The following is a 57,671-nucleotide window of genomic DNA, read 5'->3' as shown; positions in this document are numbered from 1 at the left end:
TCGGGAAATGAGAGAGAAGGCTGATGCTTACGAAAACCTTGGAGGAGGGAAAGAACAATCATGAAGCTTTTGAAGGCGGAAATTGACGGGTTTGGGCAGCTTTTCGGGCGTAGCCTGGAGCTGGATGCCGACGTAATTATCGTATATGGACCAAATGAGGCCGGGAAGAGTACGATGTTCGGCTTTATTCGGTCGATGCTGTACGGTTTCTCCAAACGGGGACAAGCTGCCGACAGACAGGAGCCGGTAAATGGCGGCAAGCACGGCGGAAGATTGTTTTGGAGCGATGAAGCGGGCGAGCGATATGTGCTGGAGCGTTATTCGGCTGACAGCTCGGGCAAGCTGAAGCTGCGCGCACTCGGCCATTTACATAGCGAGTCAGGTTCTTTAAGTGGATTCTCTCAACCTAACATAGCGAATGTTAGTTTGGCAGAAGGCGCCGTGCTGCTGCAAGCGGATTGGGAGCGGCAGTTTCTTGGTGGCATCAGCGAGCAGCTTTATCGTCAATTGTTTGCCGTTACGCTGACGGAGCTGCAGGAGGTCGGGGCATTGTCAGGCGATGAGCTTGGCCGTTATTTGTATCAAGCGGGCTGGGATAGCGGCAAGTCGATTGGAGCGGCAGAGAAGCGGCTCGCTCAAGAGATGGAATCATTATTTAAGCCGCGCGGCGCCAATCAGCAAATAAACCAGCAGTTGAAAACGCTTGAACAGCTCGAAGCGGAGCTGCGCAAACGTGCGGATGGCATTGCTGCCTATAATGAGCTGACCCAAAGGGTAGAGAAGCTTGAAGCTGAGCTTCTGCTTACAGAGGCGGAGCTGCCGCGCAGAGAGGCTGTTCAGCTGCTGCTGAACAAGGCTTGCTCGGTAAGGCCGTTATGGATGCGCAAGCAAAAGCTGTTGATAGACCGCGACAGATTTGCTTATGCGGGCAGCCTTCCGCCTCAGGCAGAGAAAAGCTGGGAGGAACTGCTGAGGAAGCGGGCAGAGAGGCGTGAGGAGGTCGAGAGCTATCGGCAGAAAGCATTGCTTCTGGAGCTGCAGCTTGAAGCCATCACTTATGATGAGCAGCTTCTCCAAATTGCGGATGAGACAGAGGAGCTGCTGCAAAGATCTGAAGGTATTCGCAAGCTGAAGCAGGATCTCGCAGGGCTTGAGGTCGAGCTTCGCGAGCATGATGATGTCATTGCACGCTTAGTAAGCAGCATTGCGCCGGAATGGACGGAACGCCAGCTTCGGGAGTTTCATGTCACGATTGCGGATCGCGATCAGGTAAGAAGCGCCAAGCAGCAGGAGCTGGATTTGTCGCGGACAGAGGAGCGCTTTGCGGCTGAGCTTGAAACCTTGAAGCAGCAGGAGCGTGAAGCGGCTATAGCGTGGGAGGAAGCGGACGCGGCAGTACGTCGCGACGCTGCTTCGCGCGAGCAGAATAGCAGCGAGAGCTTTGCACTTTTGCCGCGCAATCCAGCGGCGCTTAAAGCGGCGTGGAACGCCGTAGACAGCGCACTCCGCGAGTGGGAGCTCGAGCGGGTGCGCACTGCCGGCGCCGCAGCGGACGCGAGCGCAAGCGAGGCGGGTGGCCGCGGCGCGGCAGCTGCGGGCCGAGGCGGAGTCGGCCTGTTGTGGGCTGCAGCGGCAGCAGCGGGCGGAGCCGCGCTGGCGCTTGGCGCAGCTGCGCTTAGCGGCGCTGCCGCGGGCGAAGGTGCCGGCGGAGCAGGCGTGGCTGTGCTGGCGCTAGCGGGAGCAGCGCTTGCAGCGGCTGTTGCTGCGGTGATGCGCAGCCGCAGCGGTCGATCTCGGTCTGCCGAAGCAAGCGGCGGACGGATGCGTGGGCGCGGAAGAGGAAGCGCGGGCAGCTTAGCTGGCGATGCCTTAGCGGAAGGCTCAATGCTTCGTGAAAGAGAGCATCGTATACATAAAGCGCTTGAAACGATGGTGCGCGAACCGGCAGAAGCGGCTGCTGCACTGCTTACAGCGAAGCATCACAGCTCACCCGAGCATTTGCTCGCTGCTGAACAAGCGCGCTCACAGCTGCGCGCTGCAGTTGAGGCCCGCCTCGAGGCGCTGCAAAGCAGCGAGCGCCTCATCGGCAACCGAGCCGAGCTTGCGAGCCGCCTAGACAGGCTGCGCGCGCTCATGGGGGAGCGCAGCAATGCGGCAGCCGCCGCTGCGCACACGAAACAAGCCGCCGCCCTGCAATGGGGGGGCTGGCTTGCAGCACGCGCGCTGCCGGACGGCATGTCGCCGTCAGCTGCGCTCGAAGCGTTCGAGCTTGCCGAGCAAGCGGTGCAGCGGCTGCAGCAATACGACCGGCTGACGGCGAAGAAATACGCCGCGGGCAATGAGCTGGCCGCATTCACTGCGCAAGCGGCCGCTTTATGTGGGCGCTTCAAGGAAGCAGAGAATCAGCTTGCTGCTGACGCTGCAATCGCTCTGCGGCTGCTGCATGCCGAAATACGCAGGCACGAGGCTGCCAAGCAGGAAGCCAAAGCAATCGAAGCACGGCGTGCGGAGCTGTTTGTGGCGATGCAAGCGGCAGAAGCTGGGCTGAAAGAGCTGCAGTCTAGAATAGGTGATCAAATGGCTTTAGCCCTAATCCATAATGAATCCGAATATGAGGCTGCGTTATCACATTTGAACCTTTTGCAGGAGCTGGATTTGGAGCTGTCGAAGCTGGAGCTGGAAATAACGGCTGGCATGTCGATGGATCGGGTGGCGGAGCTGGAGAGTTTATTTGCGGCTAATGATGAGGAACAGCTTCAAGCCATGCGAACAGAATCAGCGGAAGAGCTGGCTAAGCTGGAGAAGCAGAAGCATGAGCAGCTTGAACTGCGCGGACGTCTGCGGCAATCAATTGAGCATTTGCTGAAGGAGGACGAGCAGCATAAGCTGCTCACGCAGAAGGAAATGACGGTCGCCCAGCTGGAAGCGGATGTGGAACGATATGCGGTGCTTTCAATAAGCGCCGCATTGATTCGCAGAACTAAACGTATCTATGAGGAGGAACGTCAGCCTGTCGTTCTGCGCAATGCTTCAAGTTATATCGCTCTGCTCACAGGCGGCAAATATATCCGAATTCTGACCGCGCCAGGCGAGCCGGGAATTCGCTTGGAGTCGTCGGATCATCGTTTAATCGATAGTACAATGCTAAGCCGTGGAACAGCGGAACAGGTATATCTCGCCATGCGATTTGCTTTGGCGGAGGAAGCGGCACATGGAACCAAGCTGCCGCTTATGCTGGATGATGTGTTTGTTAATTTTGACCGCGGACGGCTGCATGCTGTAATAAGGCTGCTTGCGGAGCTGGCGGGCAAACGGCAAATTATTGTGATGACCTGCCATGAGCATGTGCGTGACGCGATGTTGGAGCATTGCCAGAATGCCGCTCTTGTGCATATTTGAATGCTATACAGACGACATTCGCTTTCGAATAATTAAGAAAAGCCAGCCAAAGCTGATTAATCCGAAAACCGGATATAAAGTTGACAGCAGCATTCCGAAGCCAATTTGGCTGGCTAAGTAGCAGATGAATAGAATGAGCAGAACAATGAAGCTGCGAGTCCATTTCAATCGTTCATGCAGCTGCAGCGTGAGACCATAAATATCGGCAATAAGGGTCGTGAATATTTCAGCGAAAATAATAAAAATATAAATAAGCTGTATGCTTGGCCCAAGCAGGCCGGCGATGCCTCCCATCGGAATAGAAAACTGCTGAATGCCCGGCATATGAACGGATAATGCGATATGACCGGCTAATAGCATGAATCCAATACCGATGCCGCCGACCCATGATCCTGCTATGATGATTTTTCGATCATTAATTTCTGCTCCCAGCGGGACGAGCACTCCTTGTGACATGGAAAGATTAAAGGCTGTGTATAGAAAAGGGGAGGCCCAAGCAGCCCAAACAGAATCATTGCTCGCTAATGTTAGAAATTTATCAGCGCCTGGTGTTCGAAGTGTTTCGATAATAATGAGAATGGTGAAGAGGAGCATAATGGGGACGACAATGGCATTAATCGTTAGTATGGCTTTCATCCCTTTGCGCAGCAAAAAATAACAAGCGACCATGGTGATGAGCAGCCCGGATTGATAAGAAATATTCCAATGCTCATGAAATATTGTCCCAGCACCGGCGAGCATGACGGCTGTAACGCCGAGCAGGATGACGAGCATGAAATGACTAACAATTCGTCCATATTTATCGCCGAAAAGCGACTTATTTAAATCCTCATAGGATTTGGCGCGTATGCTGCTGGAGATAAGCATCATTTTGGCACCAAGCCATATAAACAGGATAGTGGACAATGCGATTGTGATGCTGCCCCAATAACCGAATCTTGTAAAAAACTGCAATATTTCTTGACCGGTTGCAAAGCCGGCTCCTACTATAGTGCCTATGTAGGTCGCTGCAACTTGCAGCACTTTCCCTGTACGTTTCCACATCATCCACAGTCCTCCGTTCGATCAACCTTCTATATAAAGAAGGTATGTCCAAAAGGGGACAGGCATGACTTTTTTCGGAATATGAAATTAGCAATCTAATTCAGTGTGAGCAGCTTGATCGATACAATCTTATTATGGTCAGGGTCTAAATCCAGCTTGAGCAGGGCGCCAGCTGCTTCGTAAGTGAGTAAATAGGTCGTTTGCTTATCCGGCTTGCCGAGCAAGTGAAGAGCAGCATCCGGCTTATCGCCAACTTTCAGACCACTGAGCCCAGCTTTGATTCGCTTGTCGTATACCTCTACATATTGAACCTTTTGTTTGCTGTTAATTCCGATTGCAAAACCGTCATACTCATAAACTTGAATCAAATCTATTTCTTCATCAAGGTTGTATGTATCCACTGGTTTTCCATGAAGCTTCTCGACGGTTGAGCTGCTGTCGCCGATAGAAATACCGTGCAACTTAGGTTTGGAGGAAGACCATGCTAAATCTTCACCTTCCGTTTTTACAATGCCTTTGGTCGAATCATCCGTTTTCCGAACGTTTGAGGTTTCGGCGGTACCATCGGTAGTCGTATCGACAGTATTCCGATGTGGTTCTTCTGAAAGAGGCTCATTCTCCGTTTGTTCGATATATGTTTTCTGCGGGCTGTCCGGCTCGTCCTCTAAATATGTCTGGTTAGGAGCAGGATTGCTTGTATAGGTGACGGCAGGGGCTTTTACCGCACTTTGACAGCCTGCAAGCAGTATGACAAGCGCAGATGTCGCTGCAAGCAATGCAGCTTTGGATGTTGCTTGCTTAACGTCGTTCATTCCCTCACTCCTTTTTGTTTCTATCTATAATTAATCGAACACAATAATTAGAATCATTACTATATTAGACGTGTGAAATGTGGTAAAAGTTTCTTCTATTTTCCGAAGATTTGAAGTTATAACTTTGATATACTATGTTGCAAAGCTCATTGAAGTTTGTTCAAATATACGACGCTTCATTATGGTTGCACTTTTTGCCCGACCTATGGTACGTTAACGAAAAGGATTTTGGTGGAGGTAATGAAAGATGGAAATCTTAAAACAACGTATTTTGGAAGAATCATCCATATTATCGAGTAATGTACTGCGAATGGATGCATTGATTAACCACCAAGTCGATCCTGCATTGACAATGGAAATGGGCCATGAGTTCGCAAGACGCTTCGCAGAAGAGCATATCACGAAGGTCATTACGGTAGAATCTTCAGGAATACCGGCTGCCTTTGCTACTGCACTTGTGCTGGGCGTACCGCTAGTATTCGCACGCCGCAAAAAAACGTTGATCGCTGATCCTGATGTGTACTCGGAACGAGTGCCTTCTTTTACAAAAGGGATCGTTACCGATATTATGGTATCTAAACAGTTTCTAACACAAGAGGATCGGGTACTATTTATTGATGATATTATTGCGAATGGCGATGCCGCGCGCGGACTTGTGAAAATTATTCAACAATCGGGCGCATCTTTAGTTGGACTTGGCATTGTCGTTGAGAAATCGTTCCAAGCAGGTGGAAAAACACTGCGGGAGCAAGGGATTCGGGTGGAACCGCTCGTACGTATTTCATCGCTTGAGAACGGTGAAATTACATTTGAGTAATATGTTCCAGATCAATTGCCCTTTTCCCATCTGATAATATCGCTTATAATAATATAGTAGTGATTGAGGGGAGGCACATGTTATGGGGGAAATGTCTGCAGAGTTTATGTATGCGAAGCTTAGTGATGCCAAAGTTCATTTTGAACGCGCGCTAGATTGCAAACATACGGAATTTGATGATTTGTATCCTTATATGATTGAGCATCCGCAGTTTTTTTGGTACAAACGTTATGTTGCTTGGTCTGAGCTGCTGACGATTGTTAAGCTGTGCGACGAATTATCCATTGAATGGCGGGAGCAGTTCACAGACCGTCAAAGCAATTATATTGGTCTTAGAGTAATGTCCTCGCGGGTATTGGACGAATGGTATGAAACCAATGATGCGAAAGAGCATGCAGGTTAAAGATATAACGTTCGTGACGAAACGTGAAAGTAAGAGCCTCAATGCATTGCGTTAGCAATCATTGAGGTTTTTCAATAGAGATTCGGATTAAATGAATATTGGAGGCAATCAATTTGGTTAGTGAAGAGCAGCTTGATCAGTTCCGCATTAAAGGTGAAGCCGTTAGAGTCGTACGGGATGAAATGGAACAGAATGATGTGGTTGGCATCGTAGTTGCATGGGACGAGTCCTCCGTGGTTATTCGTCGCCCAAATCGCAGAGTCGTAAAGCTTAGCCGAATTTACACTTATGCTTTAGCTTCGGAAGAACGCGGGAAGCCGTTCCAAGATCATACATAGACTTGCTTGGTTGTAGAACCATATGGTTCGTTTTCTCATAAGAAGGGCCCTTACATTGGATAAATACAATATAGGAGCCCTTTTTTGCGTGTAAGTTCGGGTTAGTTTCGACTTTTGAGGTTAGAGCGTTTCATTTCTTGGCAACGGTTGTGTTAGGCGTGTGATTAAGGCGGTCGAGCACCAGCTGCACGGCGATGGCATCATCCAAGTAGCCGAGAGGGAAAACGTAATCGGGTATGACGTCAATGGATAAAACAAAATAGAGCAGTGCGCTTCCAATGATGGCCCGTCTTTCTAGCGCAATTCCAGTCTCGCCATATTGCAGATACATTTGCTTAAGCTCATCGATAAAAGGTCCAGCTCCATTCACGCTTGCCACTTTTGCAGGAAATTCATTCAGGATGATACGTTGTCCTTCTTCCGTTAAGGCATAAGGCTCATATTTATTTAGTTCTTTCTGGACCAGCTCGGATGTAAACGTATAATTCATTAAATTTGAAGCTTGGAGAACTTCTGAAATGCTATCAATAGACGCGTGAATATTCGTTGATCGATTAGGATGTAGAACACTTACTTCGAATCCTGCAGCTTGAAGTAATTGGGCGGTTGGAACACCAAGATGAAGGGCGAATATCTCCAGATGACTTGGCTTTGCCTTTTGCTTCCCATTAACGATTCTTGAAATAGTAGCCGTGTCAATTCCGGTCAGTGTACTTAGTTTGCGCATGGACAAGGAACGTGCTTTCAATAACGAAATTAAAGTTTCGCCCAATGTTGTTTCTCTTTTCTCCTCAAGCATCCTCTAACCACTCCTTCCGGCTTTGTTTTAAGTTTGACTGTTGATGGAATCTCAACGTTTTGGAATGAAATCGGAACATTTCCACAACAATCTCAATACTATGGCTGTAAATCGTATTGAGGAGTTGAACATCTTGGCAGCTTGGATTCTTATCTTAGGATTCGCCGTCTCATCTAGTTTAGATAATTTAGGTGTTGGAATATCATATGGCATTCGTGGGATTCGTATTAGCTTTTTATCAAATTTAACAATTGCGGTCATTTGTTTTTTGCTTAGTATGACTGGAATTATGTCAGGGCAGTGGCTTTCAAAAGTTCTTCCGGGAATATTTCCTGTTCTGGTTGGAGCGCTTTTATTGTTTATTGTCGGTATTCGTATTATTTTGTTAGCTGCTCCGCGCAAATCAAAAAAAGTTTCACAGCCAGCTGTTGAGCAAGTATCAGATTCGGAATCAACGAAATCAACGAAATCAACGGAATCAAACGGACAATCGGGATCTATAAAAGCGATCCTGCAAAATCCTGAAACGGCGGATGTTGATAAATCGGGATCGATTGGAATAGGCGAGGCTGTCATTTTGGGAGTGGCGCTTGCCGCAAATGCCGTTACGAATGGTGTTGGGGCTGGTCTGATCGGGCTATCGCCGCTTGCAATCTCTATAACAGCTGCGGCAGGAAGCTTTATCACGGTATGGTTCGGTGTTGTTCTAGGACGGAAGGTTGCCAGCATTCGTATCGGCAAATTCACATTAGGGCAATTTAGTACAGCATTAAGCGGCGTCATCATCATATTGATTGCATGCAACTCTTTGTTTGGCTGAACGATACTCTGCCTCAATCGGCCAGCCTAGACTAATCATTTATGTTGAAATTTTACAGTTGTTATGTATAAAATAAATGGACGTTAAAAATTGAAAGGGGTGGGAACATGAAGAGAAAACGGAGAAGCTGCAGCGAATCTGCTTTCTATTTTCATTTTCTCATTTCAATAGGACACTAAAGCATATGATGCTTTAGTGTTTTTTATTTTTATGGAGGAGGGGTATAGGTTGAGGTACAGAAGAGTCCTTATTAAACTAAGCGGTGGAGCAGTAGCGGGACATACTGAATTTGGGTTTGAGCCGGAAAGATTGGATTACATTGCTAATGAAATTATGTCCGTTGTGAATCAAGGTGTGGAGGTATCCTTAGTTATTGGCGGGGGAAATATATTTCGGGGAAATATGGGGGAGAGCTGGGGTATCGAAAGAGCCGAGGCTGACAATATCGGCACGCTTGCAACGGTTGTAAACAGTCTAATGCTCCGTGGTGTTCTGAAGGCCAAAACAAGCAAAGAGGTTCGAGTAATGACAGCCATTCCAATTGCTTCAGTTGCCGAGCCTTATATTAGGCTAAGAGCGGTCCACCACTTAGAGAAAGGTTATATTGTCATATTTGCAGGTGGAAATGGGCAGCCTTACGTAACAACTGACTATCCTTCGGTGCAAAGGGCGATTGAGGTAAATTGCGATGCGCTATTGGTTGCAAAACAAGGCGTAGACGGCGTTCTTAGTGCAGACCCTAAATATGATATACAGGCAAAGAAGTTCAAATCCCTTCATTACAACGATGTTTTACAACATAATTTAAAAGTAATGGATCAATCGGCGTTCATACTAGCCAGAGACTACAATTTGCCCATGCATGTGTTCAACTTTGACAAGCCCGGTTCTATGAAAGAAATTTGTGAAGGCAAAAACAACGGAACGATTATAAGCGCTGAATCTGTTCTGGAATTGGATATATAAAAACAAAGAAACACTTTGCAAATGATAGCCAAACAAAAGGAAAAGTATTTGGCTCTTCCTTTTGTTTGGCATGTTCTAAGCGAGGGGCAAAGCAATTAGCTTCTCATGTACACGACAGGAAAATGCTCGCCGGACAGAATTTCACCCTCATTGACCGTTACATAGGGCAGCATAGGATGACTGCTCGTTGGCTTGTAGGTTGTATGACCAGGCATGTAATGTACTGCGATCGCTCTGCGCTTAAGCTCCGATCGGTTATGTGGACTGCCATGCCAAGTTAGGCTGTGATGATAACCGACCTGACCTTTCTTAATCTCGAACGGGACGGCCTCCAGGGCAGCGCCTTCCGGCAGCAGCTCGGGCTGGCGGTGATACGGCTTGAATTCAGGTGTGCTCGCGAGATATTTCTGATGATTCCCCCACAAGTGACTGCCTGGTACCATCCACATGCAGCCGTTCTCGATGACAGCATCATCGAGGGCTACCCAAGCGCTTACCAGATCAGCAGGCTGGATGACAGGCCAAAGCGGATGATCCTGATGCCACGGAGTCGGACCTCCGGTTACAGGAGGCTTATATTGAATTTGATCATGCCAGACACGAACCGTATCCGTGCTGCACAATTGAGCGATTTCCTCACAAATGACCGGATGTGCAGCATGCTGCAGAAATGCGTCACTTGCCATCCATATGTTAACGATCTGTACGACCTTCTCACTTACGCTCATCTTCATCCCTTTATATAAAGAGTCGGCTTCCTCTGACCGCATGTTATGGTACAGCACCGGTTTTTTGACGGCTCTGCCTTCCATAACGGAATCAAGCTCCTCCCTTAACAGGTCTACCTCCGCGTCGCTTAATATAACATCCCCCTTTAAAAATCCGTTTTTTCTGAATTCAGTTAACTGCGCATTATTCAACATGGTATTGCTTACCTCCTTTAAGGTTGATTATGATGGACGATAGATTAATCATAATCAACGCATGGCGTATTGTATTTTCCTAAATCAAGCAAACATTTGTGTTTTTCTTGCATTTACCGGGAGGAGAAATAGAGCATGACACTAATAGAGCTGGAACATATAAGCCCAACCGTTAATTTCGCAGTCAGACAAACGGCAGAGGCTGGCGAGAACTGGGGCATAAGAGTTATTCCCGACTGTCAAATTTTGAACGTCATTTCCGGACAAGCCGAGCTGTACATGGACAAGCGTGTGTATACGATCAGAGATGGGGAATGCATCTACTACGGGCCTGAATGCCAAACTTATTTGTCCGTGAGCGAGAAGACGGAATTTTTCAGTATTCACTTTGATTGGCAAAATCCCTCTCCAAAGCCCGTTCACCCGGGGCATGGGATACAATTTACCTCTAATTGGCCGCCAATTGGAGCACCTAATAACCCTATGCTGGTAAGCGGACCCTCGGATAAGCTGCTGATGCCGACTTTATTTGATGTGCCGGGACTTGAACCGATATGGACAAGAATGGTGAAGGAATATAAAGGGGAGCAGCCGGGCTACGCACTAGCGCTTCGTGCTTTAATGATGCAGGCGATTACTCACATTTTCCGGCAATTGCAGCATAGGAATTCGAATTCACATACTAAGGGGAGAATCGATTCAGCGATTCAAGCGATACAGGGGCAGCCTGGCCGTAATTGGCTAGTCACAGAGCTTGCAGCATTATGCGGATATCACCCAATCCATTTCTCCAAATTATTCAAAGAGGAGCTCGGTCTCACGCCTAAGCATTTCATGATCAAGGAACGGATCAAATGGGCGAAGCAGGCGCTCCTGCTGGGAGAGAAGATGGAATCCATCTCCTTAAGACTAGGTTTCAGAAGCATCCACTATTTCAGCCATCAGTTCAAAGAGGTAACGGGGTTAACCCCTTCGCAATATCGCATGCAGGGATGGAAGAAGGAGTAGCTGGATGCCAAAGCGAATCATCTTTCTGCTGGAAAAAAATTAAAAAAACAACGGTTAATATGTTGACATGTCAACATATTATGTATACTATACTATTTGTAAGTGGTTTTTGAGCAGTTAGCTTGGGCTGACGCGATTTGAAAATAAAGGAGGGATAGGTCGCAAATGAATTTGTCTTTAACCGAATGGAAAAAGAATGACACCTTGATCACTTACCTGGAAGAATGGCCTGATATTCATAAGTTTTACAGAAACTGCTTCTATAACACGTTGGAGACAACGACCGAGCTCGAAGAAGATGGCACGACTTTTGTTATTACAGGAGATATACCGGCAATGTGGCTTCGGGACTCTTCGGCTCAGGTTCGCCATTACATTCCGTTAGCTGTTTCCGATGCTAAGTATCAACGAATTATCGAGGGGCTGGTCAAAAGACAGATAGGGCAAATTCAAATTGACCCGTATGCAAACGCTTTCAACAAGATACCTAATAATCAAGGCCATAACGGTGATTTGACCGATGGAAATCCTTGGGTATGGGAAAGGAAATACGAGATTGACTCGCTGTGTTATCCGATTCAGCTATCCTATCTTTATTGGAAGGCTACACAAAGAACACAATTGTTTGATGAAGCATTCAAAAAGGCGGTTTATACCATTATCGAGCTTTGGACACTCGAGCAAAGACACGCGGAACAATCGAGCTACAGCTTCCAGAGATTCAATTGTCCGGAATCGGATACGCTGAGCCATGAGGGGAAAGGAACGCCAACGACTTATACGGGAATGACGTGGTCTGGTTTCCGGCCGAGCGATGATGCCTGTGCTTACCATTATTTAATACCTTCAAATATGTTTGCGGTTGTTGTGCTGCGTTATGTCGAGGAAATCGCTAGAAGCGTGTTTAAAGACGATAAGCTGGAACATGCTGCTCATCAATTGGGCAAGCAAATTGACGAGGGAATCAAAGCCTTCGGAATAGTCAAGCATGAGCGGTACGGCGAGATCTATGCTTATGAAACAGATGGCCTAGGCCATTACAACCTCATGGATGATGCGAATGTGCCAAGCTTGCTTTCAATTCCTTACTTGGGCTACACCTCAGCAGACGATCCTATCTATCAAAATACGAGAAGGTTCATTTTGAGCCAGGATAATCCTTACTATTTCGCAGGAAAGTCTGCCAAAGGGATTGGAAGTCCGCATACTCCGCAAGATTACATATGGCATATCAGCTTAGTCATGCAGGCTTTAACCTCAAACAACGATGATGAGATACAAGAAATACTTAGAACATTGGTAACAACGGATGCCGGTACAGGATTTATGCATGAGGGATTTCATGTAGACAATCCATTAGCGTACACGAGACCGTGGTTCGCATGGGCCAATAGCTTGTTCGGAGAGCTTATCTATAAGCTTGTCGAAGAAAAGAAGCAGTATCTTTTCCCATTGTCATAACCTCACGATTATTCGAACACACTGGCTATGCCAATTGGGCTTGATTATCAAATTAAAGGTTGAGAGGGGAAGGTAAAATGAAAAGAAAAAGTAGAACAGCACTGCTTCTTATGCTTATCCTGATTATTTCAATTGTTGCAAGCGCTTGCACTAAGGGCGGGAATGAGGGCAATACCAAGAAGAATGAAGAGAAAAACAATGTGGAGCAGGCTGAGAACACACCTGAGCCTACCGAAGAGGTGCCAGATAATAACGGAGCTCCGCCTGTGCAGGATTTAGGCGGCTACAAGTTTATTGTGGCTGATAATAATGTGAACAGATGGAAGCCTCAGGAAGGAAGCTCAGATCTGGCTAACGCCATCCTTGATCGGATTAAATGGGTCGAAGACACGTATAACGTGAAGATTGAATTAAGAAATCATTCTGAGGATGAATTCAGCACAGCGGTGCTGGCTGGCGATAAGTACGCAGATATTATTATTGCTCCTACATGGGAAATGGGAAGACATATTAACGGCAAGCGGATAGTGGATATGAATAAGATTCCTAATCTTCATCTGGAGAAAGATTATTGGAAGGAATACAACACGTCGGACCTGCTCTCCTATGACAACAGAACCTTTGGTGTAGCAGCACCTTTCGCAAACCAAGGCGATGAAGTATGGGTGCTCGCTTTCAACAAGAAGATTATTGAGGAGCTGGGACTGGAAAATCCGTATGATCTTGTGAAAAACAAGCAATGGACATTTCAAAAAATGCTGGAAATGGAGCAAGCGGCCAAGCGTGATTTGAACGGCGATGGCGTAATGGACAGCAACGACCGTTACGGGCTTGCAACCGGGCATGATTGGGATATTGCTGTAGCGATGTACCTTGCCTCAGGCAATAAAATTATCGAAACAGCTAGTGACGGCACATTGAAGTATGCAGTAAATACGCCAAAAGCTTATGAAACGATTGAAATGATTAAGAAAATGGCGAAAAAAGGCGATACGTTCTTCCCGAAAAACGATGGTGAGGATATGGATGCTTATGTCAAAGCCTTTGTTGACAACAAAGCGTTGTTTCTAGCTTATTCCAGAGGCAGGGGAGTCATTGATCCTATCTATGAAATGGAAAGTGACTTTGGTTTCATACCGATGCCAATGGGCAATAACACCGACAATTATTTGTCTTGGGTTAGCCATGACGCACCTTCCATGGCGGTGCCTGTTACCAACAAAGAGCTAGAAAAAACAGGAATTATTTTGGAAGCACTCGCTTGGAAAGCGCAGGAAGAAGAAAAAATTCGTATGGATGAAATTGCATATACGCAGCTGCGTGATGAAGATTCACTCGAAATATTGAAGCAGCTGAAAAATTACGGCGTTTCCGACTTGGCTTTTATCGGTCAGCAAATGCAGGGCAATGTTCATAGCGGCCTAGCGTTGATTCCGGATGTGGGCTTCTATAACCAGAATCTGGAATCGGCTTCCAAGGTGGCGGAAATAGAAGAAGCAGTAAACATCGGTTTAGAGGAGCTGGCTTTAAGGCTGAAAGGCGAATTCGTGGAGCCGGAGCCTGATCCCGAGGAGAAGAAAAAAGAATAGCTTCCCATAAAGGATACTGGGGCTGTCGAATAAAGCAATAAACGGAAGGGCCCGACAGCCCCTTTCATTTTTTTTTGAACTCTGACCATGTGGAGGAAACAAATATGATGGTGCAGGTCGAATGGCTATGAACAGTACATTAATGAAGTCTACTTTGTTTGCACTAGGATTATTGATGCTCGCGTTTGTATGGCCGAATAAGGCGCTGGCGAGTAACGATAATATGCTGGTCAAGCTGGAGAGCTATCGCGCGTATTTGGAGCAGCATGCTGATGAGGACATGGGATCAGCAGATATTGTCATTAAAGCTCATGATTACAAGCATGCAGACATGAATGTGGAAGTTTATGAAGATTTTGAAGGGATGAAAGGCAAGTCTTTACTGACTAGCGATACCGGTTCGATTGAATGGGAAATCGATGTTCTCGAAAGCGGTATGTATAACATTGAGGTGCTCTATTATCCCGTAGAAGGAAAAGGAAACTCGATAGAGAGAATGGTTACTATTGATGGGAAAGTGCCGTATAACGAAGCGAAATACATAAATTTGTCACGTATTTGGAAAGACACGGATGAGATCAGCCAAGACCGAAAAGGCAATGATATGAGACCGAAGCAAATGGAGGCGCCTAGATGGCGCAATGTGCTGCTGCACGATTTGCTTGGCTATTATAATGATCCATTAATGTTTTATTTGGAGAAAGGGCAGCATATCATCGGTTTGGAATCAGTTAGAGAATCGGTGATTTTAAATACCGTTCGTATTTATAAAGCGGAGGATCTTCCTACATATGCAGAAATAAGCGCCGATTACAAAGCGAAAGGCTATCAAGAAGCAGACGCCAAAATGATTAAAATACAAGCGCAGCATACGTATGAGAAGTCGGATAACACGCTTTATCCTATAGCTGACAGGTCTTCCGCCATAACGGAGCCTCAGGATCCTTCAAAGCTGCGCCTCAACAGCATAGGCGGCGATAAATGGAAAATGCCTGGACAGTGGATCAGTTATCGATTTACGGTCGAGGAAGCTGGATTATATAAAATTGCGACAAGGTTTAAGCAAAACAAGCTCGCCGGCATGTATGTCAATCGGAAAATAATGCTCGACGGGGCTGTCCCCTTTAAAGAGGCTGGAGCTATTACATTCCATTACGGAAGAAACTGGCAGGTTAAAGCATTAGGCGACAGCGAGCGAGAGTTTGCTTTCTACCTGGAAGCAGGCGAGCATGAGCTGACGATGGAGGTCACACTCGGACAATTGGCTGATGTGCTGAACCAGGTCGATGACAGCTTATTCCAATTGAATGCGGTATACCGCCAAATATTGATGATAACAGGAACAGAGCCGGATCTATATCGCGATTACGGATTTGAGAAGCTTATACCTGAAGCGATTGCTTCTATGAAGGAGCAGGCTGGCGTGCTTAGGGAAATAGCCGCTAATATGGAGGCTTTAATCGGACAAAAAGGTGAAAATATGGTGCTGCTCGATAAAATCGCCTTCCAGCTGGAGCAAATGGTTAAGGATCCGGAAGCTAATATAGCCAAAACATTCACGCCTTTCAAGGAAAATGTAGGCGCTCTCGGAACTTGGATTCTAACCGTGGGCGAGCAGCCGTTAACTTTGGATTATATAAGCGTCATGCCTGTGAAGGAGAAGCTGCCGAAAGCGGAAGCGTCCTTTATGAAACGAATGCTGTTTGAAAGCAAGTCCTTCTTTATGTCTTTCTTTGCGGATTACAATACACTCACGGCTGACGATCAGCAGACAGAGAAGCTGATTGAGGTGTGGCTGACATCGGGACGCGACCAATCTCAAATTATTAGAGAGATGATTAATGATACATTTACCCCCGAAACCGGCATTCAAGTAAAGCTCAAACTCATACCTGAGAATACGCTTCTACCATCGGTGCTTGCAGGGATTGGGCCGGATGTCGCGATGGGCAGTCTTACAGCAGAGCCTATTCAATATGCTTTGAGAAACGCCGTCGAGAATATTAAAAACATGCCCAATTATGATGAAATCGCCTCTCGCTTCCATCCAAGCGCAATCGTTCCGTTTGAGCTGGACGGCAAAGTGTATGCTTTGCCTGAGACACAATCCTTCCCAATGCTGTTTTATCGGAAAGATATTTTACAAAATTTAGGGCTGGAGGTTCCGGATACATGGGAGGAGTTTTATCGTCTAATCCCTGAAATCCAGAAGAGAAATATGCAAATCGGATTTCCGGCGGATATAACAGGCCTGCAAATATTTTTATATCAAAATGGTGGGGAGCTCTATAATACGCAGCGGAGCCGATCAACGCTGGAAGAGGATTTAACGATTGAAGCTTTCCAGAAGCAGACGGAGCTGTTTACAACCTACAAATTTCCGAGAGATTTTGATTTCGCCAACCGCTTCCGCACAGGAGAAATGCCTATCGGGATTGCGGATTACACCATCTATAACCAGTTGATCGCGTTCGCTCCTGAAATTAGAGGATTATGGGAGTTTGTTCCGCTTCCTGGAACGGTTATGGAGGACGGGACGTTGAATCGGGCAACGCCGTCGATCGGAACAGCCATCATGATGCTGAAAGACGCGGAAAATAAGGATGCTGCTTGGCGTTATATGGATTGGTGGACAAGTGCACAGACGCAGTCCAGATTCGGGAAGGAAATGGAAGCGATTCTCGGCAAAGCAGCTAAACAAGCAACAGCGAATTTGGAGGCGCTCGAAAATATGCCTTGGACCAAAAGCGAATTCGACAATCTCATGACAGGATGGTCCTTTGCCACGGGCACACCGGAGGTGCCGGGCGGCTATTATGTGACTCGGAGTATTGGATTTGCAGCTGCACTGGCTTATAACAATGGAGATCCGGAGTCTCTACTGGATTACGTAAAAGAAGTTAATGATGAAATAACGAGAAAAAGGCGGGAGTTCAAGCTGGAATGACCGTGACTTGTGACTTTATCGATTCAGGAGGACTCCAATCATGAATAAAGATTTGGCAATACGGGGAAATGCAATTTCGAAGAAGCCTGATTATTTTCTGAAGAGACGATTAGAGAAGGGTTGGAAATCGATCAAGAAGAATAGGGTCGCCTATCTATTCGCGGCCCCTTATATGATCTTGTTCTTCGCTTTTACGGCTTTGCCGGTTATAGTCTCACTGGGCTTAGGCTTCTTTTCATTCAACCTGCTGGAGGCGCCTATATTTGTAGGAATGGATAATTATATCAGGCTGTTTCTAGGCGACGATATTTTCATTAAGGCGATTGGCAATACTTTTCTATTAGCTGTCATGGTCGGTCCGATCGGCTTCTTAATGTGTCTGCTGTTCGCATGGCTCATTAATGAGCTGCCAAAGTCGTTAAGAACGATTCTGACTTTAATCTTCTATGCGCCCTCGATCTCTGGCAATATTTATTTGGTTTGGGGCATTTTCTTCAACAAGGATGCTTACGGTTATGCGAATGCGATTCTACTTCGCTATAACATCATTTCATCGCCTATTCTATGGTTTGAGAATCCGCAGTATATGATGCCGCTTGTCGTGGTTGTGGCACTATGGACCAGTGTCGGCACAAGCTTCCTATCCTTTATCGCCGGCCTGCAGGGAATTGACCGGACGCTGTATGAAGCGGCGGCAATGGATGGAGTAAAGAATAGATGGCAGGAGCTTTGGTACGTAACCTTGCCTTCCATGAAGCCGCAGCTGATGTTCGGTGCCGTGATGAGCATTACCGGCGCATTCGGTACAGGCGCCATCGTGACCGCCTTATGCGGAATGCCGAGTACCGGCTATGCGGCGCACACGATCGTGAACCATCTGGAGGATTATGGCTCCATTCGCTATGAGATGGGTTATGCTTCGGCCATCGCTACCATATTGTTTGTGATCATGATCGGCACCAACATTATTATTCAGAAGCTATTGTCGAAGGTAGGTGATTGAAATGATTCACATCAAGCTGCATAGAAGCAAGAGCGGTATTAAGCGGTCTTATTTCGCTGATTTTGGCATTTATCTGTTTTTGCTGCTATTCGGCATCTTTATGATGATGCCGATGGTGTATGCCATCTCCAATTCTATTAAGCCGCTGGAAGAGATTTGGTATTTCCCTCCCCGGTTTCTAGTTAATAATCCGACTCTCGAAAATTTTCGAGATTTAATGGTCGTCATGAGCGATTCATGGGTTCCATTCAGCAGATATATTTTCAATACCTTTTTTATTACAGCAGTCGGCACATTAGGCCATGTCGTGCTGGCATCCTTATGCGCATACGTACTATCCAAGCATCATTTCCCGGGAAAAGGTATTCTTTTCAGCGTAGTTGTGCTTTCCCTCATGTTTAGTGGCGCGGTTACTCAAATTCCAAACTTTATCATTATCTCAAAGCTAGGTTGGATCGATTCCTATCAGGCTATCATTATTCCAGCCTTCGCGTCCTCGCTTGGCTTGTATTTAATGAAGCAATTCATGGATCAGATGATTCCCGATGCTGTATTGGAGTCGGCTCGGATGGACGGCGCCAGCGAATGGAATATTTTCTGGAAGATCGTAATGCCGATGGTGAAGCCTGCCTGGCTGACGCTTATCATCTTCTCCATTCAAGGGCTGTGGGGAACCGGAGCCAATCACTTTATTCAAAGTGAGGAGCTGAAAACGTTAAACTATGCCTTGTCTCAAATATTAGCAGGGGGCATTGTTCGAACGGGAACAGGCTCAGCGGCTGCAGTGCTGATGATGATCGTTCCTATTATCGTATTTGTCATCTCGCAGTCGAAAATAATAGAGACCATGTCTGCATCAGGCATGAAAGAATAGGCTGGAAGGGGAAAAACGAATGGTCAGGAAAAAAGGGATCTTGTTTTTTGCCGCCTTATTACTGCTATGCAGCACCATGGTTGATTCAGCTTCCGCAATGGTTCCTTATAAAACCTATTTCTATGATTATGAAGGGGATTACTTTGTTTCGCCTGATGCGTATGTGCCCTATCGGGTGCTGAACGCCAAGGATATGGGTGTCGGGAATGAAGGGCTGAATCAGCCTATGGATCTGTTTGTGGACGAGAACAACCTTGTATACGTAGCGGACAGCGGAAGAAACAGGATACTTCTGCTTGATGAGCAGTATCAATTGAAGCGGGAAATCAATGAGTTCGTGCTAGAGGACGGCGTAACAAAGGATAGCTTCAACAATCCGATTGGCCTATTCGTATCGAAGGAAGGCCTAATCTACGTCGCAGACTCCAAGAACGCCCGGATAGTCGTGCTGCGCCAGAATGGCACATTAGAACGAATATTGGAAGCACCGGACTCAGAAGTATTCCCGGCCGGCTTTATCTATGAGCCGTCTGCACTTAGCGTTGATCCGGCTGGCCGAATTTATGTCATATCGAAGAGCACGAATATGGGGGTAATCGCCCTCAATGCAGACGGAGGGTTTGAAGGCTTCGAAGGAGCGGAGAAGGTCGTTCCGAAAGTGACCGATTTGTTCTGGAAGCTGGTTACGACCAAGGAGCAGAAGAGCCGTACGGCAAAGAGCGTTCCGACGGAGTATAACAATATTACGATTGATGAGCTAGGTTTCTCCTACGTTACGAGCAGCGCGCTCGAAGCAAGGAATCAATGGAGCGCAATGAAAAACCGGGATAAGTCAAGCAGGCATGCTCCAATCAAACGGCTGAATAACTTAGGCATTGATGTGTTAAAGCGCAACGGCGCCTTTCCGCCCGCTGGAGATATCCAGACTAACAAGGATGTGTCCCGCTTTATCGATGTCAGTCTAGCTCAGGACGGTGTCTACAGTACGCTTGATTCTACTCAAAATAAAATTTTCACCTATGACGATGAAGGTAATCTTCTATATGCCTTTGGCGGATATGGCAGTCAGAACGGTGTATTCCAAAGCGCTTCTGCGCTTGCTTATCAAGGCAGCAATCTGCTTGTTCTGGATAAAGATGCAGGCAAGCTGACCGTCTTCAAGCGGACGGAATACGGCGATGACATTGCCGCCGCGATTCATGCGCGCAAAACTCGCAAATACGATGATGCCATCGCAGCTTGGCAGCGCGTGCTGGAGAAAAATCCGTCGCTGGAGTTGGCTTATTCCGGTGTTGCACAGTCCAATATGCGCAAAGCAGAATACAGGGAAGCGATGAAAAACTACAAGCTCGCTAATGATTGGGAGCATTATTTCAAAGCATTCGCGGAATATCGCAAGGAAAAAATCAGCAAGCTGATTCTCCTTATTCCGATACTTGCAGTTATTTTGTTCTGGCTGCTGTATCGCTTCTTCAAATATGTGAAGAAACGGAACAGCTCGGGATGGAGAAAAGAAGGAAAACGAACGTTATGGGAAGAGCTGCTGTACGCCTTTCATGTCATTCTACATCCCTTCGACGGATTTTGGGATTTAAAGCATGAGAAGAGAGGCAGCATGCGTGGTGCGCTTATTATCGTTGGGCTCGTGATGGCGGCTGATATATTCAAGAAGCTGGCAGGCGGCTATATCTTGTATCCCACTGACTGGCGGGTAATTGAGCTGCAGGATACTGTACTCAGCGTGCTCATACCCTTCGGCTTATGGTGCTGCGTCAACTGGGGGCTTACAACATTAATGGACGGAGAAGGAAGCTTAAAGGATATTTTTATCGCGTCTGCTTACTCTCTCACGCCTATTGTCATGATCAGCATTCCGGTTACGATAATAAGCAATTTCGCATCCTTGCAGGAGCAGCCGTTTGTTGCCTTCTTTACTACGCTGTCTCTCGCTTGGTCACTGGGGCTCATCTTTATCGGCGTGCTGGTCACGAACGATTATACGCCTTTCAAAAACTTGTATGTGTCTGTGATTTCATTAATAGGAATGGGCTTTGTCGCCTTCCTCACGGTTCTATTTATTAATATTTTGCAAAATATGAATGCCTTCTTCACAACCATATTCAACGAAATTACATTCCGTCTATAGAAAAAAGCAGTAGATTGGAGGTCATCTATATGAAAGCGAAAGGGATCATCTGTGCGCTGCTGCTAGTTATGGGAGCTGCTCTAGCGCTGTGGAATCCAGCGAATGGGAAGCTTGTTGAAGCGGTAGGAGCAGAGGGAGAAGCTGAGCTGCCGGCTGCAGCCGATAGCGCTGCATTGAAGCTGCAGAAGCCTGTCAAGGATGGAGGATTGTCGCTTGCGGCTGAGAATGACCGCCTCCGCTTATATTTCGACAATCAATCCGGGGGAGTAGCTGTTGAGGATAAGGCTGCCGGAACTAAATTTTATTCCAATCCCGTCGATGCTTTGGAGGATTCGAAGGCGAGCGATGCGATGAAGGAGGAGCTGTTGTCCCAGATTAAGCTCGTCTACAACGTGAAAGGCAAGGAAGGCGAGCTGGATATGAACAGCTATACCCATGCCATGAAGCTGGATCAGGTGAGCTGGAGCAAAGTCGATCAAGGGTTGACAGTGGAAATGGTGTTGGGGCGCGAGGAGCAGCGGCGAATGCTGCCGCAGCAAATTACGAAAGCCAGCTTTGAGGAGAACATTCTTGACGCTATAGCTGCTGATCGGGATAAAAAAAGAATTCTTGCCTTTTATATTCAATATTCCCGTGACGATTTGAATGGCGCCAAAGGACAGGAGCTGCTATCTAAATATCCGATTCTGGAGAAAGAAGATATTTACATACTGAAATCCTCTATAACCGAGCGGGATAAGCGAGTATTAGAGGATTTTGTAAAGGCGGCAGGCTATACGTATGAGAAGCTGGAGGAGGACTACGAGCATGTCGGATATAACGGTGACGAAGCGGTCTTCCCTTATTTCAAGCTGAAGGTCGACTATTTGCTGGAGGATGAGGGGCTATCCGTCACCGTTCATAACAGTGAAATTCAGTATGATAAGGATCGCTTCAATTTAGTAAAGATGTCCGTATTGAATTATTTCGGAGCCGGGAAAACGGGCGAAGAAGGTTATCTATTTCTGCCGGACGGCTCGGGCACGCTTATTAACTTCAATAACGATGCAGACAAGAATACGCTTCTAACGACTGGTAAGCTGTATGGCCCGGATTATGCTTTATCCCAAAAGGCAAGAGGCAGCTTCAAACAGGAGTACCGGGCTCCGGTATTCGGAATTAAGAAAGGTGATACAGCGTTATTTTCCGTCATTGAAGAGGGAGACGCGGTTGCAGAAATTAACGGAATGATGGGCAATATTAATCATTCCTGGAACACAGCCTATGCCAGCTTTACGATTCGGAATAAGGATTCGTTTATCGAGAAGAACGCTTTCGAGCAAGCGCCTTGGATTATTTACGAAAAGAACGAATTCAGCGGAAATATCGTCATGCGCTACTTTTTTCTTACAGGTGAGGATGCAGACTATGTTGGCATGGCTGGCGCCTATCGACAGTACCTAATTGGTAAAGGAATTCTGAATAAGGTGAACCCGGAGGCAAATATTCCTTTCTATCTGGATACGATGGGCTCCGTCGATACGATGGTTAGAAAGCTGGGTATTCCCACTCGCAGCCAAGCGGCTGTCACTACGTTCGAGCAAGCCGGCCAGATGCTGGATCAGTTGTCAGGCAGCGGCGTTCATAATATGAAGCTGCGATATACAGCGTGGTATAACGGCGGCTATGATCATACCGCTCCTAGTGGAATGAAAGTGGAGAAGGTGCTTGGAGGCGCAAAGGGGCTGAAGAAGCTGGCAGCCAAAACAACGGAAATGGACGCGCGAATTTATCCAGATGTCGATTTCGTGACGGTCTCTTCCGACAAAGCCTTTGATGGGTTCAAGCCTCGAAAGGACAGTATCCGCTCTCTATTTCAAAAAATCAGCTACAAGGGCTTTCTGAACGTAGCTACTTTGGATTACGAGAGTAAGGTGTGGAGTATCGATCCGAGCAAGCTTCCCGGGTATTTCAGCCAATTTTCGAAGGATTATAATTCCTTGAAGCTGAACAGCATTTCCGTTGCCACCATGGGAGAGACGTTAAACTCCAACTTTAAAAACCACGAGCAAGTCAATCGGCAGCAATCGCAGACGATTAACGAAGAGGTGCTTGCTAAAGCAGAAGAGGCCTATGAAGATATCATTTCGGACAATGGCAATGCTTATATATTCCCATATGTGAATCATATATTGAATCTCCCGAATGAGGATAGCTCGTTTGCCATTGCAGACAAACAGGTTCCTTTTCTGCAAATCGCTTTGCATGGATATATTCAATATGCCAGCAAGCCGCTGAATTTGTCGAATGATTTGCGCCCGGCAATTCTGAAGGCGCTTGAATATGGAAGCGGTGTCTACTTTAAGCTGAATTACGGGGACAGCAGTCTATTGAAGGATGCATTCTTGTTCGATGAAGTGTATGCTTCCCAGTACGCGGATTGGAAGGAGCGGGCGGCGTCCATCTATGCGGAAATGAATGAGGCTTTGAAGGACGTTCAGGACCAGGCCATTGTCAAGCATGAGCAGCTCGATGAGAACGTGTTCAAAACGATATATGAGAACGGCAAAGCCATTATCGTCAACTATGGCGATCAAGAAACGAAGGTTGATGGGATTATGGTGGATGCGGTTGATTTTGCAGTCATCATCCCCTAACCCTTGCGAGGAGGAACTACGACAATGAGCAAATGGTCTGCAGCCTTAAGCATGAAGAAAAGGATGAATTTAACGGCGACGAAGAAGAGGGACTTAATGGGCTGGATATTCGTCAGCCCCTTCGTACTCGGTTTTATCCTGCTGTTCTTGGGTATATTCATTGATTCGTTCCGCTTCAGCTTTATGGAGGTGAATGTGTTATCCCAAGGCGGGTACTCCGAGAAATTCATCGGTATGGATAACTTCCATCACATACTCAGAATTGATCCTTACTTTAACAGGCAGCTGTATGATGCTGTACAAAATATGATTTTTGATATTCCTATTATCGTCATGTACAGCCTCTTCATAGCGGTACTGCTTAATCAGAAAATGAAAGGCAGAGCGATATTTCGAGCGATCTTCTTCATTCCGGTTATTCTGGCTACCGGCATTATTGATAAAGCGGATATGCGCAATTCCATTATGAATGCGTATCAGAGCATTCCGGGGCTCGATACCGGAATTGCAGCTGTCAATGAGTCAGCCGGCGGTATGTTCAGCAACCTGCAATTGAAAAAGTATATGTACCAAATGTTCGACTTCAGCCCAGCTCTCGTGAATATTACGGTAGGAGCCGCGGAAAATATTTATAATGTGGTCAATCATTCAGGTGTGCAAATTCTGATCTTCTTAGCCGGACTGCAGGCGATTTCATCGTCTATATACGAATCGGCCAAAATTGAGGGATGCTCCGGCTGGGAGAGCTTCTGGAAAATAACGTTTCCGCTGATTAGTCCGCTTATTTTGGTCAATATCATCTACTCGATTGTGGATTCCTTCACGGGCGGCAAGAATCAGATCATGGATCGAATCACGTCGACCATGAAGCTTGGCCAGTATGGGACCGCCTCAGCGATGGCGTGGATCTATTTCCTGGTGGCGGCACTCTTTATTATCGTCATCGGACTAATCGCAAGTCGGTTTGTATTTTATCAGAATAAGGAGTGATGGATATGAGCGGAGTGCAGGCGGGCGCGCCTATTGCAGCGAAGGGGAAAAGGCTGCTAAACGAAAAGCTGCGGAACAAATATTTCAAGCTCTTTTTTGTAAACCGCTTGTTTTGGGCCATAATGCGGTATTTGCTCCTGATCGGGCTAGCGTTTCTTATTCTCTATCCGCTGCTCGTTAAGCTGTCGAACAGCTTTATGAGCGCTCAGGATCTGATCGACGGAACGGTGCGTTTCGTTCCTAGGCAGGCGACATGGTTCAATTATGAGACCGTATTTAAGCACACATCGTTTCTAAAAAGCCTGTCCAATACGTTCCTTATCTCATTTATGAGCGGCGCTTTGCAAATGCTGGTATGCACGATGGTCGGTTATGGTCTAGCGCGATTTAACTTCAAGGGGAAGGGAATCGTGTTTACGCTGGTGGTGCTTACGATATTGATTCCTCCTCAGACCTATATGATTTCTCTTTATATGAAATTCAGCTTTTTTGATATATTCGGGCTTATGTCCGCTATTAGTGGCGGAAGCATTCGACTTATGGACTCCATGTGGCCGATGGCGATACTCTCTATTATTGGATTCGGCTTTAAGAACGGCCTTTATATTCTGATTATGCGTCAATATTTCAAAGGAATTCCGAAGGAGCTGGAAGAGGCGGCTTATGTGGACGGTTCAGGCCTGTTCCGAACGTTCGCTCGAATTATACTGCCTATTTCGTTTTCGATGATGATAACGATCTTTATCTTCTCCTTTGCTTGGCAGTGGACGGACAGCTTCTATTCCTCCATGTTCTTCAGTCAGCTCAAGCTGCTGTCCAGTTCGCTGCTGATGGGCTTTGAAGGGTTGATGCTGGAGGGCAATACTTTGGGACTCAAGCCGGGTCAGCCACTTACCGCAACACTAACCAATACGATGTCACTTTTGATTATTACGCCATTAATTATTTTGTATTTATTCGCCCAGAAATATCTCGTTGAAGGCATTGAGCATAGTGGGATTGTCGGATAGCTGCTTGATCGGAGTAGAGGAGAGGAGGGTCGTATGATATGAAAAGGATGTGCATATTATTGGTTGGAAGTATTCTACTGTCTGGCTGCAGCGATAATGGCAGCAAGAAGGAAAACTACAGCATTCATGCGGAATGGGCAGAGGAAATGTTCATTAAGCATTATTGGAATGAGAACGGCAAGCTTATCCATAATGCTTATCCCTATAGTAAAGAGCGTGAGGGCAACCTAAATTATTGGTGGAAAGCTCACGCAGTGGATGCGATGATGGACGGTTATGATCGAACAGGCGATGAACAATATGCCCGAAAGGCAGAGGACATTGTAAAGAGCATCATCAAGCTTAACGGCTCGTTGTTTAATGAATTTTATGATGATATGGAATGGCTTGCATTGGCGGCTCTAAGGCTGTACGACGCTACCGAAAGTGAAACGGTGAAAAATTACGTAATCAAGCTTTGGGGAGATATCAAGACGGCATGGTGGGAAGATGAACTTGGGGGCTTAGCTTGGAAAAAGGATCAACGCCAGAGCCGGAATGCTTGTTCCAATGGACCGGCTGCCATATTGGCGGCAAGGCTCTACGAGCGATTCGGCAGCGAAGAGGATTTGGAATGGTCCAAAAAAATATTTGCATGGCAGAAAGAGCATTTGGTTGATCCGGAAACCGGCAATGTATACGATGGGCTGGAATTGAAAGCGGACGGCACAATTGATGTGAATAAAAATTGGATTTTTACGTATAACCAAGGCACTTATATAGGTGCGGCGGTTGAGCTTTATAAACAAACAGGAGACAAAGGCTACTTGGCAGATGCTGAGAAGACTGCCGCAGCAGCTTTAGCTTACCATGTCCATGAAGGGACAGGGATGATGAAGGAGGAAGGGACGGGAGACGGCGGATTGTTCAAAGGTATTCTCATTCGCTACCTAACCCAATTATATGAAGTCAACAAAGACAGCAAAATAAAAGAGATGATTGATCACAACGCAGACGTCTTGCTTTCCAAAGGCAGTACGCAAGAGGAGGGCTTATTTGGAACCGCATGGGATAAGCCTCATCAAGAGCCTCTCGATTTATCCGTGCAATTGAGCGGGGTTTTCTTATTGGAAGCAGCCGCCAAAATTGAAAAAGGGGATAAAAAATAATTTTTCACAGGCGTAAAAAGGTGATGGCATCACTGCTGTCATTCTTTCTACGTTTTTCCTTATTGATGTCGTAAAAAGAAAGATGTATAGTTGATATATCAAGATTCCATGACAAGGTAGGTCGGCTGATGGAGAATCCCTTATACGAACAGATTTTTAACTACATTTTCCAGAAAATCAATGATGGTGAACTGAAGAACGGCGAACGAGTGCCATCAGAAAAAGAGCTGGCTGCCCACTTCAATGTCAGCCGAATCACATCGAAAAAAGCGTTGGAGATGCTCTCGCAATATAAATTAATTGATCGAATACAAGGGAAGGGCTCTTTTGTTGCAGAGGTCATTCCCGATTTGCATGAAATTAAAGTCCAGAAGCAGAAGCAGACGGAAGGCGCTGAAGTAAAGCGGGAAAACGAAGATTTGCGTATGGTGGGTGTGATTCTGCCTGATTTCGGAGACTCGTTCGGTGCGGCACTCCTAAGAGGCATAGAGGAGCAATGTGCGATTAACGGCTGCGTCATGATCATGAAGCTGACGTATGACAATCTTGGGGAAGAGGAAGCTGCGATTCGCTCCTTCGTCAAGCTTGGCGTGGACGGCATAATCGTATTTCCAGTTCACGGCGAGCTTTATAATTCCGAGCTTCTCCGTTTGGTGTTGGACGGGTTTCCAATTGTTCTAGTGGACAGATACCTTAAAGGCATCGCAGCAAGCGCGGTGTTTACGGACAACCGGAAAGCAGCGTTTGACCTGACCAATCTTCTGATGGAGAAAGCGGGCTCTGAGATCGGCTTCCTATCTACGCCAGCCGAGAATACAACGACCATTGAAGATCGGATAATGGGCTTTAACGACGCTTGCACTCAGAGAGGCTTGACGCCAAGACCGGAACATATGATGACCAATCTGTACAGCTCCTTGCCGCAATCATTTGATACCATTAAGGTACAATATGATATTACGACTTTACGTAGATTTGTGGAGTCGAATACAGAGCTGAAGGCGTATGTCGTATCGGAATACAATCTGGCACTCCTGCTGCGGGAAGTGCTGCTGTCCATGGGGAAAAACATTCCTGAGGATTATCAAATCGTGTGCTTCGACTCTCCTGATCAGCCGTTCGATGATTATTTATTTACACACGTTCGGCAGAATGAGCGGGAGATTGGCCGGCACGCTGTCGCGCTGCTATTGTCCATGTGGCACCATGAGGCGACAGAGCTCAACAATATTGTAGAGCATGAAATCGTAATGGGGAAATCGACGCTAACAACCTAGCTTTAATAGCTGGTTGAACAGACTTCAATGTCTATTCAACCAGCTATTCGTGCTTTCGTATAAACTCCCTTCAATAAGGTTATTCTTCGGCTGAATGTGCAGCTTGGAGAAGACCTTTTTTGTTGCAAAAGAATTCGTGATTTTGTAGATGATATATTGACATGTTGATATACAAAATATAGTATATTATTTGTGAATGATTATAATCAAATGAGGATGGTGACAATGGAGAGCATTATCAAAACAATGACATGGAATGCGAAAGCTGAGCAGGCGCAGCGAACGCTGGATAATCGTTTCTGGAATTCGAGTATCCGTATGTATGATATACTCACGCCTTGCCCAGGCGGCTCGTGCAACACGATTTTTCACTATTGGTGGATGGCTCACGCCGTTGAAACGCTTGTAGACGGCTGGAATCGTACGGGTGACTCCTTCTTTAAACAGAGGCTGTCCATGCTTCACCAGGGTATCCTCACGCGTAATGGCGGAGAATGGCCGAATAACCTTTATGACGATATGGAATGGATGGCAATCGGCTGGCTTCGCGCTTACGAGATTGATGAGGACGAGACTTATAAGCAGACAGCTGAGACGCTTTGGGAAGATATTAAGACAGGCTGGAATGAAGTGATGGGCGGCGGGATTGCATGGCAGAAAACCCAGCTGGATTATAAGAATACACCAGCGAACGCCCCTGCTTCCATTCTAGCGGCACGGTTCTATAAAGCGTTCGGCAGGAAGGACGATTTGGAATGGGCGATCAAAATCTATGACTGGCAGAAGGAAATGCTAGTTGACCCGGAAACGGGCTTCGTATGGGATGGCCTCAACCGTCTAGGCGACGGGGTGATCGACAAGGACTGGAAATTCACCTATTGCCAAGGTGTATTTATCGGCGCTGCAGTTGAGCTATATGGAATTACAGGCGATAAAGGGTATTTAGAAGATGCGAAGCGAACTTGGCATGCGGCAATCAAGGAGCTGGCGATGAACGAAAGCGGACTTATGCCTGCAGAAGGCGGTGGGGATGCCGGGCTGTTCAAAGGGATTTTTGTCCGCTACGCGGGCGAACTGGCTCAAGCGCTGAACGACGGACGGGAAGTGGCTGGTATTCTGGCATCCAATTCCTCGACCTTGTGGAGCAGTATTTCAAACCCTGATGAGGCTTTGTTCGGGAAGAGCTGGGACGAAGCTCCGACAGAAGATGTTGAGCTTAGCACACAGCTTAGCGGTGTCATTCTTCTTGAAACGGCGGCGCTTCTTGAGAAGCAAGGATTGTTGTAAAGGGATTTAAAGAGTAAATTGGTCTTTTCATATTAGATATGTGTATGTGTAAGTGTTCATCCCAACCGATCCGATTAATTCTTCACAATCCTTTATCGTTTTTAAAAAGGACGGTTACCCTGCAAATATACAGGATAGCCGTCCCTTAACCCCTCGCTAATTGTAGAATTTCCAACTTTCGTATCAAATGAGTTCCTCCCGGATCAAGTAACTGCAAAAGCTACATCTATTTCTTCGATATACTCCAACTATTTACGTTTAACTGTATTTGCTACAACTAATTCGACGTTTTTTTGTTAAACTATAGATTTTAGGTAGAATTAACGTGAGCTTATACAGCTAAAGGGTCTCTAAATGCTTCAACACTCGGAATTAGCTGCATCTTTTCCATTTAGTCGTTTTCCCTTTTCTCCACGTATATCCTCCGCAACACTTTTACTCTAAGGAGTTCAGAATTTCGCATATTCTATAAGGCGTTTTCTCTCATTTATTGGTATGATATGAGAAAAGATATTTGAGCAGGGAGATAAACCATGATTATAAGCATGCGGTCTGCCATGAAAATCTCTCCGAACCTTCTATGGTCCAATTTGAGCAGCACCTCCACTTTTCAGAAAGTGTCATCCCCATTAATGAGATTCAAATATGCAGGCCACACCGCATTTCCAACACATTGGAGTGAAGGCGAAACCTACAAATTGAATATGTTTTTGTTTGGCTTTATACCGCTTGGTGAGCATTCCATTTCATTTAATAAAGACTGATGAAGCAGCAAAAATAATATGCACCGATGAATCAGGACGGATGATCAAATGCTGGAAACATACGATGCAGGTGCATACGGAAACGGAAGAGCAGACCACAATCTTTCGAGATGAATTATATTTTCACAATGGTCTTTTTACGATACCGACTTATTTCGGGGTCTATTTGTTTTTTGTGTATAGACATCTGAGAATCAAGCAATTAATTAAAAAGGGCATGTTGGTTTAAATAAAAAAATAAAGAGAAGACGGTGCAGCACAAATGAAGAGAAAAAACTTTCTTATGGTTACGATATTAAATGTAATAACAGCTGCTTGTTTTCTACTTGCCGGACTCTTGTCTGACAATCATAATGCCAAATACGGATTTTTTATAGTAGGCGCTCTTTTTGTCATAACTGCAGTATTGAATTTCATCAATTACAAGAAGAAAAAATAAGATGAGCAGAGCAGGACTAAAACATGGATTTTATTTTTCCTGAGTACTTATCAACGGTATACCATCCGAAGGTCGCGGTATGCCCTTCGCCGGTTTTGGTATTATCAATAACAATCTCAAAAACTTGAATGACATAGTTGCCATCCTCATCAAGGTGATCCAGGTTTATTTTATAGCTGGAAGGTACCTTATATTGCTTCTTTACGAGTTGGATCGCTTGATCCGAAGTAATGCCTTTGATTGCAGGTGCCTTGCCGATATATAGATCGCTCCGAGTGAAATCAGCGTTTAATGGTTTATCTAGTGCAGTGGAGAGTGCTCGAATAGGCGCATAGGTCACACCATTGTAAATGATAACTTCTTGCGTTGATTTCCGTATCCCATCTACAAATATATTCATTTCTTTGAAGGTGGAAGTTATTTTCATACTATAATCAGCATAAACAGTTGTTCCGGCAAACGCAGCTCCAATCACCAAGCCGATAATAAGACCTTTTGTTTTATCCTTCATTGCAATCATTCTCTCCTTTTACTACTAGTTTGCCTGTTTGGCAGCAGATGATTCACGATTGCGCATTCTCCAGAAGAACATAGCGAAAACAGCTACACATACGAGTGCGATGATTGAATTGTACATAAATACACGGCGAAGCCCGAAGCTGGTTGTTGCGATACCGCCGGCTAAGCTCCCGATGATGCGGGCAACACCGAGATTCATTAGACCGTTGAACGTTTGACCGCTCGCTTTCAATTCCTTAGGCACTTCCTTATTAATATAAGTCGCCATTGTAACGGTAAGAACAATGAAAATGAGACCATGCAAGGCTTGAACCGGCAGCGCCCAAATTGGCGTCTCGATGACGGAGAAAAGATACCACCGCAGAGCTGTAAAGCATGCAGCACCTAATAAAATATACGGAATACGCACTCGTTTAAAGATTTTATCGGCAAACAGCAAAAAAGGAACTTCGCTTAATGACGAAATAACCATCGACCAACCAAGAAGGACATTATCTCCTCCGAGTTCTCTGAAGTACATAGGGAAGAACGCGTAATAGTACCCTAAAGTGATCTGCAATATGAAATTGATTCCGAAATAGACCATTAGCATCCGATTGCGAAAGAGCACTAAGATCGACATTTTCCGACCTTGGGATTGGTGCCCTTCCACAGAAGGGAATTTTAGAACGAGCAGAAAACAGACCACGATAATACTAGAATATACAGCGAATAAGGAGCCGATATGGTTCTTGGAAATAATTCCGAACACAAGCGACATAATAGCAAACCCGATCGTTCCTCCCATACGGATATGCCCAAAGCTGCCCATTTTACGCTTATCCAGCACTTCAAGAGTTATCGTGTCACTGATGGCGAAGATCGAAGTCTGGAAAAAAGTAAAAATACAAATCATGATTAATAAATAAGTAAAATGGTTGGACAAGGGGTATAAAATCATCGAAATCCCGCAGCCTGCCAACAAAATAAGCAGAATAAAGTTTTTTGTTCTAGCCCGATCTCCAAGTGCGCCCCAGAGAGGTTGAGCCAGTATGGCTACGAATGGACCAAAGCTGAGCAGCGTACCGATCTGTAAAGCGGAAAAACCGATATCCTGAAAATAAAGCGGGAGGAATGTGCCGTACACAGCATTTCCAGCATAAATAAATACATAAAAGAATAAAAAATAGATTAGGCTTACCTTCGTTGCATGGCTGTTTTTCATGGAGACCTCACCTTAAGAGATATAGTTATGATCATGCATTATACGGAATTATCTTACAAATGAATAGAGCTATTATTATCATCTGACATATTTCGACATATCGATTTTATTTTACATGATATGATGAAATGAACTTAAATACGGATAAGGAGGCTATTCTAAATATGGCTTCAAAAATATGCAGCAATTGCGGTGAAAGCAACAGCGAGAGCGCTTTCCTATGTATTCAATGCAGTGGATCGCTTAAAGACTCCGAAGTAGTTGGAACACCGAATTCTTTAAAAACATTTAAGGCAATCGATAGGGAACGGATTTGTTCCCATTGTAATGAGAAATTAGGTGCGAATGATTCCAAGTGTAAATATTGTGGGACAGTATATACCAAGAAAACAAGCGGCAGCTCTTACTTGCCATCAGATGGATATGCGAGCAGCGGAAATTTTGGATGTGCAACAGTCCTACTTTTTATAGTAACATTCTTTATTCCAATTGTGGGCTTAATTGTAGGGGGTATATTTGCATTAAATGATGATCCGGAGAAACAATCGATCGGAAAAGCTTTGTTGATATTTGGACTTGTGATGATCGTGGTTAGTGTGGTTTTTTATATGATTATTTTGTAGTGAGGTAGCGTAAAAGACTAACCGCAGTTGCATTTAGTATGGTAGCTATACTGAATGTTTAACAATATGATAGTTAATTTTTTCCGCAGATTAAGTGATAATTGGCTTTTGTTGGAATCAATTAAAAGGTTGATAAATAAAAAGAGTTGTGTATAATTTGAATGGAATGTTATCTAGGGTTCCGCGATCTAAATCGGCTGGTCCAAGAGATAATCACAACTGATAGGTTGTGTCACGGAGGGATAAAAGCCCGGGAGATAAACTGTTAACGACAGTTTGTTTCCCAGGCTTTTTTTTTTATTTTTGCTGCATTTGGAAATACTAGGTTTTGCGTAATTTTAAAGGGGAGTGTGAAAAGAAATGAACAAAACATGGTTGTCGGTAATTATTGCTGCTTTATTCGAGGTAGGATGGGTCATTGGATTAAAATATGCAAACGGGATTTTGGAATGGGGAGCTACAGTGATTGCTATTATTGTAAGCTTCACATTGATGATTTTGGCTTCTCGTTCAATTCCTGTGGGTACTGTTTATGCTGTTTTTGTTGGCTTAGGTACAGCTGGTACAGTATTAGCGGAAATCATTTTGTTTGGCACTCCAGTTCAAATAGGCAAGATTGTGCTCATCGGAATTCTGTTATTAGGTGTTATTGGGCTGAAAATGCTAAGCAAAGAGAAAAAACGGGAGGTAGGTAACTAATGGATTGGGTATATCTTATTTTAGCTGGAATATTTGAAATGTCCGGAGTTCTCATGATAAATAAGATGATCAAAGACCGTAACGTAACATCATTTCTTTTATTATTTGCAGGATTCGGATTAAGCTTTTTATTCCTGTCATTGGCAATGAAAACCCTCCCGATGGGAACAGCATATGGAGTATGGACAGGTATAGGTGCGTCCGGTGGAGCAATTCTTGGAATGATATTTTATGGGGAACCAAAAAATATCTTGAGAATTTTGTTTATAGCTATGGTACTCGGATCTGCAGTGGGCTTGAAGTTAGTTAGCTAAAGTAACAGTAATGTTGAAAACGGCACTCATTTGGTTTGGTACCTATTTGTAAAAAAGGGAACACAAGAAATTATTGACTCAATAAAAGGAGGACAAATAAAATGACTATAAATATAAAAAAGTGCACGTTTGAAGATCTAGGCTTACTTCAAGAAATTAGTGTTGAAACATTTAATGAGACATTTAAGAATCAAAATTCACCTGGAAATATGAAAGCCTACTTGGAAAGAGCATTTAACTTAAAACAATTAGAACAAGAATTACCCAATATTTCTTCGCAATTCTTTTTTGTTTATTTTAATAATGAAGTCGCTGGATATTTAAAGGTAAATACCAATGATGCTCAGACTGAAGGAATGGGGAATGAATCACTTGAAATCGAGAGGATTTATATAAGAAACAAATTTCAAAAACATGGGCTTGGTAAATATCTGCTAAATCAAGCTATTAAAATTGCGATAGAACTTAATAAAAAGAAAATTTGGCTAGGCGTATGGGAAAAAAATGAAAATGCTATTGTTTTTTATAAGAAAATGGGGTTTGTTCAAACCGGAGCCCACTCTTTTTATATGGGTGACGAAGAACAAGTGGACTTTATAATGACCAAAACACTCATATAACATTTCTCTGAAATGATATTCAACGAACGTCGAACGTTAGTTCAGCGCTCCAGGGAGCAGCATTTCTTGGTATATACAATAAGCGTTAAAAGTGTTCAATTCCATTTGGTGCTTTTTAATCGTGTTGATGTATAAAGTTTTGTATACCCTATCAGCAATAAAATTCTGAATTGCAAATTTAAGCAACAAAAAAACCACTTCATTATCATGAATTTAGGATCATGATAATGAAGTGGTTTGAATTTACAATATGTAGTCTAATAATAACCACTAGAATAAATTGCATCTAGTTATGTCTTTAATCATAATAAGGATGCGGCCGAGAGGACTCGAACCTCCACGGCTGTTACACCACTAGAACCTGAATCTAGCGCGTCTGCCAATTCCGCCACGGCCGCAAATCGTATATCAACAAAAAATATATTATCATGTGTGAAGTTGAATAGTCAAGTGAATCTTGCTTATTTTTCTCTTTGTTCCTGTTGCCTGCTGAAAATTGTTTAAACAAGCATATTTTACATCTTATTCACAAACACTGAAGGTAAAAGGTGAGAGGTGTGAATAATGATGAATAGTCAAAAAAGATCATCGCAGCGAATGGGCCGGATCAAGAAGACAGCTGTTTTACTGGTTGTAGCATTATGTATGGGTAGTGCATGCAGCTACGGTTCTGTATCGGCAGATGAGAAGGAGCAGCGGACGCTTGCGATTGTGATTGACGATTTCGGCAATGGCATGAATGGTACGGAGGAAATGATGAAGCTGCCTGTGAAGTTTACTGCTGCTATTATGCCGTTTATGCCTACGACAAAAAAGGATGCAGAGGAAGCGCATCGGCTTGGTCATGATGTGATTGTACATATGCCGATGGAGCCGAATAAAGGGTTGAAAAAATGGCTCGGTCCCGGGGCGTTGACTACCGATTTGAGCGATGCTGAGATTCGCAAACGGGTCGAGGACGCGATTGATAATGTACCGTATGCCATTGGAATGAACAATCATATGGGCTCCAAGATAACCGCAAATGAGCATATTATGAGGATTGTCCTTGGTGTATGCAAGGAGCGAGGCTTGTTTTTCTTAGATAGCCGTACAACGTACAAAACGGTTATTCCCAAGATTGCGGCGGAGCTGAACGTGCCAATTGTTTCTAATGATGTATTTCTGGATGATGTGTACACCGTTTCGCATATATCCAAGCAGATCGGCGTGCTGCGCAAGCATTTGGAAACGCATGTTAGCTGCATTACGATTGGACATGTCGGCCCCGCAGGAACGAAAACAGCATCCGTACTCAAGCAGTCCATACCCGTTATGCAGACTAACGTGCATTTCGTGAAGCTATCCCAATTAGTACCTGGTTTAACGGGTGATCCATTTATATTGCCTAATCCCTGATGCAATGGCAGCAGCGACCTCTTTCTGGCCTTTAGGATCGGTCAGCATGGAACGGTCGCTGTCGCTGCTTATAAAGCCCATTTCGACAATGACGGCTGGCTGCTGGACTCGTTTTAATAAATAAAATGTTTTTCCTTCTCGAGGAATAGCTGTCGTGTTCTGTTGACGATTGAGCGAATCTTGAATGCAAAAGGCGAGCAGTGCGCTTTCCCCACTCTGCTGATGCAGCACAAGCGGACCGCGCTGTGAAGGTTTTTTGGACCAATTGACATGTAAACTTACAAGTAGCTCACTGTCGATTTCTTCGGTGAGCTGTCTTCGTTGCGACAGGTCCTTCCGATGTCTGGAGCGGCTAATATGCCAACGATTCTCATCACTTAACGCGTAATCGCCAGTACGATTCATGACTGCTGCAACTCCTTGGCTTCGAAGAAGCAAGTATAGCTTTTTGGCGATGGCCAAATTGATATCCTTCTCCAGTGTCGTGCCAGAGGAAGTTCCACCGTCAATTCCACCATGTCCCACGTCAATAATGACAACCGTTGAAGGAAGTGCCCAGTCTTGATCCGTTATTGCAGGAATAAGCGGCCAGGCTGAGGCTGCAGCCGTGGTGCTTGATACAGCAAACCATAAGGAGACAAAAACAAGTAATATTTTATGTCGCATATCGATGCTTCCTCCAGATCATTTTGATATACGGTTAGCGTGGCTGTTTGGAGGAAAACTCATGCATGTTTACTTCTGAATGTTGCTGGGCAAGCTTATAACATCAACAGCTTAGGCTTAGGAGGAGTGAGGCGAAATGGCAAAAGGCGACGAGTATGTGAAATATGTGACGGAGCAGTTTGTTGCTTTCATGGAAACACCTAGGGAAGAGCGAAAACAAATAAAAACGTCAGTCAAAGCTCTAAGAGAGCCATGGCTGACGCGTTGGTTTGGTTGGGGTCCAATGAGTGTTGTTCTGTGGTGGCGCGGACGTGCCCAGCGTCATCGGTAGAAGTGCCCCAGCTCCAGCAAAAGAAGAAGCGGGATATATCTACGATCATTTGCACCATCATCTCCCGCTTCTAATGCGACATAAATTTGTCCGGTATCCCATTTGTTATAGCCAACGACGGACCATACATAAAGCATTTGCGCATCAAACAGCTCAGCGGTATAACGGAGCTGTTCTTTGTTGTTTATTTTGACAAATAGAGATGAATAAGAACTGGTGTTTACTTGTAAAGGAGCCTTCGAAAGCCAAGGCAGCTTGGCATAACGGTCGAATGAAGGCAAAGAAACTTGCTTTAGAAGCTTCGCATTAGCTGATATTTGATATTTAGAGCTATCCGATAAGGGAGCGGAGGCGGCTTTTGTCCAATCCTTCTGGTTCACAGGAAGCTGTTCGCCGGTTGCCGCATCCGTATAATAAGTAGAAGCCGAACTTTCCGTAATCCTCCAAGCAGCGAGCAGAGGATGAACATATAACGCTTCAATCTTTGAGGCTGGTTTCAGTAATTCAAGCCCTTTAATGGACCGAGTTAATGTCTGCTCGTCGAATATAGGCTGGTTGCTGGTGCCGTATTCACCAAGCTGATACCCTCCTTGCTCCACAGCATTAACAATTAAATAACCAACCGTTTCTTTATGCTGCTTTACCAGCACTAGCCAACTATGAGTACCGGGACCGACGGGAGAGATTTTGAAGGAAGCTTGTTTCCATTTCGCAAACTCGGGTTGTACGGCCAGCTCGTCCACCCATTGCTGCACTTGCTGCTGAAGCGGCTCATTAGTTGCTACACTTCCTTCTGCATAGGCAATTGCCGAACGTGTCTCAAGTCCGCTGGAATAAAGAAGAAGAGCGGTAAAAACGCAGGCCGCGGTTAGTTTAATGAATTGCTTTCTCATAATTAATCACCTCAAATCTATTGTAAGGGATAAGCTGTAAGAAGACTGTTGCAACCTGTCAGCAACGGCGGCCCGAGGACCGCCTTTTTTTGACGTATTGCTGCACATAACGTAAATCGGCGTCATTCAATGCCTTCAAGATGGAATATTCCGCAGTTAATGGCGGACGCAGTCACACGAGGCTCGTATTGCCAGCGAATTTCCGACTGCCGCTGCGTGAATTGCTCCTCGATTACCGGCCTCGATTCTTCCGTAGCATTCTTGATTAATAGCTCATAATATTCGCTTATTCGTTCAAGCTCCTCCGCCAATCTCTCCGTAGCGCCTTCAGCCCAGCTGTAATCATAGCTGCGGAGCTTCCGCTCCAATGCTTGCTCCACAATGCCAAGCGCCTTGTTAAATGAGATTCCATTTTTGGTGATGTGGATATTTGCCGGAAGCCTTGGCGTAAGCTTATGCATCAGCAGCCGATCAAGAAAATGTTCGACACATTGGCCTGTTGCAAGTGAAACGCCGAAGCAATGGATTTCTTCCCGTTTGCGGTCACTTGCGAATTCTACCCGCATATTAACGCCGAGCCAAGCGGTATAAGGCGTGGAGCTGAATGGATTATGGCTCCGCTTGTCCGGTTCCTGAAACAGGTAAACATAACTGCCCTTCGCTTTGGCAGCATCAAATATTTGCTCCAATTTGCGCGCGCCGAAATACAAATCCTCGCGAGGTACGCGAGCTGGAGCAGCCAAGCTGCCGTGTACGAAGCCTAATGAGCGCCCAAGAGCAGCATTCGCAGCGCTGTCCTTATCTGTTGCCGTGCTGTCCGCTTCTGGGGGAACAGGTATTTCTTCTACGGCATCATACTTTTGCTTATCTGTTACGAACAGAAAAGTCATGGTCTCAGGTTCGGCACCTACACGGTCGACAAAGCTCCAATAGTAAGGTCGATTCGTAAGCTCGCGATCCGCAAATGGAGACAGCTTGACGGTGAAATGGGCAGGCGACTTTTCCAGAATGGAGCATTCTGTAGCCTCTAGATAGCGATTAACAAATTTATGCACCTGTTTCTCATTCAAGGCCTTATCTCCACCTTTTGTCCAAGGGAATCTAGATTAACAACCAGCTCGGGACCTCCATCAAGCGGATCTTCATTGGAAATGACTTCATCGCGAATACGGCTGATCGATGATCCCAAATGATTGATCTTTTGTTTCAATTCCGTATCGTTACCTGCTTCTAGAAGCAAGCGTGCGAGTCTTTGTTCAAGGGAGCCATCGGTCTTCTCCAGCTTTTCCAATATATGATCCAGCTCTCCAATTACGAGCTCGAATAAATTGATTTTCTCATGAAGCAGATTAACGATATGTTCCTCAATTGTACCGATGGTACATAAATTGTAGATTTTCACATCTTCCGTCTGACCGAGTCGATGAACACGTCCAATTCGCTGCTCGACACGCATCGGATTCCATGGCAAATCGAAATTAATCATATGGTGGCAAAATTGCAAATTAATACCTTCGCCGCCAGCTTCAGTCGCGATGAGTATTTGTGCCCGGCCGCGGAATAAATCCATCATCCAGTCTTTTTTACCACGGTTCATACCGCCTCGGTAAGGAACAGCCGCCATATTTTGCGCTCGGAAAAATTGCAGCAAATATTCCTGAGTCGCTCGATATTCGGTGAATATAATGACCTTCTCGTTCATTTCTTTGACGAGCTCCATCGCTTTCTCAGCTTTGGTATTCGCTTTGATCCCGCGGATTACCTCAACCAGCTCCCAAATTTTTGGCCGCATTGGCGAATCCTCAGCCGTTTTCTTGAAGAGATTCACAAGTGTAAGGAAAACGGCATCACGGCTGCTGCATACTTCACGTTGAAGCGTTACCAGCGAAAGCATGCTGGATAGGTCGCCGCCGCTTTCCTCATAACGTTCCTTCACGAAACCGGTAACGCCATCATATAAAGCTTGCTCCTCAGGGGATAGAGTGAGCGGAATGTTCTTCACTATGCGTTTTGTGAAATGAATTCCGCCATCTCCACGCCGATTGCGAATCATGACAGACGACAGCGCCTCCTGCAGCTGATCCTCATTCTTCGGCAGCCGTTTATCAACAACAAAATTAGCGGCAAATTCGCTTTGTCCGCCAAGCTGGCCGGGCTTGAGCAAGGTGATGAGATTATAAAGCTCGTCGAGATCATTTTGAATAGGAGTAGCCGTTAGGAGGAGACAATACTTTTTGCGCAATAAATTTGCGAATTGGTAGTTCGTTGTCTTTTTATTTTTCAGCTTGTGGGCCTCATCAATGACAATAAGATCATAATCCGTACCAAGGACAAGCTCTCGATGCGGCTCACGTTTGGCAGTGTCAATGGAAGCGACCACAACGTCATAGCCCCAAGTGTGCGCTTTCTTCTGAGCGACAGCAGAAATGCCGAATTTCTGATTCAACTCTCTTACCCATTGAAGGACAAGGGAGGCGGGAACGAGAACCAAGATTCTCTTCGCTAGTCCGCGAACGATATATTCCTTAAGTATGAGCCCTGCTTCTATCGTCTTCCCAAGACCTACCTCATCCGCTAGAATAGCACGGCCGCCCATTTCATGTACGACCTTTCGTGCGGTGCTAATTTGATGCGGCATAGGCTCGAACGTGGGCAAGGAACGCAGGCACAGCAATTCGTCAAAGCTTTCAATTCTTTTGGCTTGTTCTGCTTCCATGGCGAGTTGATATAACGTCCAATCGTCCCAAGGACCATTTCGTGACACGCGATTTTGCAGTTCCTCAAACCAGGTTCGATCACACTGCAAGTCAACGAGCGTATGCAGCTTGCGTGTGACGATAGTAGGACCTGTATCGGCTGAGGCAGCTTGCGGCGTTGTATTGAAATTCATCTTATGCAGCTCCTTCCTCAGTAAAAGGTTATGATCTAATTAGTATTGCCTTTTCATTCAATATTCATAAGAAGCCGCTTAAAAAAGAGTATGGACAAGCTAAAGAGTGAGAGATGGCATGTAAGCGACAGCGCTTGGGAAATTCAGCCTTAAACGGGCGTGTGAATCAATATGTAGTATAGTATAATGATTTTGTTACACAATATGTTGTGCTTTTGACCTATCGCGTTGTACATATGCTTAAAAGCATAGTGGATGAAGAGGAGGAAATGGCGGATATGATGGATACGACAAGTGGAAAGCGTCTTGAGGGATTAAGCGAGAAGATTTTTTTGGATCGATATGCGTGGAAAAACGCGAATACATCCGAGACTAAAATCGGTGATATTGTACTTGTTCTAACGAAGGACGATCCGAAGTTTCCGGCGAAGGAAGTAGGAGAAGTTATCGCCCGGGAGGGTAACAATGTAACCGTTCGGCTTCGCAATGGTGAGCTAGTCGATTCCAGTGTAGAGAAGCTAACACTTACGATAGAGAAGACACCTGAGGAAATGTGGGACCGGCTTGCGGATGCGATGTCATCCGTGGAAGAGGGTGACGAGAAGCAGAAGGAATGGCAGGAAAAGTTCAGATATATATTAGATGATTGGAAGCTTGTTCCCGGAGGCAGAATCGCTGCCGGTGCCGGCGCGAGCGAGGAGCTTACCTTATTTAACTGCTATGTTATTCCTTCACCGAAGGATTGCCGCGGAGGCATAATGACGACTCTGACCGAAATGACGGAAATTATGGCTCGCGGGGGCGGTGTAGGAATGAATCTATCCTCACTAAGGCCAAGACGCGCCATTGTTGCTGGTGTTAACGGCTCCTCTAGCGGAGCGGTATCCTGGGGCGGATTGTTCAGTTACACGACAGGCTTGATTGAACAGGGCGGTAGCCGCCGTGGCGCTTTAATGCTGATGATCAACGATTGGCATCCCGATGTGCTTGAATTTATAACGGTTAAGCAAAAGATGGGGCAAGTAACGAATGCTAACTTATCGGTGTGCGTCAGTAATGCATTCATGTGTGCGGTAAAAGAGGATCTCGATTGGGAGCTTGTTTTCCCCGATACAAAAGAAAAGGACTATGACGAGCTTTGGAATGGGGATTTGGACGAATGGCGTAAGCTCGGTAAACGAGTTATCACTTACAAAACCGTCCGTGCGCGCGAGATTTGGCAGACGATTATAGAATCCGCATGGAAATCGGCTGAGCCTGGCGTCGTATTCATGGAATACTATAATCAGATGTCGAATAGCTGGTATTTCAATCCGATTATTAGTACAAATCCATGCGGCGAGCAGGGCTTGCCAAGCTGGGGCGTATGTAATTTGTCTGCTGTGAATTTATCTGAATTTTATGATCAAGAAAAACATGATGTAGCATGGGATGAGCTGGCCAAAGTGACGCAGTGGTCGGTGCGTTTTCTGGATAATGTTATCGACAAGACACCATACCATTTCGAAGAAAATGAAAAAAATCAAAAGTTGGAGCGCAGGATCGGGCTCGGAACGATGGGTCTCGCAGAGCTGATGATCAAGCTTGGCATTCGCTATGGCAGTGCGGATTCGCTTGCATTTCTCGATAAGCTGTATGGATTTATGGCACGGGAATCTTATCTGGCTTCAACTGAAATTGCTGCGGAGAAAGGCTCTTTCCAAGCTTTTGACAAACATAAATATGTACAGAGCGGTTTTATGAAAAATTTGATAGAGGAGTATCCAGAAATTGGGGACGCGATAGAGGCTAGAGGAATGCGCAATGTTACGGTCATTACGCAAGCGCCGACAGGCAGTACAGGTACAATGGTCGGTACATCGACTGGGATTGAGCCTTATTTCGCCTTTGAATACTATCGTCAGAGCCGCCTTGGATACGATAAACAGTATGTGCCTATTGCTCAGGAGTGGAAGGACGCTCATCCTGGGCAAGAGCTGCCGGACTATTTTGTCACCTCGATGAGTTTGTCGGCAGAGGATCATATTCGAGTGCAGGCTGCTATTCAGCGCTGGGTAGACAGCTCGATCTCCAAAACGGCGAATTGTCCGGCTGACTTTACGGTGGAAGAAACAGGCCGCTTGTATGAGCTAGCCTTTGAGCTTGGGTGCAAAGGTGTCACGATATACCGTGATGGAAGCCGCGATGTACAGGTGCTTTCCACAAGTAAGGAAGAGAAAACAGATGAGAAAGTTGAGCAAAAGTATGAAGACAAGGGTGCTGCTGCACCATTGCCAGCTGCAGAGCAGGAGAATCCTTTCGAGGAGGGGCTTGTAGAACCAGCGATACCTAATGCTGTAGCAGTGCAAGCAGACCCCGTCCATGACAAGCAGTATAAACGCCGTCCGCAAGTACTAAGAGGCGCCACATACAAGGTTAACACACCGTTTGGAATGGCTTATATTACGATTAATGATCTAGGCGGGACGCCGGCAGAAATTTTCCTGAATGTAGGGAAAGCAGGGTCGGATGTGTTCGCAATGGCTGAGGCTTTGGGACGCGTTTGCTCATTATTTCTTCGTTATGGCGATCATGGCAATAAAGTGAAGCTGCTTATTAAGCATTTGAAAGGCATAGGCGGTACAGGTGCCATCGGATTTGGTGTGAACCGTGTTGAGTCCATAGCAGATGCTGTGGCAAAATCGCTGGAAATTCATACGGAGATAGGAGAGGAGCAAGCCGCTTCGGCTGCAGAATTCCATACGTATCAGTCGCCTAACAACCAGAGTGCTGCTTTAGGGAACGGCTTGGCGTCAACCCAATCTACCTATAAAGGCGAAATCCAGTCCTTTGATTTATGTCCTTCTTGTGGATCTGCATCTTTAGTTAACATTGAAGGGTGTAAGCAATGCAGCAACTGTGGGTATAGTAAGTGTAATTAGGTTGGAAAAAAAGCGGTGGGCTAACACGTAGTATAGACCGAATGGAATTTCGGGAGGACGGCACTATCCAGCCGGTCAAGCTTACTTTTGAAGGTGTCAAAAGCCGCAAGTTGCAATAATAACTATTAGGTAGCTATCAATTTTCCTTAAGTCTCACCTTAATTTTAGGTGAGACTTTTTGTCGTCCATGGAATAAAATAAAGGTCTCTTTCGTAATATATATTGAATATACTGATTGAAATGTGGTGATTGAGTGAGCTCAACGGAAAGAACACCTTTGTATCAGATGGTTCAAGAGTATTTACGCGATTTGATAACGTCACAAGTATTGAAGGTCGGAGACCGTATTCCTACGGAAAAAGAACTAATGGAGCGTTTCGGAGTAAGCAAGATTACTGTCGTTAATGCTCTGTCCGGCTTGGTTCATGAGAGAATCATAACTAGGGTGCCCGGAAAGGGAACTTTTGTAAATGATACTGAAATTGAGATTCCGACGACACCACCTAAAAGTGCAGTAAAGCATGTCGTTAGAACGATCGGGGAAATGCAGACGCGGTTAATTGGCCTCATTATGCCCAGCATTTATGACTATTTTACCATTCGGCTTGTACAAGGTATTCAGCAAGCGCTAAATGAGAACGACTACCGTTGTGTTATCTATTTATCGGAAGGAAACATTGACAAAGAAAAAGAGGCTATCAAGACATGCATTAAAATCGGAGTGGCAGGTTTACTGATTTTCCCTGTTGATGAGGAATTATTCAATGAGGAAATATTAAGCATGAAATTTGCAGGGTTTCCGTTTGTTCTCATCGACCGCTATCTTCCGGGGGTGGAAACACATTATATAGCATCAGACGGTAGGCTTGGCATTAACATGGCAGTGAATTACCTGTGGGAACTGGGGCATCGTGAAATCGCCATATGCTCCGATTCGCCCATACAAACCGTGACCGTTCAAGAGCGGATCGATGGATATATGAATGCCTTCAAGGAAAAGGGATCACTAATTAACCCTGCCCATATCGTGACCGATTTTGAAATAGGAAGTCTTGACTACGCTGAAACACATCCGCTGTACCGCTATATCCAAAATCGAATGGCAACGGCCTATATTACGCTAAATGGAAGTCTCGGAGTGAAAATCCTTCAGATTGCGCGTCAAGCTGGATTGAAAGTGCCTGAGGATATATCCATTATCAGTTTTGACGATCCGACTTCAATAATTGAAGGATATAGCACCTTCACCCATATTAAACAGTTTGAACGGGACATGGGCTACCGCGCGGCTTACACGCTGCTTGAGGTCATTAACAGTGAAGATGAGCAACATGGAAAATACTTCAAAACCCTAGTGGAGCCGGAATTGGTGATTGGCGAGACGACAGGAAAAAACGTTATCTCCACTTCATGATATCAACATTTTTTCGACCTTAAAGTCACCTTTTTTACCTGGTGTGGTAATTAAAAATAATTTTTAACAGCATATTGAATATATTTATTTAAATCGCATATTTAACATATAAATGAAAGCGCTTGTAATGAGGGGGGAGACAGTCGCTATATGCCTGACGAAACAGGAATACCGGAATCTGTATAAAATCGATCCACGAAGATGTAGGAGGTGTTCGGTTAATGGTGCCAAAAGGGGCTGTTATCCCTCGATTGATGCAAGTAAAAAAGAATAAGAGGTTGTCCAAAGTATGGTATTTCAGACACATATACCTATTTCTACTTCCGGCTTTAATATGGTTTCTGGTCTTTGCTTACTATCCGATGTACGGCATTATAATAGCGTTCAAAGATTACAAGTACAATCTTGGAATTATGGGAAGTCCTTGGGCAGGGTTTAGATTCTTTGAACAGTTTCTAAATGATTCTAGTTTTTACGATGTACTCCGCAATACGTTTTCCATTAGTGCCCTTAAACTATTTTTCGGATTTCCAGCACCATTGATTCTTGCCTTAATACTCAATGCTGTCATGCACGAAAAAATCAAAAGGGTATTTCAAACGATCTCCTATTTACCGCACTTCGTTTCTTGGGTTGTTGTCGTTACTTTACTTCAAAAAATACTGTCTCCAAACGTAGGGCTTATCAATGACATTCGTTACCAAATGGGTTTGGATCCTATCTTTTTTATGGGAAAGCCGGAATTATTCTATCCGTTGGTCATCATTTCAGACATCTGGAAAGGTATAGGCTGGGGTTCGATCATTTATTTAGCCGCTTTAGCTAATATTGATCCACATTTATATGAGGCTGCGGAAATCGACGGAGCAGGTCGATGGAGTAAACTATTTAAAATTACACTTCCGTCAATTACTCCAACGATAGGTATATTGCTTATATTCTCCCTCAGCGGAATACTGAACGCGGGTTTTGACCAAATCTGGCTGATGCAGTCCCCAGCAACATTAAATGTATCGGAGATTTTGGACACTTATGTTCTAAAAACAGGCCTCCAACAGGGGCAATTAGCATATTCCACGGCAATCGGTTTATTCAAGTCTTTGATCTCGCTGATTCTAATTGTTGTTGTAAATAATATATCAAGACGTGTGAGTGATGTATCGTTATGGTAACAAGCAGGCTGAACATAAGGAGGTGTGTGTATGGGTGTGAGAAGGCTGTCGCCAGCAGATAGAATTTATATGACACTTAACTACTCGGTACTTCTAATTTTCTGCATTACAGCGGTATATCCTTTTATTTATTTTCTAGCTCTATCTTTCAATGACGGCTACGATGCTATGAAGGGTGGAATCTATTTTTACCCTAGAGTGTTTACATTTGAAAACTATGCTAAAGCTTTTACCAACCCTTTGATCTTAAATTCATTTTTTATTTCGATAACACGGACCTTGGTGGTAACGGTTACATCCGTATTTTTGACTGCATTATTAGCCTATGCGCTTGCGCGGAAAGGCTTGCCCGGAAGAAAGTATATTGTGTTCTTCTTTTTCTTTACTACTTTGTTCAGTGGGGGACTTATTCCGACCTTTATCCTGTTCCGGCAATTACACATTCTAAATACGTTTTGGGTACTCGTATTGCCATCCCTTTATAGCTTTTTCAATGCGATCATCATGAAAACCTTCTTCGATGGGATTCCTGACGGTCTATCGGAGTCGGCCCGAATAGACGGAGCAAGCGAGCTATCGGTATTTGCAAAAATCATTCTACCTCTTTCGCTGCCGGTGCTTGCTACCATTGCCTTGTTCGTTGGAGTGGGAGTGTGGAATGACTGGTTTACGGGTCAGTTTTTCATACAGAATGAGAAACTGATGCCTGCAGCTACGTTCCTTAACAAGATGATTAGCGAAGCTTCTTTCCTCTCGATGACTGCGACGTCGGGAAATAGCGGATCTGCTATTCAAAACATGACCCAGAGTCAGTTGGAACTGCGGGGAGTCACTCCGGAAGCTTTGAGAATGACTTTTGTCATTATCATAACGACCCCGATCATATGTGTGTATCCATTTCTTCAGAAATATTTTGTAAAAGGCGTATTGGTAGGTTCCCTTAAGGAGTAGTTGGTATAAGAGGCATAGCCTTTTATATAAAAAAAATCCAATGAAAGGGGATTGTATTATGAGGAAGTACAGGCTGAAGAATGTTCTTAGCATGTCACTAATCGTTATTCTGATTCTAGTGACGACGACAGCATGCATGGGGAAAGGCGGGAACGGTGACGGAGGCACGATTAAGAGTTCGAATGAACCAGGCACTGTGAAAGACTCAGGGACAGAAGTTATTAAGGAAGCAAACTTGACTTTCCTCAGTGCTTGGAATGGTGGCGGAGCTGGGTTTCCGCAGGACCAGAAGGATAATCCCGTAGCCAAACAAATCAGGGAAAAAACCGGAGTAACGTTAAAACTGGAATCGATCACAACAAGTGAAGTAGAAAAACTAAACACCATATTTGCATCCGGTACGGTTCCGGATATCGTAAATGCACCTTTCTGGTCTACTACGGGAGGGGAAGGTCAAGTCATCAAGAAGGCGGCTATGGAAGGTCAGCTGTTGGATTTAACCCCTTATCTCGATAAATATCCGAACATTAAAAGACTGGTGACTACCGGGATTGCGAAGGATTTCAACGAGTTTGATCTCAATAGTCCCGAATTTGAAGGCAAGACTTATCTCATTCCTACGGAGACACCGGACGGAACACCTGAGAGCATTCATAATTGGAATTACGGTCTCTTTGCCAGGGGAGATATCCTGGAAGCTTTAGGTGTAAAAGCGGAGGATATTGATACTCAAGAAGAACTATATGATCTATTAATCAAGATTAGAGATGGCGGTTTCAAGGATATTGGCGGAAAGCCGGTCATTCCTGCCGGAACCATGTGGAATGGATGGGACTACGGTCAATTTCTTGCTGGGTGGACGGATTACAATATTTCGGATTACCGTGAAGTTAATGGCAAGCTGATCCATTGGACGCAAACCGAGGACCATAAAGCTAGATTGTTATACATGAGAAAGTTATTAAATGAAGGTTTGTTCGATCTTGAAGCCTTCAGCAATACGAGTACAACAGCGAATGAGAAGCTTACAACGGGCAAGCTTGCCATATTCGGAGCCCAACCTATGTTAGGCGATTTACAAAAAACGCTCTATAAGACGAATCCGGAAATGCAATATAAACTATTGGGACCGTTTAAGAATAAGAGCGGAGAAATTCGAACACAAGTGGAAAAACCCGGCCGTTCCGGTTTCCCTGTCCTTTTCTTAAGCGCTAGCATCAAAGATCCCGATGCAGCATTGCGTTACATTGACTATGTTAACAGCGAAGAAGGGCGTTTACTTGCGTATTTCGGGATCGAAGGAACGCACTACACCATGGCCAATGGGATACCCCAATGGGTTCCTGATGTGAAAAAACAATTCGATGAAAACCCGGATCTGAAAAGAGACGCAGGGCTAAGTTATCTTCCAGGAAGATTCATTGGCGCATTCTCTGATTCAGTCACTTGGCCTACGCCTGAAGATGAAAAAACAGAGTGGCAAAAGTTGGAGGAAAGTTTCTCGGAAAGATTGCCTATTAAAATCATTGACAAAATTAGCGCCAGCTACCTTGCAAGAGACTGGCAAAAATATCAGGAATTTAGAGATAAAACGAGCAGCTTGAATTTCGATGAGGAATTTAAAAGAGCATTATTTGCGGCATCAGATGATGAAGCTCTAAAAATGCTAGATAATCTTCAAGAAAAGTTTAGAGCGGCAGGCGTAGAAGAAATGGCGGAGTATGTGGCTCAAAAAGCTAGTGAAAGAGATGATGTAGGGTTCTAGTAAAGGAGGGGACAACATTTGTTTAATCCGAGCGTTTCAGCAGGCGCATTCACTGAACTTGATCAGTTTATATTCGAATCGTGGGGTTACTTTGTCATTCCGAATGTGCTGTCGAAAGAGGAAATCAAAGAATGCGTGGATGCATCAATACGACTCCATGAAGCGGCGAGTACAGTCGGTTGGGGGCAAATCGGCAGAGGGTATGAATCTGAATACGCACTTGAAAAATTAATGGATCATCCAGCGGTTTTACCGAAGATAAGAGGTCTACTTGGCGATCGATTCATTATGCAATCCGGCTGGAATACTATGCAGCCAGCAAAGGGATGTATGGGAGGCTGGCATCAAGACGGATCCAGTGCCTTCGATTTTAATAAGCTGGCGTACCCAATCCCCCTTATACAGCTCCGAGCTTCGTTTTTATTGACCGACCAAGAAGAGCCTGGCATGGGGAATATGGAGCTCATTCCGGGCAGCCACCGCAGTTTAGTTCCTCTGCCGGATTTGATCCGGACTGGCAAATTGGATACGCCGATAAGCCATGTGATATGCGCGCCTGCTGGGTCGGTCCTGGTGTTTCACAACGCAGTATGGCATCGGTCGTACGAACATAATTGGGATTACGACAGATATACCATGCATTACATCTATAGCCCACCGTGGGTAAAGCCCTCGGACCGTTTCAGTAACGATGTCGGATTTATGCAAAAAACTACGCCCGTACGGAGAGCCTTAATGGGGGATTTTTCAAGGCCTGATGCGCCATTCGGAGCAAATTATACGCCACCTCCCTTTGAAGACAACTAAAACCCAGTAAAAAATGTAATCGATTACGGAGGGGAAAAGTATGTTGAACGTTGCGATGTTAAGTAAGTGGCACGTGCATGCAGATGATTATGCGAGTAAGTTACAATCTCACGGAAACGTTAAGCTAACGGCAGTCTGGGACGATCAACCTGAACGCGGTAAAGAATGGGCTGCTCAATTGGGAACGGATTTTGAAGCGGATCTGGACACTCTTTTGCGAAGGGAAGACATCGATGGAGTTGTAGTCGATACCCCTACAAGTATGCATGCAGACGTGATGGTAGCTGCCGCTGAGGCCGGCAAACATATCTTTACTGAGAAAGCCATGGCTCTTACCGTTGAAGAATGCGATCGGATTTCTGCAGCGGTACGCAGGGCAGGCGTCAAGTTTTGCATTTCTTTTCCCGCTCGCACAAGGCCGCACGAACTATTCGCTAAGCAACTGATAGATGATCAGGTATTAGGGGGCGTTACGCTTCTGCGCATTCGTAACGGCCACGACGGTGCTTTGAATAATTGGCTCCCAGAATACTGGTATGATGAGAAGCAAGCAGGGGGCGGAGCGATGATGGATTTAGGCTGTCATCCTATGTACCTTGCCAGTTGGATGCTGGGTAAGCCCAAGAAAATAACATCCATGTTTAATTATTTCACCAATCGTGCGGTAGAAGATAATGCACAGTGCTCAATTGAGTTCGTCAACAATGCGGTCGCACTGGTCGAAACAAGCCTTGTTACGTACAGAACTCCTTCTGCTCTTGAGATTTACGGTACGGAGGGCACCTTGATCATCTCGGATAATACAGTTAAAGTCATCTCGAAGAAGCTCGATTTGCCTTTCTCTGGATGGATATCACCCAACCAACTCCCGCAAGCACAACCACTTCCGATTATCCAATGGGCAGATGCATTGCTTCATGACAAGCCAATGCCCTTCGGACTGGAAGATGGGACGAAATTGACGGAGCTGTTGGAAGCGGCATATATCGCACATAAGGAAAACCGAACGGTAGAGTTCAAATAACGCGGGGGTGGAATCCTGATGAGAAGCGTTAAAGTAGGGATTATCGGTTGCGGAATGATTGCGAACGGCAAACACATGCCGTGTTTAGCCAAGTTGGATAATGTACAGATGGTGGCCTTCTGCGACTTGAAGTTGGAAAGGGCCGAGGAAGCAGCGAACAAATATGGCACGCCTGATGCAGAGGTGTTCACAAATTATAAGGATCTGTTAGCCATGGAAGATATTGAGGTCGTTCATGTACTAACACCGAATAGCTCTCATGCGTCTATTTCAATTGATGCTCTCGAAAGCGGTAAACATGTCATGTGCGAGAAACCAATGGCAGTCACAGGTGAAGAAGCCAAAGCGATGTATGAAGCTCACTTGCGAACAGGCAAGAAGCTTACCGTCGGGTACCAGAATCGCTCCAACGCGAAGAGTCAACTGTTAAAAAAGATGATCGTAAATGGGGAACTTGGAGATATCTATTTTGCAAAAGCGGTCGCTACCCGAAGAAGAGGCGTACCTACTTGGGGCGTGTTCTTGGATAAAGAGCTGCAGGGGGGCGGTCCTATGATTGATATTGGAACCCACTCCCTTGATCTAATCCTATGGTTGATGGATAACTATGAACCGGAGAGTGTCGTCGGCAGTGTCTTCCATAAACTTAAGGATACCGAGAATGCTGCGAACGAATGGGGCTCATGGAATCCAGACGAGTTCAAGGTAGAGGATTCCGCGTTCGGATACGTGAAATTCAAAAATGGTGCTATGGTCATCATTGAAACGAGTTGGGCTCTTAACATTGCAGAAGGCGGCGGGAATCTGCTGTGCGGAACGAAGGGCGGCGCGGATTATGCTAACAATAAATTGCGGATTAATGGCGAGAGAGATGGAAGTTTGTTCCTGAATAATATCGATGTGGACTCGAATGCAAGAGAGCTATTCAGGGGAGAACAAATGACCGATTTCGAGTATGAAGCCAAACAATGGATTCATAGTATCGTGAACGATACTGAACCATTGGTTAAACCGAGGGAAGCTATGATTGTTTCTCAAATATTAGAAGCGGTATATATATCAGCAGAAACAGGAAAAACCGTTTATTTTGATAAGGACAGTGTTTTTGCTACTTAGGGAGGCTAAACTGGACTTCTGTCAAGGCACTAGACACAAAGGGATTGTAGACTCTGTTGTCTAAAATCTGGATTTATATGTGTATGTGTGGTTTATAAAATAAGTGTGCTGGCCTAAAGGGCTCTTGCACACTTATTTTTTTGGAGTCTTTTCATTCTATGCGCGTGCCTAGTCCTAAGTTTCGGTTATTCCTTTGAAACAAACTAAAAATTTAAGAACCTAAGTCGGAAAAATATCTCCTTGCGGCATAGCGTATCATAAATGAGTGCAAAGAGTCGGTTTTGATGGAAGTAGCAAAATGCGCATACGCCCATACGATATATAGATCATTTTTCTATATAAAGGAGAAGGTTATGCATCATTACTATTTCATGGTGAATATAGGTGATCCGCGCATTGTATCCTTTGCACAAGGGGATGTAACCGGTGACGGAATAACCGATAATGTCTATTTAACGGGGATAAGAACGCAAGATAGTCCTTTTATTCAGGATATAACTCTTGTCGTACAAGATGGCAGCAAGGGCAGTATGACCCACATTCCGCTTAGGGATAACGCAGGATATAATCCAAGGTTATTTCTAGGTGACTTTACCGCGAACAGGATTAATGATATTTTGATCAGCATAGATACTGGCGGCAGTGGCGCAATTATGTATCACTATATGTATTCGTTCGTAAATAACACTCCGCAATTGCTTTTTGATTATAACCTATACAATGAGGCTTATAAATACGAGGTTACTTATAAGGACAATTACAAAGTCGAAGTTATTAGCAAGGTAAACAATAGCAAATATACGATAGACCTATCCTATAAAGGCGCTGATTATTTGAGCGAGATCTATGATGAAAACGGGAAGCTGAAGAAACCAATTAGTGGGTTTGTGAATCCACTAAGCGGATTATATCCTGTTGATTTTGATTACAACCAAGTATATGAGCTGCTGGCATATCAAAAAATCGCTGGGAAATATAACGCAGACGCTTTAGGCTACATCTTAAACATTTTAGTGTGGAGAGAGAACAAGTTTATTTTGGGAAACCAGAACGTAGCTATTTTTGGATCATAATAGGCATTATCAGAAGCAACTGGGGCTTTTATTGAGCTGTTCGAACTTACTACACATGATGCCATATAACATAGCTCGGAGAAGCATGTTGTTCGATATGGATATTGCATAAACTCATGATATAAGTTCGCCTATAAGCGGGCGTTTTTTTTTTGTGATGCACAAGAACCAGAACACGACAATCGATAACCATTTTTGACATTTGACTATACAATAAATGGATATGAAGATATAGATGGTCCATCTAAATTAAATTATTATAATAAATCTATTTTAACGGAAATAAAAAATCGAAAAAATATTACTTTAAAAGATTATATATACTACGAACTTGCTGAAGTGTTATTAGAGCAGGCCATCACATTTGATCGCATGAATGACAGAAAATACCCAAGTAATTAAGTCTATCATATTCAAAAAAACGATTCCTATACTTCGATTTTTTCGCTTTTTTTAAGGACAACCACAAACAAAACGATTAGTGTAAGGCAGCCAATAGAATATTGTAGAGGAGAGAGCGGATTTGATCCGACCATGATTGGATAGAAATACCCGGGAAAGTTCTCAATCAACTCTGAAAGAAACTCGTTATGGATCATCCCTTTGATATTAGCCAAGGCATTTGGGAAAAACAACAACATGGCTGTTAAAATCCCATAAACAGCACCACTACGAACGCCAAATAAGAATAGAAGATACCCAAATAAGAAATAGGTCATCACCAGGAGAAAGACATTTACAGAGAATCCAGCAAAGAAAGAGAGCTTTAAGTCAGCAGAAACACCAAGTGTTTTCGTAACCAGAAGTAGTACAATACCTATCACCGTATAAAGTAGACTCACCGAAAGGGCGATGATACCATTAGCGAAAACATAGTTTCTTCTATTCTGCACCGAGTTATTGATCAGAGAAATCGTTTTAGTCGAGTAGTCTCTATTGATAAAGTAAAGCGGCATTAAGACTGCTGTGAGCATACCCAGCATACAATAAAAATTTGAAACATGTTTGATGTTAAAGGGCGTGGACTCGTTAAGGATAAAGTAAGCCATAACGACTGCGGGTACACAAGCACCCAACAAACCAACAACCAGATAACCATTTTTAAGCAGTTCTTTCAGGTTGTAAATCACATATTTGTTAATACTGAGTGACATGATATTCACCTCTGAATTTGTTCATATAGACACTACGCAGGGTTTTCTTCTCCGCAGTAAAATCAATTAGTCGGACGCCTAGTCGATTTAACATTTCGAAAATCTCAGCGTTTTCCACAACTGTTTCAATCTGAATATCTTTGTCACCCGAGTGGATTACTTTCCCAAAGTGTTGCTTCTTAGCGAATGCAGCTAAATCAACCGAATTATCAAAGACTAGCGTGAGAGTTCGTTGCTCATTTTTGATAAAATGCTGTTCACCAGCAATCGTGCCATCTTCTAACAATAAAACTCGATCGCAAATAGCTTCAATATCCTCTAGCTTATGGCTAGAAATCAAAATACCGACATTCCATTCCTCAGCCATACTTCTCAATTCTTGCAAAACCTCAAAAGACGTCTCCACATCCATGCCGTTTGTAGGTTCATCTAATACAATGTAGCGTGGATTATTTAGTAGGCTAATGACAATTCCTAACTTCTGCCGCATTCCTAAAGAATATTTCTTCACCTTTTTATTCAACACATCGAATAATTGCAGGTTCTGTAAGAGCCTCTCGTATTCATTGAGTTTGAAGGTGTTTCCATAAATTCCTGAAAAATAAGTTAAGTGGAATAATCCTGTCTTATTATTGAATAGCTTTGGTTCCTCGATCAAGTACCCTACTTGATGATTGTCTGCAACTGATCCATCATAGATTTGAATGGTTTGCGTTATAATCTTCATCAAGGTACTTTTGCCAGCGCCGTTTCTTCCAATCAGACCAATGATTTCTCCTTGGTTGAAATCTAAAGAGAGATCTTTTAAAACTATTGAATTTCCATATCGCTTAGTTAGTATATTTATCAGCATTGTCTAATCCTCCATCCATGGCTAGGCCTCGCTCCTCTACCTTTCCTTATGAAAAATCCTTTTTATATTGGACGGCTAAGTAAATTCCACCAGCTAAAAATGCCAGCGAATATTTGTACAAGAAAAAGATGTTCCACATATAGTCTTTGGGAAAAATCATGTCACATAGAATAATTGCCCACAGCATACAGTAACTGCTTTTCAAAAAGATTTTATTTGTCCGTTCGTCGTCTTGCCCAATCATCTTATAAAATACGTAGACAAAAATCATACTACCAATAAGCAGTAACCCACTAACTCCCAGAAGAATATTCCAATTTCCCGGAGATTGTTCAGCCCAGGACTTTAAAGGGGAAAAAATTTCGTTAGAGAAATCTGAGATAGACTTATATTTCATTTTAATCATTTCCTTTCTCATAAGTAAAAATATCGTTTACATCAACATTAAAAAAATCGGCAATTCGAAAAGCTAACAGCAGAGTCGGAACATAATTTCCTTTTTCCATTACGAAGATGGTCTGTTTGGAAACCCCGACTTTCTCAGCTAATTCTTGCTGAGACATTCTGGCAAGTACACGATATTCATAAACCTTATTTGAGATCGAATCACCAAAATCTTTCTTCATGACCATCACCTCTTGAATCAAATTATAAACTCACTTTTAACAAAAGTAAAGTAAACTTATACAAAGGCATCAAATATCTTTATTTTTGTTTAGATAACTTTGATTTAACAAGAGCCAGAATGCGGAAAGAACCTGACGAAATTTATGATTCGGAACCAAGCGAAGGAGTATGGCGAAGATTCGCAAAGCTTCAGCCTAAACGGACGGTGCAGGTTGTAGTTGAATTACGATTGTGATAAACTGTATGTAATTTTGATGACGGGAGTTGAACGAATACATGTAGAACTTTCTTGCTGCGAGATCACGAAAAGACCGGACTCAGCTATCGGCTGTGGTTGGTTTATTTCGTCTCTGCAAGAAAGGTCTGCATTTCGTTCGCGCTCCCTATCCGGACAGTCATCCGGCCCCTTGGTATGGGGCCGGATTTCCTCGTATGGAAACAAAAAGAGCCGCGAGAAAGCACCTTTCTTGCGGCTCTTTTTATTTCCATACGAAAGGATGATCGCCATGTCCGCGATACAGGTATCCAATCTTACTTTTGCCTATCCAGGTAGCTATGACCTTATATTCGAAAATGTTAATTTTCATATCGATACAGACTGGAAGCTGGGGTTTACAGGGCGAAACGGTCGGGGGAAAACGACGTTCTTTAACCTGCTGCAGGGGAAATACGAATACAGCGGCACGATCTCCACACCGGTCGCCTTTGATTATTTTCCGTTTCCCGTCGAACATCCGGAATATTTGACCGTCGACGTCATCGAAGAGATCGTACCAGGCTATGAACGCTGGAAGTTGATGCGCGAACTGAACCTGCTTAAGGTTTCAGAAGACGTATTGTACCGGCCATTCGAATCGCTGTCCCAAGGCGAGCAGACGAAGGTACTGCTGGCCTTGCTGTTCATCCAGGACAATCGATTTCTGCTCATCGATGAGCCGACCAATCATCTTGACTTTCACGCACGAAAACTTGTTGGCGATTATCTGAATACGAAACGCGGTTTTATTCTTGTTTCACACGATCGGACATTTCTCGACAGCTGCGTCGATCATATTCTATCGATCAATAAAACGAATATCGAAATCCAAAAAGGCAGCTTCTCCAGCTGGTGGACGAACAAAACTCACCAGGACACGTTCGAATTGGCACAAAACGAAAAGTTGTACAAAGACATACAGCGTTTATCGACTTCTGTCAAACGCACGAGCGGCTGGTCTCACGAGATCGAAAAATCGAAAAACGGCACACGAAACTCCGGCTCCAAGCTGGACAAGGGATATGTCGGTCACAAAGCAGCAAAAATGATGAAACGCGCGAAATCCATCGAACAGCGGCAAAACGCTGCTGTAGAGGAGAAGTCGAAACTGCTCCGAAATATCGAACAGTCAGAAAGCCTTGTGATCTCTCAGCTCGAATATCCCAAATCCGAACTGGCCGTGCTGGATCACGTCACGATTTACTACGATGAAAGACCGGTTTGCGATAACGTTCGTTTGACGATCGAACAAGGGGATCGGATCGCAATTTCAGGTCCAAACGGTTCGGGCAAGTCTAGCTTGCTCCGCCTGCTCAACGGCGAGGCGCTTCAATATACAGGCACGTTTCGTCTGGAGCCGCAGCTTCGCGTTTCCTATGTATCCCAGAGTACCTCTCATCTGCGAGGATCGCTTTCCGATTACGCAGCAGAGCATGGAATCGACGAAAGCTTATTTAAGGCCTTGTTGCGTAAGCTTGATT

At 44.7% G+C, this 57,671-nt stretch carries 51 protein-coding genes, 1 tRNA gene and 1 riboswitch (2 of these 53 cut by a window edge); of the genes, 37 read left to right on the top strand and 15 right to left on the bottom strand.

The window, feature by feature from the left end:
• Positions 1 to 24: the 3' end of a metallophosphoesterase family protein gene (locus tag CEF13_RS19005; RefSeq protein ID WP_102712982.1), read on the top strand. Its footprint begins 1,263 nt before the window's first position; the window shows 24 of its 1,287 coding nt (coding positions 1,264-1,287); the start codon falls outside the window, past its left edge; the stop codon is at positions 22 to 24.
• A gap of 36 nt (positions 25 to 60) precedes the next feature.
• A complete protein-coding gene (locus CEF13_RS19000) occupies positions 61 to 3,399 on the top strand; it encodes an AAA family ATPase (protein WP_102712980.1) in 3,339 nt (1,112 codons plus the stop codon).
• 3 nt (positions 3,400 to 3,402) lie between these two features.
• On the opposite strand, the gene CEF13_RS18995 is transcribed toward CEF13_RS19000, so the two are convergent.
• Complete coding sequence (locus tag CEF13_RS18995; RefSeq protein ID WP_102716446.1) at positions 3,403 to 4,443, bottom strand: YkvI family membrane protein; 1,041 nt, start codon at positions 4,441 to 4,443, stop codon at positions 3,403 to 3,405.
• 95 nt (positions 4,444 to 4,538) lie between these two features.
• Positions 4,539 to 5,255 carry a hypothetical protein gene (locus CEF13_RS18990; protein ID WP_102712978.1) on the bottom strand — a complete coding sequence of 239 codons (717 nt, stop codon included), beginning with the start codon at positions 5,253 to 5,255 and terminating at the stop codon, positions 4,539 to 4,541.
• A 247-nt stretch (positions 5,256 to 5,502) separates the two neighbouring features.
• Here CEF13_RS18990 and CEF13_RS18985 point away from each other — a divergent pair, with 247 nt between their 5' ends.
• The 3 genes from CEF13_RS18985 to CEF13_RS18975 all read left to right on the top strand — a co-directional run bounded on the left by CEF13_RS18985 (position 5,503) and on the right by CEF13_RS18975 (position 6,813).
• A complete protein-coding gene (locus tag CEF13_RS18985) occupies positions 5,503 to 6,072 on the top strand; it encodes a xanthine phosphoribosyltransferase (RefSeq protein WP_102712976.1) in 570 nt (189 codons plus the stop codon).
• 82 nt (positions 6,073 to 6,154) lie between these two features.
• Positions 6,155 to 6,475: a hypothetical protein gene (locus CEF13_RS18980; RefSeq protein ID WP_102712974.1), complete on the top strand. Its 321-nt coding sequence runs from the start codon at positions 6,155 to 6,157 to the stop codon at positions 6,473 to 6,475.
• Positions 6,476 to 6,588: 113 nt separating this feature from the next.
• Entirely contained in the window at positions 6,589 to 6,813 is a 225-nt protein-coding gene (locus CEF13_RS18975) for a hypothetical protein (protein WP_102712972.1), read from the top strand.
• Between the two features lie 130 nt (positions 6,814 to 6,943).
• Here the strand turns inward: CEF13_RS18975 and CEF13_RS18970 are convergent, their stop codons facing one another.
• Complete coding sequence (locus tag CEF13_RS18970; RefSeq protein ID WP_102712970.1) at positions 6,944 to 7,612, bottom strand: DUF1232 domain-containing protein; 669 nt, start codon at positions 7,610 to 7,612, stop codon at positions 6,944 to 6,946.
• A 133-nt stretch (positions 7,613 to 7,745) separates the two neighbouring features.
• Here CEF13_RS18970 and ytaF point away from each other — a divergent pair, with 133 nt between their 5' ends.
• Both ytaF and pyrH read left to right on the top strand, forming a co-directional pair.
• A complete protein-coding gene (ytaF, locus tag CEF13_RS18965; RefSeq protein WP_102712968.1) occupies positions 7,746 to 8,432 on the top strand; it encodes a sporulation membrane protein YtaF in 687 nt (228 codons plus the stop codon).
• A 210-nt stretch (positions 8,433 to 8,642) separates the two neighbouring features.
• Complete coding sequence (pyrH, locus tag CEF13_RS18960) at positions 8,643 to 9,398, top strand: UMP kinase (protein ID WP_208414296.1); 756 nt, start codon at positions 8,643 to 8,645, stop codon at positions 9,396 to 9,398.
• A 95-nt stretch (positions 9,399 to 9,493) separates the two neighbouring features.
• Here pyrH and CEF13_RS18955 read toward each other — a convergent pair whose 3' ends face one another.
• Positions 9,494 to 10,321 (bottom strand): phytanoyl-CoA dioxygenase family protein, encoded by an 828-nt coding sequence (locus CEF13_RS18955; RefSeq protein WP_102712963.1) that lies wholly within the window; start codon positions 10,319 to 10,321, stop codon positions 9,494 to 9,496.
• Between the two features lie 135 nt (positions 10,322 to 10,456).
• Here CEF13_RS18955 and CEF13_RS18950 point away from each other — a divergent pair, with 135 nt between their 5' ends.
• The 14 genes from CEF13_RS18950 (at position 10,457) to CEF13_RS28570 (ending at position 30,461) form a co-directional block, all read left to right on the top strand.
• Positions 10,457 to 11,329, top strand: a complete 873-nt coding sequence (locus tag CEF13_RS18950; RefSeq protein ID WP_102712961.1) for an AraC family transcriptional regulator — start codon at positions 10,457 to 10,459, stop codon at positions 11,327 to 11,329.
• 165 nt (positions 11,330 to 11,494) lie between these two features.
• A complete protein-coding gene (locus CEF13_RS18945) occupies positions 11,495 to 12,790 on the top strand; it encodes a glycoside hydrolase family 125 protein (protein WP_102712959.1) in 1,296 nt (431 codons plus the stop codon).
• Positions 12,791 to 12,867: 77 nt separating this feature from the next.
• Positions 12,868 to 14,379, top strand: a complete 1,512-nt coding sequence (locus tag CEF13_RS18940; protein WP_102712957.1) for an ABC transporter substrate-binding protein — start codon at positions 12,868 to 12,870, stop codon at positions 14,377 to 14,379.
• 121 nt (positions 14,380 to 14,500) lie between these two features.
• Positions 14,501 to 17,326, top strand: coding sequence for an extracellular solute-binding protein (locus CEF13_RS18935; RefSeq protein ID WP_102712955.1), 2,826 nt, complete (start codon positions 14,501 to 14,503; stop codon positions 17,324 to 17,326).
• Positions 17,327 to 17,366: 40 nt separating this feature from the next.
• The gene (locus CEF13_RS18930; RefSeq protein WP_102712953.1) at positions 17,367 to 18,329 is read left to right on the top strand and encodes a carbohydrate ABC transporter permease; all 963 of its coding nucleotides are present in this window, start codon (positions 17,367 to 17,369) and stop codon (positions 18,327 to 18,329) included.
• A 1-nt stretch (position 18,330) separates the two neighbouring features.
• Positions 18,331 to 19,203: a carbohydrate ABC transporter permease gene (locus tag CEF13_RS18925; RefSeq protein ID WP_102712951.1), complete on the top strand. Its 873-nt coding sequence runs from the start codon at positions 18,331 to 18,333 to the stop codon at positions 19,201 to 19,203.
• A 19-nt stretch (positions 19,204 to 19,222) separates the two neighbouring features.
• Positions 19,223 to 21,349 carry a YIP1 family protein gene (locus CEF13_RS18920; RefSeq protein WP_102712949.1) on the top strand — a complete coding sequence of 709 codons (2,127 nt, stop codon included), beginning with the start codon at positions 19,223 to 19,225 and terminating at the stop codon, positions 21,347 to 21,349.
• A 29-nt stretch (positions 21,350 to 21,378) separates the two neighbouring features.
• On the top strand, positions 21,379 to 23,985 hold the full coding sequence (locus tag CEF13_RS18915; RefSeq protein WP_102712947.1) for a DUF5696 domain-containing protein: 2,607 nt from the start codon (positions 21,379 to 21,381) through the stop codon (positions 23,983 to 23,985).
• A gap of 24 nt (positions 23,986 to 24,009) precedes the next feature.
• Positions 24,010 to 24,975 (top strand): carbohydrate ABC transporter permease, encoded by a 966-nt coding sequence (locus CEF13_RS18910; RefSeq protein WP_102712945.1) that lies wholly within the window; start codon positions 24,010 to 24,012, stop codon positions 24,973 to 24,975.
• 5 nt (positions 24,976 to 24,980) lie between these two features.
• Positions 24,981 to 25,985 (top strand): carbohydrate ABC transporter permease, encoded by a 1,005-nt coding sequence (locus CEF13_RS18905; RefSeq protein ID WP_166742689.1) that lies wholly within the window; start codon positions 24,981 to 24,983, stop codon positions 25,983 to 25,985.
• Between the two features lie 38 nt (positions 25,986 to 26,023).
• Entirely contained in the window at positions 26,024 to 27,133 is a 1,110-nt protein-coding gene (locus CEF13_RS18900) for a glycoside hydrolase family 76 protein (protein WP_102712941.1), read from the top strand.
• A 128-nt stretch (positions 27,134 to 27,261) separates the two neighbouring features.
• The gene (locus CEF13_RS18895) at positions 27,262 to 28,410 is read left to right on the top strand and encodes a GntR family transcriptional regulator (RefSeq protein ID WP_102712938.1); all 1,149 of its coding nucleotides are present in this window, start codon (positions 27,262 to 27,264) and stop codon (positions 28,408 to 28,410) included.
• A 225-nt stretch (positions 28,411 to 28,635) separates the two neighbouring features.
• Positions 28,636 to 29,697: a glycoside hydrolase family 76 protein gene (locus CEF13_RS18890; protein ID WP_243864293.1), complete on the top strand. Its 1,062-nt coding sequence runs from the start codon at positions 28,636 to 28,638 to the stop codon at positions 29,695 to 29,697.
• A 533-nt stretch (positions 29,698 to 30,230) separates the two neighbouring features.
• Complete coding sequence (locus CEF13_RS28570) at positions 30,231 to 30,461, top strand: hypothetical protein (RefSeq protein ID WP_146022736.1); 231 nt, start codon at positions 30,231 to 30,233, stop codon at positions 30,459 to 30,461.
• A 455-nt stretch (positions 30,462 to 30,916) separates the two neighbouring features.
• On the opposite strand, the gene CEF13_RS18880 is transcribed toward CEF13_RS28570, so the two are convergent.
• The gene (locus CEF13_RS18880; protein WP_102712932.1) at positions 30,917 to 31,411 is read right to left on the bottom strand and encodes a hypothetical protein; all 495 of its coding nucleotides are present in this window, start codon (positions 31,409 to 31,411) and stop codon (positions 30,917 to 30,919) included.
• A gap of 24 nt (positions 31,412 to 31,435) precedes the next feature.
• Complete coding sequence (locus CEF13_RS18875) at positions 31,436 to 32,623, bottom strand: MFS transporter (RefSeq protein ID WP_102712930.1); 1,188 nt, start codon at positions 32,621 to 32,623, stop codon at positions 31,436 to 31,438.
• Positions 32,624 to 32,787: 164 nt separating this feature from the next.
• On the opposite strand from CEF13_RS18875, the gene CEF13_RS18870 reads away from it, so the two are divergent.
• From CEF13_RS18870 to paiA, 4 genes are all read left to right on the top strand, one after another.
• Positions 32,788 to 33,246 carry a zinc ribbon domain-containing protein gene (locus tag CEF13_RS18870; RefSeq protein ID WP_166742690.1) on the top strand — a complete coding sequence of 153 codons (459 nt, stop codon included), beginning with the start codon at positions 32,788 to 32,790 and terminating at the stop codon, positions 33,244 to 33,246.
• 162 nt (positions 33,247 to 33,408) lie between these two features.
• Positions 33,409 to 33,505: riboswitch (guanidine-I (ykkC/yxkD leader) on the top strand.
• 101 nt (positions 33,506 to 33,606) lie between these two features.
• Positions 33,607 to 33,945: a DMT family transporter gene (locus tag CEF13_RS18865; protein ID WP_102712926.1), complete on the top strand. Its 339-nt coding sequence runs from the start codon at positions 33,607 to 33,609 to the stop codon at positions 33,943 to 33,945.
• Positions 33,945 to 34,259, top strand: coding sequence for a DMT family transporter (locus CEF13_RS18860; RefSeq protein WP_102712924.1), 315 nt, complete (start codon positions 33,945 to 33,947; stop codon positions 34,257 to 34,259). The genes CEF13_RS18865 and CEF13_RS18860 overlap by 1 nt, the downstream gene beginning before the upstream one ends.
• A gap of 101 nt (positions 34,260 to 34,360) precedes the next feature.
• The gene (gene paiA, locus CEF13_RS18855; protein ID WP_102712922.1) at positions 34,361 to 34,879 is read left to right on the top strand and encodes a spermidine/spermine N(1)-acetyltransferase; all 519 of its coding nucleotides are present in this window, start codon (positions 34,361 to 34,363) and stop codon (positions 34,877 to 34,879) included.
• A gap of 314 nt (positions 34,880 to 35,193) precedes the next feature.
• On the opposite strand, the gene CEF13_RS18850 is transcribed toward paiA, so the two are convergent.
• Positions 35,194 to 35,277: transfer RNA gene (locus CEF13_RS18850), tRNA-Leu, on the bottom strand.
• A 169-nt stretch (positions 35,278 to 35,446) separates the two neighbouring features.
• Here CEF13_RS18850 and CEF13_RS18845 point away from each other — a divergent pair.
• Positions 35,447 to 36,277 carry a divergent polysaccharide deacetylase family protein gene (locus CEF13_RS18845; RefSeq protein WP_424991945.1) on the top strand — a complete coding sequence of 277 codons (831 nt, stop codon included), beginning with the start codon at positions 35,447 to 35,449 and terminating at the stop codon, positions 36,275 to 36,277.
• Here CEF13_RS18845 and CEF13_RS18840 read toward each other — a convergent pair.
• Positions 36,242 to 36,943: an N-acetylmuramoyl-L-alanine amidase family protein gene (locus tag CEF13_RS18840; RefSeq protein WP_102712918.1), complete on the bottom strand. Its 702-nt coding sequence runs from the start codon at positions 36,941 to 36,943 to the stop codon at positions 36,242 to 36,244. The two genes, CEF13_RS18845 and CEF13_RS18840, sit on opposite strands and share 36 nt — an antisense overlap.
• A gap of 136 nt (positions 36,944 to 37,079) precedes the next feature.
• On the opposite strand from CEF13_RS18840, the gene CEF13_RS18835 reads away from it, so the two are divergent.
• On the top strand, positions 37,080 to 37,274 hold the full coding sequence (locus CEF13_RS18835) for a YqzE family protein (protein WP_102712916.1): 195 nt from the start codon (positions 37,080 to 37,082) through the stop codon (positions 37,272 to 37,274).
• Here CEF13_RS18835 and CEF13_RS18830 read toward each other — a convergent pair.
• From CEF13_RS18830 to CEF13_RS18820, 3 genes are all read right to left on the bottom strand, one after another.
• Positions 37,265 to 38,167, bottom strand: a complete 903-nt coding sequence (locus CEF13_RS18830; RefSeq protein WP_102712914.1) for a hypothetical protein — start codon at positions 38,165 to 38,167, stop codon at positions 37,265 to 37,267. The two genes, CEF13_RS18835 and CEF13_RS18830, sit on opposite strands and share 10 nt — an antisense overlap.
• A gap of 122 nt (positions 38,168 to 38,289) precedes the next feature.
• On the bottom strand, positions 38,290 to 39,237 hold the full coding sequence (locus CEF13_RS18825; RefSeq protein WP_102712912.1) for a YqhG family protein: 948 nt from the start codon (positions 39,235 to 39,237) through the stop codon (positions 38,290 to 38,292).
• Positions 39,234 to 41,057 carry a DEAD/DEAH box helicase gene (locus CEF13_RS18820; protein ID WP_102712910.1) on the bottom strand — a complete coding sequence of 608 codons (1,824 nt, stop codon included), beginning with the start codon at positions 41,055 to 41,057 and terminating at the stop codon, positions 39,234 to 39,236. The genes CEF13_RS18825 and CEF13_RS18820 overlap by 4 nt, the downstream gene beginning before the upstream one ends.
• 281 nt (positions 41,058 to 41,338) lie before the next feature.
• Here CEF13_RS18820 and CEF13_RS18815 point away from each other — a divergent pair, with 281 nt between their 5' ends.
• The 9 genes from CEF13_RS18815 (at position 41,339) to CEF13_RS18775 (ending at position 53,300) form a co-directional block, all read left to right on the top strand.
• The gene (locus CEF13_RS18815) at positions 41,339 to 43,978 is read left to right on the top strand and encodes an adenosylcobalamin-dependent ribonucleoside-diphosphate reductase (RefSeq protein WP_102716445.1); all 2,640 of its coding nucleotides are present in this window, start codon (positions 41,339 to 41,341) and stop codon (positions 43,976 to 43,978) included.
• Positions 43,979 to 44,231: 253 nt separating this feature from the next.
• Positions 44,232 to 45,392 carry a GntR family transcriptional regulator gene (locus tag CEF13_RS18810; RefSeq protein ID WP_102712908.1) on the top strand — a complete coding sequence of 387 codons (1,161 nt, stop codon included), beginning with the start codon at positions 44,232 to 44,234 and terminating at the stop codon, positions 45,390 to 45,392.
• 221 nt (positions 45,393 to 45,613) lie between these two features.
• Positions 45,614 to 46,564, top strand: coding sequence for an ABC transporter permease (locus tag CEF13_RS18805; protein WP_102712905.1), 951 nt, complete (start codon positions 45,614 to 45,616; stop codon positions 46,562 to 46,564).
• Between the two features lie 30 nt (positions 46,565 to 46,594).
• On the top strand, positions 46,595 to 47,515 hold the full coding sequence (locus CEF13_RS18800; RefSeq protein WP_102712903.1) for a carbohydrate ABC transporter permease: 921 nt from the start codon (positions 46,595 to 46,597) through the stop codon (positions 47,513 to 47,515).
• Between the two features lie 58 nt (positions 47,516 to 47,573).
• Positions 47,574 to 49,280 carry an extracellular solute-binding protein gene (locus CEF13_RS18795; RefSeq protein ID WP_243864294.1) on the top strand — a complete coding sequence of 569 codons (1,707 nt, stop codon included), beginning with the start codon at positions 47,574 to 47,576 and terminating at the stop codon, positions 49,278 to 49,280.
• A gap of 18 nt (positions 49,281 to 49,298) precedes the next feature.
• A complete protein-coding gene (locus CEF13_RS18790) occupies positions 49,299 to 50,087 on the top strand; it encodes a phytanoyl-CoA dioxygenase family protein (RefSeq protein WP_102712901.1) in 789 nt (262 codons plus the stop codon).
• Between the two features lie 40 nt (positions 50,088 to 50,127).
• Positions 50,128 to 51,111: a Gfo/Idh/MocA family protein gene (locus tag CEF13_RS18785; protein WP_102712899.1), complete on the top strand. Its 984-nt coding sequence runs from the start codon at positions 50,128 to 50,130 to the stop codon at positions 51,109 to 51,111.
• 18 nt (positions 51,112 to 51,129) lie between these two features.
• On the top strand, positions 51,130 to 52,227 hold the full coding sequence (locus CEF13_RS18780; RefSeq protein WP_102712897.1) for a Gfo/Idh/MocA family protein: 1,098 nt from the start codon (positions 51,130 to 51,132) through the stop codon (positions 52,225 to 52,227).
• Positions 52,228 to 52,511: 284 nt separating this feature from the next.
• Complete coding sequence (locus CEF13_RS18775; RefSeq protein WP_243864295.1) at positions 52,512 to 53,300, top strand: VCBS repeat-containing protein; 789 nt, start codon at positions 52,512 to 52,514, stop codon at positions 53,298 to 53,300.
• Positions 53,301 to 53,728: 428 nt separating this feature from the next.
• On the opposite strand, the gene CEF13_RS18770 is transcribed toward CEF13_RS18775, so the two are convergent.
• From CEF13_RS18770 to CEF13_RS18755, 4 genes are read right to left on the bottom strand one after another with little or no spacing between them, the layout of a single operon-like run.
• A complete protein-coding gene (locus tag CEF13_RS18770) occupies positions 53,729 to 54,454 on the bottom strand; it encodes an ABC transporter permease (protein ID WP_102712893.1) in 726 nt (241 codons plus the stop codon).
• Positions 54,438 to 55,307: an ABC transporter ATP-binding protein gene (locus CEF13_RS18765; RefSeq protein ID WP_102712891.1), complete on the bottom strand. Its 870-nt coding sequence runs from the start codon at positions 55,305 to 55,307 to the stop codon at positions 54,438 to 54,440. The genes CEF13_RS18770 and CEF13_RS18765 overlap by 17 nt, the downstream gene beginning before the upstream one ends.
• 46 nt (positions 55,308 to 55,353) lie before the next feature.
• On the bottom strand, positions 55,354 to 55,704 hold the full coding sequence (locus CEF13_RS18760) for a DUF2178 domain-containing protein (protein WP_102716443.1): 351 nt from the start codon (positions 55,702 to 55,704) through the stop codon (positions 55,354 to 55,356).
• Between the two features lies 1 nt (position 55,705).
• Positions 55,706 to 55,933: a helix-turn-helix transcriptional regulator gene (locus tag CEF13_RS18755; protein ID WP_102712889.1), complete on the bottom strand. Its 228-nt coding sequence runs from the start codon at positions 55,931 to 55,933 to the stop codon at positions 55,706 to 55,708.
• Between the two features lie 507 nt (positions 55,934 to 56,440).
• On the opposite strand from CEF13_RS18755, the gene abc-f reads away from it, so the two are divergent.
• A protein-coding gene (abc-f, locus tag CEF13_RS18750; RefSeq protein ID WP_102712887.1) for a ribosomal protection-like ABC-F family protein crosses the window boundary here: on the top strand, positions 56,441 to 57,671 show its 5' portion. The gene runs 257 nt beyond the window's last position; only the first 1,231 of its 1,488 coding nucleotides appear in the window; the start codon lies at positions 56,441 to 56,443; its stop codon lies beyond the right edge, outside the window.

This window comes from Paenibacillus castaneae (genome assembly GCF_002884445.1).
GTDB lineage: Bacteria > Bacillota > Bacilli > Paenibacillales > Paenibacillaceae > Pristimantibacillus > Pristimantibacillus castaneae.
Note: the sequence above shows the minus strand (reverse complement) of the source record. Positions and strands in the feature narration are given on the sequence as shown.

Excerpts from the sequence above, each read along its gene's own strand:
- CEF13_RS18765 (WP_102712891.1), bottom strand. The coding sequence starts at position 55,307 with ATGCTGATAAATATACTAACTAAGCGATATGGAAATTCAATAGTTTTA.
- CEF13_RS18795 (WP_243864294.1), top strand. The coding sequence starts at position 47,574 with ATGAGGAAGTACAGGCTGAAGAATGTTCTTAGCATGTCACTAATCGTT.
- CEF13_RS18940 (WP_102712957.1), top strand. The coding sequence starts at position 12,868 with ATGAAAAGAAAAAGTAGAACAGCACTGCTTCTTATGCTTATCCTGATT.
- CEF13_RS18970 (WP_102712970.1), bottom strand. The coding sequence starts at position 7,612 with ATGCTTGAGGAGAAAAGAGAAACAACATTGGGCGAAACTTTAATTTCG.
- CEF13_RS18880 (WP_102712932.1), bottom strand. The coding sequence starts at position 31,411 with ATGAAGGATAAAACAAAAGGTCTTATTATCGGCTTGGTGATTGGAGCT.
- CEF13_RS18995 (WP_102716446.1), bottom strand. The coding sequence starts at position 4,443 with ATGTGGAAACGTACAGGGAAAGTGCTGCAAGTTGCAGCGACCTACATA.
- pyrH (WP_208414296.1), top strand. The coding sequence starts at position 8,643 with ATGGAGGAGGGGTATAGGTTGAGGTACAGAAGAGTCCTTATTAAACTA.
- CEF13_RS18935 (WP_102712955.1), top strand. The coding sequence starts at position 14,501 with ATGGCTATGAACAGTACATTAATGAAGTCTACTTTGTTTGCACTAGGA.
- CEF13_RS18780 (WP_102712897.1), top strand. The coding sequence starts at position 51,130 with ATGAGAAGCGTTAAAGTAGGGATTATCGGTTGCGGAATGATTGCGAAC.
- CEF13_RS18905 (WP_166742689.1), top strand. The coding sequence starts at position 24,981 with ATGAGCGGAGTGCAGGCGGGCGCGCCTATTGCAGCGAAGGGGAAAAGG.
- CEF13_RS18820 (WP_102712910.1), bottom strand. The coding sequence starts at position 41,057 with ATGAATTTCAATACAACGCCGCAAGCTGCCTCAGCCGATACAGGTCCT.
- CEF13_RS18900 (WP_102712941.1), top strand. The coding sequence starts at position 26,024 with ATGAAAAGGATGTGCATATTATTGGTTGGAAGTATTCTACTGTCTGGC.
- CEF13_RS18990 (WP_102712978.1), bottom strand. The coding sequence starts at position 5,255 with ATGAACGACGTTAAGCAAGCAACATCCAAAGCTGCATTGCTTGCAGCG.
- CEF13_RS18950 (WP_102712961.1), top strand. The coding sequence starts at position 10,457 with ATGACACTAATAGAGCTGGAACATATAAGCCCAACCGTTAATTTCGCA.
- CEF13_RS28570 (WP_146022736.1), top strand. The coding sequence starts at position 30,231 with ATGATTATAAGCATGCGGTCTGCCATGAAAATCTCTCCGAACCTTCTA.
- CEF13_RS18835 (WP_102712916.1), top strand. The coding sequence starts at position 37,080 with ATGGCAAAAGGCGACGAGTATGTGAAATATGTGACGGAGCAGTTTGTT.
- CEF13_RS18890 (WP_243864293.1), top strand. The coding sequence starts at position 28,636 with ATGGAGAGCATTATCAAAACAATGACATGGAATGCGAAAGCTGAGCAG.
- paiA (WP_102712922.1), top strand. The coding sequence starts at position 34,361 with ATGACTATAAATATAAAAAAGTGCACGTTTGAAGATCTAGGCTTACTT.
- CEF13_RS18865 (WP_102712926.1), top strand. The coding sequence starts at position 33,607 with ATGAACAAAACATGGTTGTCGGTAATTATTGCTGCTTTATTCGAGGTA.
- CEF13_RS18985 (WP_102712976.1), top strand. The coding sequence starts at position 5,503 with ATGGAAATCTTAAAACAACGTATTTTGGAAGAATCATCCATATTATCG.
- CEF13_RS18870 (WP_166742690.1), top strand. The coding sequence starts at position 32,788 with ATGGCTTCAAAAATATGCAGCAATTGCGGTGAAAGCAACAGCGAGAGC.
- CEF13_RS18910 (WP_102712945.1), top strand. The coding sequence starts at position 24,010 with ATGAGCAAATGGTCTGCAGCCTTAAGCATGAAGAAAAGGATGAATTTA.
- CEF13_RS18920 (WP_102712949.1), top strand. The coding sequence starts at position 19,223 with ATGGTCAGGAAAAAAGGGATCTTGTTTTTTGCCGCCTTATTACTGCTA.
- CEF13_RS18915 (WP_102712947.1), top strand. The coding sequence starts at position 21,379 with ATGAAAGCGAAAGGGATCATCTGTGCGCTGCTGCTAGTTATGGGAGCT.
- CEF13_RS18930 (WP_102712953.1), top strand. The coding sequence starts at position 17,367 with ATGAATAAAGATTTGGCAATACGGGGAAATGCAATTTCGAAGAAGCCT.
- CEF13_RS18980 (WP_102712974.1), top strand. The coding sequence starts at position 6,155 with ATGGGGGAAATGTCTGCAGAGTTTATGTATGCGAAGCTTAGTGATGCC.
- CEF13_RS18830 (WP_102712914.1), bottom strand. The coding sequence starts at position 38,167 with ATGAGAAAGCAATTCATTAAACTAACCGCGGCCTGCGTTTTTACCGCT.
- CEF13_RS18845 (WP_424991945.1), top strand. The coding sequence starts at position 35,447 with ATGAATAGTCAAAAAAGATCATCGCAGCGAATGGGCCGGATCAAGAAG.
- CEF13_RS18805 (WP_102712905.1), top strand. The coding sequence starts at position 45,614 with ATGGTGCCAAAAGGGGCTGTTATCCCTCGATTGATGCAAGTAAAAAAG.
- CEF13_RS18875 (WP_102712930.1), bottom strand. The coding sequence starts at position 32,623 with ATGAAAAACAGCCATGCAACGAAGGTAAGCCTAATCTATTTTTTATTC.
- CEF13_RS18815 (WP_102716445.1), top strand. The coding sequence starts at position 41,339 with ATGGATACGACAAGTGGAAAGCGTCTTGAGGGATTAAGCGAGAAGATT.
- CEF13_RS18770 (WP_102712893.1), bottom strand. The coding sequence starts at position 54,454 with ATGTCACTCAGTATTAACAAATATGTGATTTACAACCTGAAAGAACTG.
- CEF13_RS18785 (WP_102712899.1), top strand. The coding sequence starts at position 50,128 with ATGTTGAACGTTGCGATGTTAAGTAAGTGGCACGTGCATGCAGATGAT.
- CEF13_RS18925 (WP_102712951.1), top strand. The coding sequence starts at position 18,331 with ATGATTCACATCAAGCTGCATAGAAGCAAGAGCGGTATTAAGCGGTCT.
- CEF13_RS18945 (WP_102712959.1), top strand. The coding sequence starts at position 11,495 with ATGAATTTGTCTTTAACCGAATGGAAAAAGAATGACACCTTGATCACT.
- CEF13_RS18800 (WP_102712903.1), top strand. The coding sequence starts at position 46,595 with ATGGGTGTGAGAAGGCTGTCGCCAGCAGATAGAATTTATATGACACTT.
- CEF13_RS18760 (WP_102716443.1), bottom strand. The coding sequence starts at position 55,704 with ATGAAATATAAGTCTATCTCAGATTTCTCTAACGAAATTTTTTCCCCT.
- CEF13_RS18860 (WP_102712924.1), top strand. The coding sequence starts at position 33,945 with ATGGATTGGGTATATCTTATTTTAGCTGGAATATTTGAAATGTCCGGA.
- CEF13_RS18895 (WP_102712938.1), top strand. The coding sequence starts at position 27,262 with ATGGAGAATCCCTTATACGAACAGATTTTTAACTACATTTTCCAGAAA.
- CEF13_RS18840 (WP_102712918.1), bottom strand. The coding sequence starts at position 36,943 with ATGCGACATAAAATATTACTTGTTTTTGTCTCCTTATGGTTTGCTGTA.
- CEF13_RS18775 (WP_243864295.1), top strand. The coding sequence starts at position 52,512 with ATGGAAGTAGCAAAATGCGCATACGCCCATACGATATATAGATCATTT.
- CEF13_RS18755 (WP_102712889.1), bottom strand. The coding sequence starts at position 55,933 with ATGAAGAAAGATTTTGGTGATTCGATCTCAAATAAGGTTTATGAATAT.
- CEF13_RS18955 (WP_102712963.1), bottom strand. The coding sequence starts at position 10,321 with ATGTTGAATAATGCGCAGTTAACTGAATTCAGAAAAAACGGATTTTTA.
- CEF13_RS19000 (WP_102712980.1), top strand. The coding sequence starts at position 61 with ATGAAGCTTTTGAAGGCGGAAATTGACGGGTTTGGGCAGCTTTTCGGG.